The sequence below is a fragment of the Afipia carboxidovorans OM5 genome (genome assembly GCF_000218565.1).
Lineage (GTDB): Bacteria > Pseudomonadota > Alphaproteobacteria > Rhizobiales > Xanthobacteraceae > Afipia > Afipia carboxidovorans.
In genome coordinates this window covers 1,765,228-1,822,347 of record NC_015684.1, presented here as the reverse complement: position 1 = coordinate 1,822,347, position 57,120 = coordinate 1,765,228, and the positions used below count along the sequence as shown (strand labels likewise).

General features: G+C 62.0%; 55 protein-coding genes (2 of these 55 cut by a window edge). 21 read left to right on the top strand and 34 right to left on the bottom strand.

Annotated elements, in window-relative coordinates; genetic code table 11:
• On the top strand, positions 1–839 hold the 3' portion of the coding sequence (locus tag OCA5_RS08500; RefSeq protein ID WP_012563498.1) for an alcohol dehydrogenase. 226 nt of this gene lie to the left of the window's left edge; only the last 839 of its 1,065 coding nucleotides appear in the window; the start codon falls outside the window, past its left edge; its stop codon occupies positions 837–839.
• Positions 840–1,021: 182 nt separating this feature from the next.
• Positions 1,022–1,969 (top strand): hypothetical protein, encoded by a 948-nt coding sequence (locus OCA5_RS08495; RefSeq protein WP_012563499.1) that lies wholly within the window; start codon positions 1,022–1,024, stop codon positions 1,967–1,969.
• Between the two features lie 10 nt (positions 1,970–1,979).
• On the opposite strand, the gene OCA5_RS08490 is transcribed toward OCA5_RS08495, so the two are convergent.
• The 9 genes from OCA5_RS08490 to fabD form a co-directional block, all read right to left on the bottom strand.
• A complete protein-coding gene (locus OCA5_RS08490; RefSeq protein WP_012563500.1) occupies positions 1,980–2,594 on the bottom strand; it encodes a 2-hydroxychromene-2-carboxylate isomerase in 615 nt (204 codons plus the stop codon).
• A complete protein-coding gene (locus tag OCA5_RS08485) occupies positions 2,591–3,919 on the bottom strand; it encodes an MFS transporter (protein WP_013913052.1) in 1,329 nt (442 codons plus the stop codon). Before OCA5_RS08485 ends, OCA5_RS08490 begins: the two co-directional genes overlap by 4 nt.
• Positions 3,920–4,543: 624 nt before the next feature.
• Positions 4,544–5,194, bottom strand: a complete 651-nt coding sequence (gene gmk / locus OCA5_RS08480; RefSeq protein ID WP_012563502.1) for a guanylate kinase — start codon at positions 5,192–5,194, stop codon at positions 4,544–4,546.
• Positions 5,195–5,199: 5 nt separating this feature from the next.
• Positions 5,200–6,087, bottom strand: a complete 888-nt coding sequence (locus OCA5_RS08475) for a YicC/YloC family endoribonuclease (RefSeq protein WP_012563503.1) — start codon at positions 6,085–6,087, stop codon at positions 5,200–5,202.
• Positions 6,088–6,232: 145 nt separating this feature from the next.
• Positions 6,233–7,573, bottom strand: coding sequence for an endolytic transglycosylase MltG (mltG, locus tag OCA5_RS08470; RefSeq protein WP_012563504.1), 1,341 nt, complete (start codon positions 7,571–7,573; stop codon positions 6,233–6,235).
• 114 nt (positions 7,574–7,687) lie between these two features.
• Positions 7,688–8,953 carry a beta-ketoacyl-ACP synthase II gene (gene fabF, locus OCA5_RS08465; protein ID WP_013913051.1) on the bottom strand — a complete coding sequence of 422 codons (1,266 nt, stop codon included), beginning with the start codon at positions 8,951–8,953 and terminating at the stop codon, positions 7,688–7,690.
• Between the two features lie 84 nt (positions 8,954–9,037).
• Positions 9,038–9,277, bottom strand: coding sequence for an acyl carrier protein (locus tag OCA5_RS08460; RefSeq protein ID WP_012563506.1), 240 nt, complete (start codon positions 9,275–9,277; stop codon positions 9,038–9,040).
• Positions 9,278–9,668: 391 nt separating this feature from the next.
• The gene (fabG, locus tag OCA5_RS08455) at positions 9,669–10,406 is read right to left on the bottom strand and encodes a 3-oxoacyl-[acyl-carrier-protein] reductase (RefSeq protein WP_012563508.1); all 738 of its coding nucleotides are present in this window, start codon (positions 10,404–10,406) and stop codon (positions 9,669–9,671) included.
• 15 nt (positions 10,407–10,421) lie between these two features.
• Positions 10,422–11,378 carry an ACP S-malonyltransferase gene (gene fabD / locus OCA5_RS08450; RefSeq protein ID WP_012563509.1) on the bottom strand — a complete coding sequence of 319 codons (957 nt, stop codon included), beginning with the start codon at positions 11,376–11,378 and terminating at the stop codon, positions 10,422–10,424.
• A gap of 668 nt (positions 11,379–12,046) precedes the next feature.
• Between fabD and rpsF the strand changes: the two genes are divergently transcribed.
• From rpsF to rplI, 4 genes are all read left to right on the top strand, one after another.
• Positions 12,047–12,481: a 30S ribosomal protein S6 gene (rpsF, locus tag OCA5_RS08445; protein WP_012563510.1), complete on the top strand. Its 435-nt coding sequence runs from the start codon at positions 12,047–12,049 to the stop codon at positions 12,479–12,481.
• A gap of 6 nt (positions 12,482–12,487) precedes the next feature.
• Complete coding sequence (gene rpsR, locus OCA5_RS08440) at positions 12,488–12,727, top strand: 30S ribosomal protein S18 (protein WP_012563511.1); 240 nt, start codon at positions 12,488–12,490, stop codon at positions 12,725–12,727.
• A gap of 221 nt (positions 12,728–12,948) precedes the next feature.
• Positions 12,949–13,929, top strand: a complete 981-nt coding sequence (locus OCA5_RS08435) for a DUF2232 domain-containing protein (RefSeq protein ID WP_012563512.1) — start codon at positions 12,949–12,951, stop codon at positions 13,927–13,929.
• A gap of 56 nt (positions 13,930–13,985) precedes the next feature.
• Positions 13,986–14,585: a 50S ribosomal protein L9 gene (gene rplI, locus OCA5_RS08430; RefSeq protein ID WP_012563513.1), complete on the top strand. Its 600-nt coding sequence runs from the start codon at positions 13,986–13,988 to the stop codon at positions 14,583–14,585.
• Between the two features lie 127 nt (positions 14,586–14,712).
• Here the strand turns inward: rplI and OCA5_RS08425 are convergent, their stop codons facing one another.
• The gene (locus OCA5_RS08425) at positions 14,713–15,447 is read right to left on the bottom strand and encodes a prolipoprotein diacylglyceryl transferase (protein WP_012563514.1); all 735 of its coding nucleotides are present in this window, start codon (positions 15,445–15,447) and stop codon (positions 14,713–14,715) included.
• 234 nt (positions 15,448–15,681) lie between these two features.
• On the opposite strand from OCA5_RS08425, the gene OCA5_RS08420 reads away from it, so the two are divergent.
• The 6 genes from OCA5_RS08420 (at position 15,682) to purF (ending at position 23,822) form a co-directional block, all read left to right on the top strand.
• A complete protein-coding gene (locus OCA5_RS08420) occupies positions 15,682–16,932 on the top strand; it encodes a cyclopropane fatty acid synthase (RefSeq protein WP_012563515.1) in 1,251 nt (416 codons plus the stop codon).
• Between the two features lie 145 nt (positions 16,933–17,077).
• A complete protein-coding gene (locus OCA5_RS08415; RefSeq protein ID WP_013913049.1) occupies positions 17,078–18,574 on the top strand; it encodes a replicative DNA helicase in 1,497 nt (498 codons plus the stop codon).
• A 60-nt stretch (positions 18,575–18,634) separates the two neighbouring features.
• A complete protein-coding gene (alr, locus tag OCA5_RS08410) occupies positions 18,635–19,873 on the top strand; it encodes an alanine racemase (RefSeq protein WP_012563517.1) in 1,239 nt (412 codons plus the stop codon).
• A gap of 79 nt (positions 19,874–19,952) precedes the next feature.
• Positions 19,953–21,365, top strand: a complete 1,413-nt coding sequence (gene radA / locus OCA5_RS08405; protein WP_012563518.1) for a DNA repair protein RadA — start codon at positions 19,953–19,955, stop codon at positions 21,363–21,365.
• 227 nt (positions 21,366–21,592) lie between these two features.
• Positions 21,593–22,237 (top strand): CvpA family protein, encoded by a 645-nt coding sequence (locus OCA5_RS08400; protein ID WP_012563520.1) that lies wholly within the window; start codon positions 21,593–21,595, stop codon positions 22,235–22,237.
• Positions 22,238–22,316: 79 nt separating this feature from the next.
• A complete protein-coding gene (purF, locus tag OCA5_RS08395) occupies positions 22,317–23,822 on the top strand; it encodes an amidophosphoribosyltransferase (RefSeq protein WP_012563521.1) in 1,506 nt (501 codons plus the stop codon).
• 63 nt (positions 23,823–23,885) lie between these two features.
• Here the strand turns inward: purF and OCA5_RS08390 are convergent, their stop codons facing one another.
• Positions 23,886–24,389 carry a GNAT family N-acetyltransferase gene (locus tag OCA5_RS08390; protein WP_012563522.1) on the bottom strand — a complete coding sequence of 168 codons (504 nt, stop codon included), beginning with the start codon at positions 24,387–24,389 and terminating at the stop codon, positions 23,886–23,888.
• Between the two features lie 231 nt (positions 24,390–24,620).
• Here OCA5_RS08390 and OCA5_RS08385 point away from each other — a divergent pair, with 231 nt between their 5' ends.
• Complete coding sequence (locus OCA5_RS08385) at positions 24,621–25,364, top strand: SDR family NAD(P)-dependent oxidoreductase (RefSeq protein ID WP_012563523.1); 744 nt, start codon at positions 24,621–24,623, stop codon at positions 25,362–25,364.
• 162 nt (positions 25,365–25,526) lie between these two features.
• Here the strand turns inward: OCA5_RS08385 and der are convergent, their stop codons facing one another.
• The 6 genes from der to OCA5_RS08355 all read right to left on the bottom strand — a co-directional run bounded on the left by der (position 25,527) and on the right by OCA5_RS08355 (position 31,653).
• A complete protein-coding gene (gene der / locus OCA5_RS08380) occupies positions 25,527–26,906 on the bottom strand; it encodes a ribosome biogenesis GTPase Der (RefSeq protein ID WP_013913048.1) in 1,380 nt (459 codons plus the stop codon).
• Positions 26,907–26,963: 57 nt separating this feature from the next.
• Positions 26,964–27,482, bottom strand: coding sequence for a hypothetical protein (locus OCA5_RS08375; protein WP_012563525.1), 519 nt, complete (start codon positions 27,480–27,482; stop codon positions 26,964–26,966).
• A 4-nt stretch (positions 27,483–27,486) separates the two neighbouring features.
• Positions 27,487–28,131 carry a tetratricopeptide repeat protein gene (locus OCA5_RS08370; RefSeq protein WP_012563526.1) on the bottom strand — a complete coding sequence of 215 codons (645 nt, stop codon included), beginning with the start codon at positions 28,129–28,131 and terminating at the stop codon, positions 27,487–27,489.
• Between the two features lie 174 nt (positions 28,132–28,305).
• Entirely contained in the window at positions 28,306–29,136 is an 831-nt protein-coding gene (gene panB / locus OCA5_RS08365; RefSeq protein WP_012563527.1) for a 3-methyl-2-oxobutanoate hydroxymethyltransferase, read from the bottom strand.
• Positions 29,137–29,138: 2 nt separating this feature from the next.
• Entirely contained in the window at positions 29,139–29,723 is a 585-nt protein-coding gene (locus OCA5_RS08360) for an NnrU family protein (protein ID WP_148261448.1), read from the bottom strand.
• Between the two features lie 301 nt (positions 29,724–30,024).
• Entirely contained in the window at positions 30,025–31,653 is a 1,629-nt protein-coding gene (locus OCA5_RS08355; protein ID WP_013913047.1) for a peptide chain release factor 3, read from the bottom strand.
• A gap of 209 nt (positions 31,654–31,862) precedes the next feature.
• Between OCA5_RS08355 and sugE the strand changes: the two genes are divergently transcribed.
• A complete protein-coding gene (gene sugE / locus OCA5_RS08350) occupies positions 31,863–32,177 on the top strand; it encodes a quaternary ammonium compound efflux SMR transporter SugE (protein ID WP_012563530.1) in 315 nt (104 codons plus the stop codon).
• A 404-nt stretch (positions 32,178–32,581) separates the two neighbouring features.
• Here the strand turns inward: sugE and OCA5_RS08345 are convergent, their stop codons facing one another.
• The 4 genes from OCA5_RS08345 to OCA5_RS08330 are packed head-to-tail and all read right to left on the bottom strand — an operon-like array spanning position 32,582 to position 35,885.
• On the bottom strand, positions 32,582–33,550 hold the full coding sequence (locus OCA5_RS08345) for a branched-chain amino acid ABC transporter permease (protein WP_012563531.1): 969 nt from the start codon (positions 33,548–33,550) through the stop codon (positions 32,582–32,584).
• Between the two features lies 1 nt (position 33,551).
• A complete protein-coding gene (locus OCA5_RS08340; RefSeq protein WP_013913046.1) occupies positions 33,552–34,415 on the bottom strand; it encodes a branched-chain amino acid ABC transporter permease in 864 nt (287 codons plus the stop codon).
• Between the two features lie 2 nt (positions 34,416–34,417).
• Positions 34,418–35,134: an ABC transporter ATP-binding protein gene (locus OCA5_RS08335; RefSeq protein ID WP_012563533.1), complete on the bottom strand. Its 717-nt coding sequence runs from the start codon at positions 35,132–35,134 to the stop codon at positions 34,418–34,420.
• Positions 35,127–35,885 carry an ABC transporter ATP-binding protein gene (locus OCA5_RS08330; RefSeq protein WP_012563534.1) on the bottom strand — a complete coding sequence of 253 codons (759 nt, stop codon included), beginning with the start codon at positions 35,883–35,885 and terminating at the stop codon, positions 35,127–35,129. The genes OCA5_RS08335 and OCA5_RS08330 overlap by 8 nt, the downstream gene beginning before the upstream one ends.
• Positions 35,886–36,114: 229 nt before the next feature.
• Here OCA5_RS08330 and OCA5_RS08325 point away from each other — a divergent pair, with 229 nt between their 5' ends.
• Complete coding sequence (locus OCA5_RS08325; protein ID WP_012563536.1) at positions 36,115–36,747, top strand: PAS domain-containing protein; 633 nt, start codon at positions 36,115–36,117, stop codon at positions 36,745–36,747.
• 296 nt (positions 36,748–37,043) lie between these two features.
• Here OCA5_RS08325 and OCA5_RS08320 read toward each other — a convergent pair whose 3' ends face one another.
• Positions 37,044–37,418: an arsenate reductase gene (locus tag OCA5_RS08320; RefSeq protein WP_012563537.1), complete on the bottom strand. Its 375-nt coding sequence runs from the start codon at positions 37,416–37,418 to the stop codon at positions 37,044–37,046.
• A 158-nt stretch (positions 37,419–37,576) separates the two neighbouring features.
• Complete coding sequence (locus OCA5_RS08315; RefSeq protein ID WP_012563538.1) at positions 37,577–37,924, bottom strand: Lin0512 family protein; 348 nt, start codon at positions 37,922–37,924, stop codon at positions 37,577–37,579.
• A 213-nt stretch (positions 37,925–38,137) separates the two neighbouring features.
• On the opposite strand from OCA5_RS08315, the gene OCA5_RS08310 reads away from it, so the two are divergent.
• Together OCA5_RS08310 and OCA5_RS08305 are read left to right on the top strand one after the other, a co-directional pair.
• Positions 38,138–39,478, top strand: coding sequence for a chloride channel protein (locus OCA5_RS08310; RefSeq protein ID WP_012563539.1), 1,341 nt, complete (start codon positions 38,138–38,140; stop codon positions 39,476–39,478).
• Positions 39,479–39,617: 139 nt separating this feature from the next.
• Positions 39,618–39,965, top strand: a complete 348-nt coding sequence (locus tag OCA5_RS08305; RefSeq protein ID WP_013913044.1) for a hypothetical protein — start codon at positions 39,618–39,620, stop codon at positions 39,963–39,965.
• A gap of 625 nt (positions 39,966–40,590) precedes the next feature.
• Here OCA5_RS08305 and OCA5_RS08300 read toward each other — a convergent pair.
• The 9 genes from OCA5_RS08300 to OCA5_RS08260 all read right to left on the bottom strand — a co-directional run bounded on the left by OCA5_RS08300 (position 40,591) and on the right by OCA5_RS08260 (position 50,169).
• Positions 40,591–42,054 (bottom strand): hypothetical protein, encoded by a 1,464-nt coding sequence (locus OCA5_RS08300; RefSeq protein WP_012563541.1) that lies wholly within the window; start codon positions 42,052–42,054, stop codon positions 40,591–40,593.
• Positions 42,054–43,688: a VPA1262 family N-terminal domain-containing protein gene (locus OCA5_RS08295; protein ID WP_012563542.1), complete on the bottom strand. Its 1,635-nt coding sequence runs from the start codon at positions 43,686–43,688 to the stop codon at positions 42,054–42,056. Before OCA5_RS08295 ends, OCA5_RS08300 begins: the two co-directional genes overlap by 1 nt.
• A 29-nt stretch (positions 43,689–43,717) precedes the next feature.
• On the bottom strand, positions 43,718–44,668 hold the full coding sequence (locus OCA5_RS08290) for a hypothetical protein (protein ID WP_012563543.1): 951 nt from the start codon (positions 44,666–44,668) through the stop codon (positions 43,718–43,720).
• A gap of 213 nt (positions 44,669–44,881) precedes the next feature.
• On the bottom strand, positions 44,882–46,090 hold the full coding sequence (locus OCA5_RS08285) for a toll/interleukin-1 receptor domain-containing protein (RefSeq protein ID WP_012563545.1): 1,209 nt from the start codon (positions 46,088–46,090) through the stop codon (positions 44,882–44,884).
• Between the two features lie 24 nt (positions 46,091–46,114).
• Positions 46,115–46,669, bottom strand: coding sequence for a 3'-5' exonuclease (locus OCA5_RS08280; protein ID WP_012563546.1), 555 nt, complete (start codon positions 46,667–46,669; stop codon positions 46,115–46,117).
• The gene (locus OCA5_RS08275; protein WP_012563547.1) at positions 46,666–47,832 is read right to left on the bottom strand and encodes a hypothetical protein; all 1,167 of its coding nucleotides are present in this window, start codon (positions 47,830–47,832) and stop codon (positions 46,666–46,668) included. Before OCA5_RS08275 ends, OCA5_RS08280 begins: the two co-directional genes overlap by 4 nt.
• Entirely contained in the window at positions 47,832–48,728 is an 897-nt protein-coding gene (locus OCA5_RS08270; protein ID WP_012563548.1) for an AAA family ATPase, read from the bottom strand. The genes OCA5_RS08275 and OCA5_RS08270 overlap by 1 nt, the downstream gene beginning before the upstream one ends.
• The gene (locus tag OCA5_RS08265) at positions 48,725–49,219 is read right to left on the bottom strand and encodes an HORMA-1 domain-containing protein (RefSeq protein WP_244396062.1); all 495 of its coding nucleotides are present in this window, start codon (positions 49,217–49,219) and stop codon (positions 48,725–48,727) included. Before OCA5_RS08265 ends, OCA5_RS08270 begins: the two co-directional genes overlap by 4 nt.
• A gap of 8 nt (positions 49,220–49,227) precedes the next feature.
• The gene (locus OCA5_RS08260; RefSeq protein ID WP_012563550.1) at positions 49,228–50,169 is read right to left on the bottom strand and encodes a CBASS oligonucleotide cyclase; all 942 of its coding nucleotides are present in this window, start codon (positions 50,167–50,169) and stop codon (positions 49,228–49,230) included.
• A 218-nt stretch (positions 50,170–50,387) separates the two neighbouring features.
• On the opposite strand from OCA5_RS08260, the gene OCA5_RS08255 reads away from it, so the two are divergent.
• From OCA5_RS08255 to OCA5_RS08240, 4 genes are all read left to right on the top strand, one after another.
• A complete protein-coding gene (locus tag OCA5_RS08255; protein ID WP_012563552.1) occupies positions 50,388–51,452 on the top strand; it encodes a helix-turn-helix domain-containing protein in 1,065 nt (354 codons plus the stop codon).
• Between the two features lie 5 nt (positions 51,453–51,457).
• Complete coding sequence (locus OCA5_RS08250) at positions 51,458–51,949, top strand: PIN domain-containing protein (RefSeq protein WP_013913042.1); 492 nt, start codon at positions 51,458–51,460, stop codon at positions 51,947–51,949.
• Between the two features lie 113 nt (positions 51,950–52,062).
• A complete protein-coding gene (locus OCA5_RS08245; protein ID WP_013913041.1) occupies positions 52,063–53,070 on the top strand; it encodes a hypothetical protein in 1,008 nt (335 codons plus the stop codon).
• A gap of 92 nt (positions 53,071–53,162) precedes the next feature.
• The gene (locus OCA5_RS08240; protein WP_244396063.1) at positions 53,163–53,792 is read left to right on the top strand and encodes a hypothetical protein; all 630 of its coding nucleotides are present in this window, start codon (positions 53,163–53,165) and stop codon (positions 53,790–53,792) included.
• Between the two features lie 15 nt (positions 53,793–53,807).
• On the opposite strand, the gene OCA5_RS08235 is transcribed toward OCA5_RS08240, so the two are convergent.
• Together OCA5_RS08235 and OCA5_RS08230 are read right to left on the bottom strand one after the other, a co-directional pair.
• A complete protein-coding gene (locus OCA5_RS08235; RefSeq protein WP_012563556.1) occupies positions 53,808–54,683 on the bottom strand; it encodes a hypothetical protein in 876 nt (291 codons plus the stop codon).
• A gap of 186 nt (positions 54,684–54,869) precedes the next feature.
• A protein-coding gene (locus tag OCA5_RS08230; protein WP_012563557.1) for a S8 family peptidase crosses the window boundary here: on the bottom strand, positions 54,870–57,120 show its 3' portion. The gene runs 293 nt beyond the window's last position; the window shows 2,251 of its 2,544 coding nt (coding positions 294–2,544); its start codon lies beyond the right edge, outside the window; its stop codon occupies positions 54,870–54,872.

The window sequence follows — 57,120 nt, the reverse complement described above, 5'->3', positions numbered from 1 at the left end:
TTGCAGGCACCGTCGAAGCCGTAGGCCCGGATGCACCGCGCGACCTTGTCGGCGAGAAGCGCGTGGTCTTTCCGTGGATCGGCTGCGGCACCTGTCGCGACTGCGTGAACGGCGACGAGAACCTGTGCGCGCGCAACCGCTATCTCGGCGTCGCCCTCGACGGCGGATTTGCGAGCCACGTTGTGGTGCCGGATAGCCGTTATCTTCTTGCCTACGATCCATTGCCCGCAGGCTTCGCCGCCGCGCTGATGTGCTCGGGCCTCACCGCCTATGGCGCGTTGAAGCGTGCGCTCTCGCATCCGCGCCACCGCAACATTCTTCTGATCGGCATGGGGGGTGTCGGCCTGATGGGACTCGCAATCGCCCGCGCGATGGATATCGAGGCCATTGCCATTGCCGACCTGAGCGAGAGTGCACGCGCCGCCGCGCTCCAGGCAGGTGCCACCACGGCCTACGATCCGGCTCCGCGCGAGACGGCGCGGCGCATGCTGAAAGACAGCGGCGGCGGATTCGATGTGATTATCGATTTCGCCGGCAACGAGGCTTCGCTGAATTTTGCCGTCGGCGCGCTCGCACGCGGCGGCAAGATCGTCGTGTCAGGCTTAATCGGCGGCAGCTTCGCGATACCCGTAGTGAGTTTCGTTCACAAGCGGATGAGCATCGAAGGTTTCATGACCGGTACGCTCGATGAGGCGCGTGAACTCCTCGCGCTCGCGCAGAGCGGCCGTATCGCGCAGCCGCCGATGCATGAAGCGCCCCTGCGCGATGCTGCCGACTGGATGGCACGGCTGCGTCAAGGCGAAGTGACGGGACGCATCATCCTCACCAACGAAGACTAAAACGCCGCGCTGTGAAAGCGCGCGAACGCTTCGCGCGCAGTAAACCGGCAGCGTTCCATGCGACGCGCCATGCCGCATTTTCGTCCCATAGGCTTCGCATTTGCGGCCTATTGCGGCCCTGCTCGTTGTCAACGATCCGCCCACGTTCGTCACGCGACGTCATCTCCGACGTGGGGGAAGCCATGAGACAACACTACGCGACACTTGCTGCGGCCACGCTGTGTGCCCTGCTCGCCGGCGCGACATCGGGATTTGCGCAGCAACCAGCCAGCGACGCCACCAGCTGCCATGCCGCACCCAAAGGCGCGGCACCGCAAGGCAAGCACTGGTACTATCACCTCGACCGCAAGACAAAGGCGAAATGCTGGTATCTCGGCGAAGCCGGACTGAAGACATACAAGCCTGCCGCCAAGGCAGCCGCTGCATCGGAGCCTGCGCCAGATACCAAGCCCGCGCCCGATCCGAAGCCGGAGGCTGCACAGGCCGCGCCGCTACAACGCAACATCGCAGACGCCCGCAATGAAAGCCCGTCCGAAGCAGATGCCGAGCATGCGATGACGTCTTCCATACCGGAGCCGTCCACCTCCGCCGACAATAACGCGCCTCCCGCAGAACAGCCGTCACTGATGCTGGCGCAGCCTGATAACCTCACCTCGACTCCCGCCCCGCTATCATCACGCTTCTCGGCCGCCGAAACGCCATCAGACCAGACCACGGGTCTTGCACCACGCGTTACACCTCAGGCTGCGGCGCCTGCCGCGCAGGCCCCGCTCCCACCTTCAGCCGATGATGACAACAACTCAGCTCTCAACCTTGCACCGTGGCGCATCGCGCTCGGCGTTCTGTTCGTCGGCTTGGGGATTCTCGCTATCCTCGGCGCGGTCGCCTTCCGCTACTTGAAGCGCGCGCCGCGCATCACGTCCGCCCCGGCCAGAGAGCGACGCAACATCTGGGCGAAGAACGGCGAGGCGGAAGCAGAGCCCGCCTACGCGGAGATGATAATACCCTCACGCCGCGCGCCCGCTGTAAAGGCACCGCAGGATCTCGACGAGATCGAGCGGCTGTTGCGACAGGCGGCACGGCGCGAACCGGGCAAGGCGAAGCCTTCCGCGATTCCTGCCCGCAGTTGAACAGCGGACGTTATCGCGATGCGATTTGCTGCGATTCCGTAATCGCGGCATCGAGCATCGCCAAGCGATCCTGCCCCCAGAACAACTCGCCGTTGAAGACATAGGACGGCGAGCCAAACACGCCGGCCTTCACCGCATCGTCGGTGTAGCGCCGGTAGAGCGTCTCGATCTCCGGCGCCTGCGCAGCTGCCAGCAGATCGTCTGCGTCATGCCCGAGCGCGGACACGATAGCCCGCAACTCGGCGATGTCGGAGATGTCCCTGTCCTCGCACCACTCCGCATGCAGAATCGCCTTGTAGAGCGGCGTGACCGCAAGACCCTTGCGGTCCGCAGCGATCACGATGCGCGATGCGGCATCGGCATTCGGGCACATGTATTTCGGCGTCGGGTTGACGTGGATGCCGAGCGCCTTGCACCAGCGCTTCAGCTCCGTCACCCGATAGGCTTGCCGCTCGGGTGAGCGTTTGCCGAGCAGTTGACCTCCCGTCCGTGCATAGACGTCCGGGAGGTCCACTGGCATGTAGCGAATGCGAATACCGTGTTTCCGGGCGATTCCGTCGAGCCTGTCTGCACCGAGATAGGCCCAGTCGGAGTTCATCCAGAAATAGTAGTCGATCTGCGTCATGCTGTTGCCGCCGCCTCCCGCGCCGACGCCGAGTACTTCGAGGCCGCATGCATGCTCCACGCACTGAAGAAGGCAATCACGGCGAGCGCGCTCAGATACCAGACGACATATTGCGGATCGCCATTGTTACGCGCAAGCAGCCAGGTCGCGATGATCGGGGCCAAACCGCCACCCAGCGCGCCGGAGACCTGAACACCAATCGAGATGCCGGTGTAGCGAACCTCCGGCGGGAATTGATTGGAGAACAGCGAGCCCTCCGGGCCGTAGAGGCTGGCGTACACAAGGCTGATTGCCATGACCATGGCGACGTTGATCCAGAAGACATCCTTGGTCGCGAGCAGGCTGAAGAAGATCGGGGCGCAGATCACCACACCGACCGCGCCGATCATGAACACCCATTTGTGCTGGAGCTTGTCGCCGAGGATGCCGAAGATCGGCACGGTGAACAGAAGGAAACTCGCGCCCCAGATGGTGGCGTCGAGGATCACCGTCCGCGGGATGGAGAGCGTGCCGGCGGCATAGGCGAGCGAGAAGCTGGCCACGGTGTAGAACCATGTGACTTCGCCAAGCCGCGCACCGATCACCGCGAGCACTTCACGCGGATAGCGGCGGAAGACTTCGACGACCGGCATTCCGACCTTCTTGCCCTTGCTTTCCATCACCTCGAAGTCCGGCGACTCTGCGACCTTGATGCGGATGAACCAGCCGATGCCGAGCAGCACGACGCTCGCGAGGAACGGCAGACGCCAGCCCCACGTCAGCATGTCTTTTTCGGGCAGCGCCGCGACCATGCTGAGCGCGAGCGATGACAGCAGCAATCCGGGACCGACGCCTGCCTGCGGCAGACTGCCGAACAATCCCTTCTTGCCCTCCGGCGCGTGTTCAACCGCCATCAGCACGGCTCCGCCCCACTCGCCGCCGACAGCGACGCCCTGAAGGAAGCGCATGATGACGAGCAACACCGCGCCCCAATAGCCGATGGTTTCGTAGGATGGGATGAGGCCGATCAGCATCGTCGGAACGCCCATCAGCACCAGTGTGATGAGCAGCATCGATTTGCGGCCGACGCGATCGCCGAAATGACCGAACACAATGCCGCCGAGCGGACGTGCGAAGAAGCCGACCGAATAGGTCGCGAACGCGGCGAGCGTGCCGGAAATCGGATCGAAACTCGGGAAAAAGATCTTGTTGAAGATCAGCGCAGCGGCTGAGCCGTACAGGAAGAAATCATACCACTCGATGGTGGTGCCTATCATGCTCGCAAGGCCTGCGACCACATATTGGCGGCGCGGGGGCTCCCCGGCGCCCTCTTTGGTTGAACTCATAGTCATATCCTCCCCTGTTTTCATCAAAAGGTGTCTGGCGGCGGCTCGCCCCGGCAGGGTTCAAGCCACTGTTTTTGAGTGATGACCGGCTCGGAGCGCCGGCTCTTGTTGTATTTCCGACCTAATGCGCGAACGTCGTCAGTGCGGCGGCAGCAGTCTGCCGACACCAGGCATCGAATGCGGCGTTCATGATCGGCGGCTTGAGCGGATTCGGCGGGCGCAAACGAGCGTTTCCGTGTCGCTCCGTTTTGCGCCTTTGAGAGGCCGGCTCATCTAGTGCGCGATGCGGCCGCCGAAATTCTCCTTGAACCTCTATTCTGCATACATTTTGTTTCCCTACCCAGGATGCGGTCTGCATTGCAGCAGCCGCACTTCTTCAAATCAGGGGCAGTATGGGAGGCGCGGAATAGCTATGCCATGAAGCAAAGCTCATAGCTGAAATGAGGCACCCTGTTTTATCGCACTGCGATAAGAGTGCAGAACAATCTCTGATTATCTCGGAATCCGATTCTTCTATGCGGCAACAGTCAGCATCCCTCCCCCAAATGGAGGGGATCAGGACTCGGTGAGCTATCAGAGATAGATATGAGATTCCGGATATGGCCCCGGCACAACGCGTGCGCGTTACTTCTTCAACTGGGTCTGCAGATCGCGCACGAAAGTCGAAAGGCCGGTCTGGCGTTCGCGCTTCAGCCGCTCGGCGCGCAGGATCGTCTCGATCTCGCCAAACGCCCGGCCGAGATCGTTATTGATCACGACATAATCGTATTCGGCCCAGTGGCTCAGTTCATGGGTCGCACGATCCATCCGCCCGCGGATCACCGCGTCGGAATCCTGCGCGCGCGTGTGCAGCCTGCGTTCGAGGTCAGATGCCGACGGCGGCAGGATGAAGACACTGACGACATCGGCCCGTGCCTTCTCGCGCAATTGCTGCGTACCCTGCCAGTCGATGTCGAACAGCACGTCCTCGCCGGCTGCGAGCGCCCGCTCGACCGGCGCGCGCGGCGTACCGTAATGATTGTCGAACACCGGCGCATGTTCGAGGAATTCGCCCGCAAGCACCATCGCGTCGAAGCGCGGCTTGTCGATGAAGTAATAATGCTCGCCCTCGACTTCGCCCGGCCGCATCGGCCGCGTCGTCGCCGAGATCGACATCCGCAGACCGCGCGTATTCTCGACCAGCATCCGCGACAGCGTCGACTTGCCCGCGCCCGAGGGTGAGGACAGCACGAACATCAGGCCACGCCGCTCTCCCGTGCGTGCATTGCCACTCATTGCCGTCACTCCAGATTCTGAACCTGTTCACGAAACTGCTCGACGACGTTCTTCAGTTCGAGGCCAATATTGGTCAGCTCGATGTCGTTCGATTTCGAACAGGTAGTGTTTACTTCGCGGTTGAATTCCTGCGAGAGGAAATCGAGCCGCCGCCCGACCGGTCCGCCCTTGGACAGAAGCTCGCGCGCCTGCGCGACATGCGAGCCGATACGGTCGAGTTCTTCGCGAATGTCGGCCTTGGTCGCAATCAGCAGCGCTTCCTGCGCGAGACGATCGGCATCGAAACGCTCCGACGCATCGAGCAGCGTCGCGATCTGCTCGGTAAGCTTTGCCTTAATCGCGTCCGGCTTGCGGCCGGGGGCGGCTTCCGCCCTGCCCGCCAGGCGCTCGATATCGTTCACGCGCTGGGAGAGGATTTCACCAAGCGCGACGCCTTCGCGGCGGCGCATCTCGATGAGTCCCTGCAATGCTGTCTCAAATGCCGCAGCAGCAGCAGCCTTGGCGGCAGCGATCTCGGCTTCGCTGCTTTCGGGTTCGACGATCTCGATCACACCCTTGGCCGCAAGCAGGCCATCGACCGTGGGCGGCGCAGCCCCTACCTTGGCGGCAAGGTCGCGCGCGGCATCGAGAAGCGAGGCTAGAATATCCTGATTGATCCGCGCCACCGCCGCCGAACTTGCGCGCTTGACGTTGAGGTTGGCGTAGACCGTGCCGCGCGACATCGCCTCACCGGCCCGCTTGCGCACAGGCCCCTCGAGGTCGTCCCAGCCTTGCGGCAACCGCACCCGCAGATCGAGCCCCTTGGCGTTGACCGACTTCAATTCCCATTCGAACGTATAGGGACCGCTGGTGCCGTGGCTTCGCGAAAAGCCGGTCATGCTCGACAACGCCATTTGTCGAAAAGCTCCGTTGAGATCAGGTGGATTCGTTGGGCGTGAACCGCCGCGACCATACCCCGAATTGACGGGAGGTGCAGACCGTTTTGCGGGCCCGTCCCTTGGAAATTAAGCGCGGATTGAAGATTCGCGGCGAGGAAATTCAGCGGGCGGCGGGGGCCGCCTCGGCCGAGGCCGCGCTGGACGGCGCGGGCTTTACATGAGCGGCAGGCTTGCGCTGATGCGTTGCCGAGGTCACGCCGGCCCAGGCATCGCCGTTGCCCGGCGCAAGCGATTGCTTGCCGCGTGCCGCCTTCGAACCCCGCTTCGGCGCAGGCGTCGCAGCCGGAGGCGCGGTCGCAGGCTCCGCGGGTGCCGGCGCAGCACCGGCCGGAGGCGGTACATCGTCGGGCTCGGCGACGTCATTCTGCTGGCGCTCGAGTGCGCGCAGCTTCACCACAGCCTTCTGATGCTCGTTGTAGTTCTCGGTGAAGGTGTGGCCGCCCGTGCCGTCAGCCACGAAATACAGGTCACGCGTGCGCGCCGGGTTTGCAGTGGCCTCAAGCGAGGCGCGGCCCGGATTGGCGATCGGCCCCGGCGGCAAACCGTCGATCACGTAGGTGTTGTAAGGTGTCGGCTGCTGGATCTCGCTGCGCTTGATCGGGCGGCCGAGCGTGCCCTTGCCGCCGACAAGGCCGTAGATGATCGTCGGATCGGACTGCAGCTTGATCTTCTGGCGCAGGCGATTGACGAACACCGCGGCGACACGGCTGCGCTCATCGGCGCGGCCGGTTTCCTTCTCGACGATGGAGGCGAGCGTCACGAGTTGATCGACCGAGCGCAGCGGCAGATCGGGATTGCGGCGCTCCCACGTCTCGGTCACCACCCGCTTCTGCGCCTGCTGCATGCGGTGGATCACCTGCTCGCGCGGCGTGCCACGCGGGAATTTGTAGGTATCGGGCAGCAGCGTGCCCTCGCGCGGCACCTCGCGCAGCGATCCCGAGAAAATCTCGTTCTCCTGCAGACGCGCGACGATCTGCTCGGAGGTCAGCCCCTCGGGCACGGTGAAAGCATGCTGCACGACCTTGCCATCGACGATGGTGCCGATCACGTCGGACAGGCTCGCGTTCTTCTGGAACAGGAACTCGCCCGACTTCAGCGAGGTGCGCGCGTTGAGCGCCAGCACGCCGCCGATGAAGGTCCAGCGGTCGGCGGAGATGACGCCTTCCCGCAGCAGGATGTCGCCGATGTCGGTCATGCCGGCGCGCGGCGGAATGTTGACGACCTTGTCTTCAGTGAGCGGGCCTTTGGCGCTGAGTACCTGCTTGCCGTAGATGTACAGCCCGCCTGCACCCAGCATCAACACGAGCAGGACCGTCATCACGGCGTTACCCGCCACGACGAACGGATTGCGGACGCTATCGGAGCGCTTCGGCGGCGGAACCTGCTGGGGCTCAAGCGCCGCGCGCGGGCTCCGCGGAGCTATGGGTGGCCTCTCACTCATGTCCGAAACCCGAATCCGTTCTGGCTTGTTTCGAGTTGATCGCCGATCTCTGGCACAAACTTGGGATCGCAATATGACCTAAACTTCACGTTCGGTGAAGTCACGGCCTGACGATCAGTTCACCACCCGCTTCATGATCAGCGACGCATTGGTGCCGCCGAAGCCGAACGAGTTCGACAGCACGACATTGATTTCGCGCTCGCGCGCCTTGTGCGGCACGAGGTCGATCGCCGTTTCGATCGATGGATTGTCGAGGTTCAAGGTCGGCGGCGCGACGTTGTCACGCATCGCGAGCACACAGAAGATTGCCTCCACCGCACCCGCCGCACCCAACAGATGGCCGATCGAGGACTTGGTGGACGACATCGATACCTTCGAGGCGGTATTGCCAAGGAGGCGCTGCACCGCACCGAGCTCGATCTCGTCACCAAGTGGCGTCGAGGTGCCGTGCGAGTTGATGTAGTCGATATCGGAAGCGAGGATGCCCGCGCGCTTCATCGCCGCACTCATGCAGCGATAGGCGCCGTCACCATCCGAGGCCGGCGCGGTGATATGATACGCGTCGCCCGAAAGACCATAGCCGATGATTTCGGCATAAATCTTCGCGCCGCGCTTCTTGGCGTGCTCGTACTCTTCCAGCACGACGATGCCCGCGCCCTCACCCATCACGAATCCATCGCGATCGGTGTCGTAGGGCCGCGACGCCGCCGTCGGCTTGTCGTTGAATTTCGTGGACATCGCGCGCAGTGCGCAGAAGCCCGCCATCGCCAGACGATTGACCGGCGATTCCGCGCCGCCCGCCACCATCACGTCGGCATCGCCGAGCGCGATCAGACGCGACGCATCACCGATCGCATGCGCGCCGGTCGAACAGGCCGTAACGACCGAATGGTTCGGCCCCTTGAGGCCGTGCTCGATCGAGACGTAGCCGGAGGCCAGATTGATGAGGCGGCCGGGAATGAAGAATGGCGACACCTTGCGCGGGCCGCGCTCGTGCAACAGCACCGCGGTCTCGCCGATGCCTTCAATGCCGCCGATACCGGAACCGATCAGCACGCCGGTCGCGCAGCGTTCTTCCTCGTTCGCAGGCTTCCAGCCGGCATCGCGAAGCGCCTCGGTCGCCGCCGCCATCGCGTAGACGATGAAATCGTCGACCTTGCGGCTTTCCTTCGGCTCCATCCACTGATCGGGATTGAACGTGCCCTCGCTGCCATCGCCGCGCGGGACCATGCAGGCAATCCGGCTCGACAGATCGGAGACATCGAAATGCTCGATCTTCCGCGCGCCGCTGTCGCCATTGAGGATGCGTTTCCAGGTCGGCTCCACGCCGCCACCCAGCGGCGAAACCATGCCGAGGCCGGTCACCACCACTCGCCTCATATCAGATGCTCCGATGTGCCAAACAGAAAGACGGCGGGCCGTTGCATGCAACAACCCGCCGACATCAGCTCACGCAGAAGGAGCTCAGCTCTTCGCGTTCTTTTCGAGGAACTTGGTGGCGTCGCCGACCGTGAGAATCGTCTCGGCCGCGTCGTCGGGAATCTCGCACCCGAACTCTTCTTCGAAAGCCATCACCAGTTCGACCGTGTCGAGGCTGTCGGCGCCGAGGTCGTCGATGAAGCTCGCGGTTTCCACCACCTTCTCCGGTTCGACACCGAGGTGCTCCACAACGATCTTCTTCACGCGCTCGCCAATCTCACTCATCGTCTCAACCTCGTGTTTGCTACGTTTAACCCGATCGTAAAACGATACGAGCCAGTGTTGATCTTTCTAAAACCTAAGTCGCCCACTCCGATCCGCGTGCCCGCAGACCATCAGTTCCCCCGCGAACCTCAACAGGATGGCGCATCGGGAATATACAGGGTTTTGATTTCCTGCAACGACGTTCTTCCCTTGCGCGCTCCCCACAAAACGGCCAATCCGCCTGCGGCGAATCCGCCCCAATCCTGAAGTCCGGCCGGCCACTTCCCCGCTCCCATGCCAACCGGGTATCGCGCAATGAGACGGCGTCCGATAGCACAGGTCGGGGGCATTGGCCAAGCCGGGAGCACGCCGCGATCCACCGAAGATATATATGGCGGCTCCTCTAAGAGGCTCAAATCATTGCCATTCCACCGTTGACGTGGATGGTTTGGCCGGTGACATAACCTGCCTCGCTGGAGGCGAGATAAACCGCCGCCGCCGCAATATCGGCCGGCGCACCGAGCCGTCCCGCGGGAACCTTGGCGAGGATTCCTTCTTTCTGCTTGTCGTTCAGCACATCGGTCATCGCGGTCGCAATGAAACCGGGTGCGATGCAGTTCGCTGTCACATTGCGACGGGCGTATTCCTGGGCGATGGACTTCATCATCCCGATCAAGCCCGCCTTCGACGAAACGTAATTAACCTGCCCCGCATTGCCGGTGACGCCGACCACCGACGTGATGCCGATGATGCGGCCGAAGCGTTTGCGCATCATCAGCTTGGTCGCCGCGCGCGCGAGACGGAACGTCGCCGTCAGATTGACGTCGATCACCTGATCCCAATCCTCATCGCGCAACTGCACGAACAGATTGTCGCGCGTGATGCCGGCGTTGGCGACGAGGATGTCGAGCTGGCCCATCGCCTTCTCGGCAGAAGGCACCAGCGCCTCGACCTCATCCTTGTTGGCGAGATTGCAGGGCAGCACATGCACGCGGTCGTTCAACTCCGCCGCGAGCGCCTCGAGCACTTCCTTACGGGTGCCGGAAATCGCAACGGTCGCGCCTTGTGCGTGCATCGCCTTGGCGATCGCATGGCCGATGCCGCCGGTCGCGCCGGTGACGAGTGCGGTCTTGCCTGTCAGATCGAACATCAACGTCTCCTTCAATCACCCGCGCGCGGCGGCGATGGCATCCTTTGCAGCGGCAATGTCGGCCGGGCCGCCGACCGCGACGCCGACGGCACCGTCCGCAATACGCTTGACGAGACCGGTCAGCACCTTGCCCGAACCGATCTCCAAAAAATGCGTGACACCCTGCGAGGCCATGTAAGCAATGCTTTCACGCCAGCGCACCGTGCCGGTGACCTGCTCGACGAGACGCTTGCGGATCTCGTCGGGGTCGGTGACGGGGGATGCGAGCATGTTCGCCACCACCGGCACCACCGGCTTGTTGACGGTGACCTTGCCGAGCGCTTCCGCCATCGCGTCAGCCGCCGGCTGCATCAGGCTGCAATGGAACGGCGCGGAGACCTGCAGCAGCATCGCGCGCCGGGCGCCCTTTGCCTTAGCGATCTCGACAGCACGCTCGACCGCGGCCTTGTCGCCGGAGACCACCACCTGCCCGCCACCATTGTCGTTCGCAGCCTGGCAGACTTCGCCCTGCGCAGCCTCGTTCGCCACCGCGACAGCGGTGTCGTAGTCGAGCCCGAGCAGCGCCGCCATCGCGCCGACGCCAACGGGCGTTGCCTTCTGCATCGCGGTGCCGCGAATCCGCAATAGCCGCGCCGTGTCTACAATCGACAGGCTGCGCGCCGCCGCAAGCGCCGAATATTCTCCGAGCGAATGGCCCGCGACGAATGCCGCATCGCGAGCGAGGTCGATTCCCGCCTCGGTCTCCAGCACCCGCAGCGTCGCAAGCGACATCGCCATCAGCGCCGGCTGGGTGTTCTCGGTGAGCTGGAGCGCGTCTGCGGGGCCCTCCCAGATCACCGTGCTAAGCTTCTCGCCGAGTGCGTCGTCGACCTCGTCGAATACCGCGCGCGCGGCCGGAAACGTCTCGGCCAGCGCCTTGCCCATGCCAACGGCCTGCGAACCCTGTCCCGGAAATGTAAATGCTGCCGTCATCATGGCCTCCCCAAATCGGGGTGGTAAGACACCGCCCGGGTGGCGGGTGTCAAGTTTCGCCGCGGCCGGCCCTGAACAGCCTTGGGCAAATCGAGCTAAAAGCACCCCACCGATTCTCGAATCGGAGGGCTGGATGGAGGCAAGCTTTTGACCGGGAATCCCTCACCACCGGTCGAGGAGCCTTCGGAAGTCGATCAATCCTTAATTCCCGACGCAACGACCGTAACGGCAGCGAGCATTTAGCGAGTTGCTCTTAATAAGCACATGAGGATTAAGCTCTAACTTTATGGAAAAGCTTACATCTATCGCTTGAGCATCCGTTCTCGCATGAAACCCGGACAAACGGCTGCGGTCCAAGCCCCCGTTCCACACCCCCACGTTCAGCCCCACAAAACCACCCTCATTTCCGAGGCTTTTCGACCTAAAGCACCCGCGTTTCGCCTTGCAACGCGGGCCAAAACCCTTATAAAGCGCCGATCCGTGGGTCCCGGCCGGGAGCTGAACGGACGGTCTCAACAATCTTCATTTCTGAAACGAAATTGGGTTGATGCGACAGGGCCAGTCGGTCCGTCGTCCCGTGCTTCCGCCTTCTGAGCTTATCCCGAGTCCTTTCCGAAGGTCTCGAAGGGCTTGCCGCCAGGACCCGCGCCAACACAGGAAAGGACACCATGCCTTATTACGAGCATGTCTTCCTCGCGCGTCAGGACGCCAGCGCCCAGCAGGTCGAGGAACTCACCACCCAGATCACCGGTGTGATCGAAGGTCTTGGCGGCAAGGTCACCAAGACCGAGAGCTGGGGCGTTCGCTCCCTCACCTACCGCATCCAGAAGAACCGCAAGGCGCACTTCGTGCTGCTCAACATCGACGGTCCCGCCACCATCGTGGCCGAGGTCGAGCGTCAGGAGCGCATCAACGAGGACATCATCCGCTACCTCACGGTGCGCGTCGATGAGCTCGAGGAAGGCCCGTCCGCGATGATGCGCAAGGCCGACCGTGATCGCGAGCGCGACGAGCGCGGCGGTCCCCGTGAAGGCGGCTTCCGCTCCGAGCGCGGACCGCGCCGTCCGCGTGAAGAAGAAACCACCGCTTCGGTAGAGGAGTAAGAGATTATGGCTGACGCAGGTGCTCGCCGCCCGTTCTTCCGCCGTCGCAAGACTTGCCCGTTCACGGGCTCGAACGCGCCGAAGATCGACTTCAAGGATTCCAAGCTGCTGATGCGTTACGTGTCCGAGCGCGGCAAGATCGTGCCGAGCCGCATCACGGCCGTCTCCGCGCTGAAGCAGCGCGAGCTCGCCCGCGCCATCAAGCGCGCACGTTTCCTTGGTCTCCTGCCTTACGTGATCCGCTAAGGCTTCTCGTCATTCCGGACAGACCGCGCAGCGGACTGATCCGGAATCTCGAAAGACACGCTCAAGATTCCGGGTTCGCCGCCAAGGCGGCGCCCCGGAATGACTACCGAATAACCGGATGCGCACGATGCGCGTTCGTCTTCTCATAACAGGGCGGCGACAGCCGTCATGGATGGTTGGGGTCCTTGACCTCTAACCGCTCGAAAGGAGCGGGACAGCTGATGATGTTGGTCGAGATTCTGATCTCACTGGTCGCCGGGCTTGCCTCGGCCATGATGTTCGCCTCCCTCGCATCGGGGGCGATGATTTCGCTCGCCCTGTTCTACCTTGCCCCGCTGCCGCTGATGGTCGTGGCGCTCGGCTGGGGCTCGCGCACCGGGCTGATCGGCGGAATCGCGGCGGTGATCGGCCTCGGCGTATTCATCAGCCCGATCTACATGCTGGCCTATGCCGGCATGGTCGCCCTGCCCGCACTGTGGCTCGGCCATCTCGCGCTGCTCGCCCGCGCGTCCGACGATGCCGATGCCCCCAACGGCTACACGCCATCCACCACGCTCGACTGGTACCCGGTCGGCCGCCTTCTCGTCTGGACCGCTGGCTTTGCCGCACTCACGACGACGGGTGCGCTTCTCACGCTCGGCACCGACGAGGCGACGATCAAGGCGGTGATGCGCCAGAGCCTGACCCATGTCTCCGATCTCGCCAATCAGGGTGGCTTGCCGCCCAATCCCACCCGGGATGCCGTCATCGACGCGCTGGTATCGATCGCGCCCGCCGCGGCCGCGCTCGTTGCGATGCTGACGCTGACGGTCAACCTGTGGCTTGCGGCCAAGATCGCGCGGACCTCGCAGCTTCTGAAGCGCCCATGGCCCGACCTGCGCACGACCGAGCTACCGCAGCCGGTGCTGGCGGCGCTCGCGATCGCACTCATCCTCTGCTTCTTTGGCGGCCTGACCTCGCTGGTCGCGAAGATCGTCAGCGCAGCCCTCCTTCTGGCCTACGGCATGACCGGCTTCGCGGTACTCCACACCGTCAGCCAGTCGATGGCCGGGCGCTCGTTCATGCTGGGCGGGCTTTATGCCCTCACCCTCTTCATCGGCTGGCCGCTCCTCGGCGCCATTGTGCTCGGCCTTGCGGACGCCGCCTTCGGCATCCGCAGACGCTACTGGCGCAAGCAGGGAGGCCTGCCGGACGCCCAATAGGTTCACCTTTCACTTCAACACAGACCCCTATCCAACTTTTTCTCAAGGAGAACATCATGGAAGTCATTCTGCTCGAACGCGTCGCCAAACTCGGCCAGATGGGCGACATCGTCACCGTCAAGAACGGCTATGCCCGCAATTTCCTGCTGAAGCGCCACAAGGCACTGCGCGCCACCGCCGACAACCGCGCCAAGTATGAGGGCATGAAGGCCGACCTCGAGGCGAAGAACATTGCCGCGAAGGGCGAAGCCGCCAAGGTCGCCGAGAAGATCGAAGGCCGCAACGTCGTCATCATCCGTCAGGCTTCCGAAGGCGGCCAGCTCTACGGATCGGTCTCGGTGCGCGACATCATGGCGGCGCTCGCTGCCGACGGCGTTTCGCTCAGCCGCCATCAGGTTCTGCTCGAGCACCCGATCAAGGAGATTGGCCAGCACAAGATCACGATCGCTGTCCATCCCGAGGTCGAAATTCATGTGACCGCCACCGTGGCCCGCAGCGAGGCCGAGGCCGAGCGGATCAACCGCGGCGAAGACATCAACTCGCGTCAGGAAGATCAGGACGCTGCAGCGGAAGCGATCGCAGCGGCCGGCGAGTTCTTCGATCCGGAAGCTCAGGACGAGACGCCGGAAACCGAGGCCGCAAGCGAGCAGCAGTAAGCCCGCACGCGCATTGGCGTGACATCAATCCGGCCCGGAAACGGGCCGGATTTTTTATGGCGCTGATGAAGGAAGGCGCCGCACTCGGCAGGTCGCTCTGTAAGCAGCCGGCGGGCATAACCCAGTCTTAGTTCGAGGCCGGCGTGTCGCTCTTCGGCGCAGGCGCGGAGTCGGCCGGCTTCTCGGCCGCATCCGGCTTCGACGACGATTTGTCGAGCTCGAACACCGGCATGTTGGATGACGGTGCGGGCTTTGCCGCCTCGGGCTCCTTGGGCGCGGGCGCGCTCTCGGAAGCTGCCGGTGTTCCAGCCTCTGCAGGCTTCTCCGCGGCGGTCGGGACCTCGGCGGGAGGCTTGGTCTCGGCCGCTGGCGCATCATCCGGCTTCGGCGTTGCTGCAGGCTCCGCCGCAACCGACGGCTTGGCCGGCGGCTTCGCGGCCGGTCTGGCAGCAGGCTTCGGCTCGCCCGCCTCACCCTCGGCCGCAGCAGGCTTGCGCCTCTCGGCCTTCGGCTTCTGCCTCGTCTCCGCCTCGGGCGCAGGCTCACTCCTTGGCGGCGTGGCGGCACGGCTCGGCGCGGGCCTCTCGGCGGCCGGCCGTTCGGCGGCGCCGTTCGACAGAACATAGGAGCTCATCGCCCCCGCCATGCTCGTGCTCGTCGTGTAGTGTTGACGCAGGAAGCCCGGCAATGCGCCCGGCGAAACCGTCTTGAGGAGCCCGCGCGGGCTCTTGTGGCAGGCCGCGCATGTCGATGCGAAAATCTGGGTCGGGGTTTTACCTGCCTCAAGATTCTGCGCCGCCGCGGGAACGGCAGCGCATGCCCAAAGCGCTACCGCCGCCAGAGCAAGCGTTCGGCTCGACATCTATATATCTCCAGAAAAGCCTCGACCGGCGTCGTCGCCGGGAGGCGAAATGACCGTGGAGCCATCCTTAGCGGATTATCCGCCGAATGAAAACGGCGAGAATGGACACAGTCGCAACATCTTCGGCGCGACCAACTGACCTCTTCACACTTGAAGCGACCGCCAAGAAGGTCAAAAATCCACCGATCGCTCTCCTCTTATCAGGAATAGGATACTACCGCAGGATCGCTTCCGATGAGCTCTTTGCTGAAATCCGCTCTCCGCCGGTTTTTCCGTTTCGGCTCGATCACCTTCATCACCGCTGCCGGGGACTCCTTCACCTGCGGCGACGGAACCGGCACCCCTGTCACGGTACGCTTCACCACAGCCTCCGCTCAGCGCCGCCTGCTGCTCGACCCCGAAATGGCGTTCGGCGAAATCTACATGGACGGCGAACTCGTGATCGAACAGGGATCGATCACCGACGTGCTCGCTGTCGCCCTGGCCCAGCCCTACGACCTGCCGCGGCTGGCAAAGCTTCTGCACTGGCAGCGTTATCTGGTCCGCCGCTGGCACCAGTTCAATCCGATGGGTCTGGCGAAGCGGCGCATCCAGAGTCACTACGACCTCGACAGCCGCCTCTACTCGCTGTTCCTCGATTCCGACCGGCAATATAGCTGCGCCTATTTCGAGCGCCCCGACATGACGCTCGACGAGGCCCAGCTCGCAAAGCGCCGCCACGTCACCGCCAAGTTGTTGGTGAAGCCCGATCAGCGTGTGCTCGACATCGGCTCCGGCTGGGGCGGACTCGGACTCTATATCGCGGAGATTGCCGGCGGCATGGTCACCGGCGTCACCTTGTCCAACGAACAGTTTGAGATGTCGAACCAGCGCGCCAAGGCGAAGGGCCTCGCCCAGCGCGCCAGGTTCCTGCTCGAGGACTACCGCAAGATACCGGGCCCGTTCGACCGGATCGTCTCGGTCGGTATGTTCGAGCATGTCGGCATCGACCACTACCACACCTATTTCCGGCGCTGCGCAGAGCTTCTCACCGACGACGGCGTGATGGTGCTGCACGCGATCGGCCGCTCCGAGGGACCCGACATCACCAACCCGTGGATCGCGAAGTATATTTTCCCCGGCGGCTACATCCCGGCGCTGTCGGAGGTGCTGCCCGCGATCGAGCGCGCCGGCCTTCTTGTCGATGACATCGAAATCCTGCGCCTGCACTACGCCGAGACGCTGAAGGCCTGGCACGAACGGTTCCTCGCCCGTCAGGACGAAGCGGCACAGATCTATGACGAGCGATTCGTGCGGATGTGGCGATTCTACCTCGCCTCCTCGGAGATGAGTTTCCGCAAGCAGAATATGATGGTGTTCCAGATTCAGATCAGCAAGCGCCAGGGCGTGGTGCCGATCACGCGCGACTACATCGCGCAGGAGGAACAGCGGTTGCGGGTGATCGAGGCCTCCAAGGGAACGCCTCTGCAGCAGGCTGGCGAATAGACCGTCAAGCGGCCTATAAGGTTTCTCCCGATTATTCTCGTCATGTGAGAATCGGGCACAAGTAAAAGCTTCCCCTTACCCCCTCTGCAAAGCGGTGCTTGATGAATGCCCCGCATTTGCCGAATTGAAAGTGCATTCGACCGCTATGGCCGTTTCCGACTCGAACATTGTCAAGCTTGCGCCTGAAGCCGGCGCACCGGCCTACCGCAGCGCGCCGCATAACATCGAGGCAGAGCAGAGCCTGCTCGGCGCGATCCTCGTCAACAACGATGCGTTCTACCGCGTCTCGGATTTTCTCGAGCAGAAGCACTTCTACGAGCCGATCCATCAGTTGATCTTCGAGACGGCGTCGAGCCTGATCCGCGCCGGCAAGGTCGCGACCCCGGTGACGCTGAAAACCTTCCTGCCCGCCGACACCGATCTCGGCGGCATCACGGTCAGCCAGTACCTCGCCCGCCTCGCGGCGGAAGCCACCACCATCATCAATGCTCAGGATTACGGCCGGACCATTTATGACCTGTCGCAGCGCCGCGACCTGATCCGCATCGGCGAGGACATGGTCAACGTCGCCTATGACGCACCGGTCGACTTCGCCCCCCGCGCCCAGATCGAGGATGCCGAACGGCGGCTCTACGAGTTGGCGGAACAGGGGCAGTATGACGGCGGCTTCCAGAAATTCGGGCAGGCGCTGACGGTTGCGATCGACATGGCCGCCCGCGCCTATGAGCGCGTCGGCAATCTGTCCGGCCTCGCCTCCGGCCTGCGCGACATGGACACCAAGCTCGGCGGCCTGCAGGCGTCCGACCTCATCATCCTCGCCGGCCGCCCGGCAATGGGCAAGACCGCGCTCGCCACCAACATCGCTTACAACGTCGCGCGCGCCTGGGAAGGCGAACTGCAGCCCGACGGCACCACGAAGTCCGTCAACGGCGGCGTGGTCGGCTTCTTCTCGCTGGAAATGTCGGCCGAACAGCTCGCCACCCGTATCCTCTCTGAGCGCACCGGCATTTCATCGAGCATGATCCGCCGCGGCGGCATCACCGAGAACGATTTCGAGAAGATCCGCGATCACGCGATCGAGATGCAGCACCTGCCCTTCCACGTCGACGACACCGGCGGCCTGTCGATTGCCCAGGTGATGGCGCGCGCGCGGCGGCTGAAGCGGCAGAAGGGCCTCGACCTTCTGATCATCGACTACATCCAGCTCCTCTCCGGTTCCGGCAAGCGCTCCGACAACCGCGTGCAGGAAGTCACCGAGATCACCACGAGCCTGAAGGCGCTGGCGAAGGAACTGAACATCCCGATCATCGCACTGTCGCAGCTCTCGCGTCAGGTCGAAGCGCGCGACGACAAGCGCCCGCAACTCGCCGACCTTCGCGAATCCGGTTCGATCGAGCAGGACGCCGACGTGGTGCTGTTCGTGTTCCGCGAGGAATATTATCTGCAGAATAAGGAACCGAAGATCGGCACGCCGGAATACGAAAAGTGGCAACTGGAAATGTCGCTGGTCCACGGCAAGGCCGAGGTCATCATCGGCAAGCAACGCCACGGCCCGACGGGCACCATCAAGCTGCATTTCGATTCGAGCGTGACGCGGTTCGGCGATCTCGCCGACGAAGACCAGCTTCCCGCCCATATTTGATCTTTATCGCCCGAAGCATGATATGAGGGACTGACATTCGCTGCCGGGCCCTCTTTCTCGATGACATCTGCTTCGCATCCCACCGCCGCCGACATCGGCCTCGATTCCCACACGCTGCAGGTCACGCCCGGCGTTCTCACCATTGACCTCGACGCCATCGTGGCGAACTGGAAGGCGCTCGAAAGCCGCACCGTGCCTGCGGAGTGTTCGGCCGTCATCAAGGCCGACGCCTATGGCTGCGGTCTCACACCCGTCACGCGCAAGCTCGCGAGCGCCGGCTGCAAGACGTTTTTCGTCGCCACGCTTGCCGAGGCGAAGCAGGCCCGCGAAGCCGCGCCGAAGGCCGTGATCTACGTGCTCAACGGCCTGTTCGCGAATTGCGGTGACGACTTTGCGAAGATCGATGCCCGTCCGGTGATCGGCGATCTCAACGAGCTTGCCGAATGGGACGCCTTCCGCCGCACCCGCGGCTGGCGCGGACAGGCGGCGCTGCAGATCAACACCGGCATGAACCGTCTCGGCCTCAACCCCGACGAGGCGCGCGGACTGGCCCCGCGCATTCGCGAGCCCGATCACGGCATTGCGCTTGTGCTGAGCCATCTCGCCTGCGCCGAGGATGTCGCCAACCCGATGAACGGCCGCCAGCTTGCGGCCTTCCGCGATGTCGCCTCCGAATTCAGTGGCGTTCCCGCCTCGCTGGTGAATTCTTCCGGCATCTTCCTCGGACCGCACTTTCACATGGATCTGGCGCGCCCCGGTGCCGCGCTCTACGGCCTCAACCCGACGCCCGGCTCCGACAACCCGATGCAGCCGGTGATCGGCCTCAAGGTCCGCATCGCCCAGATCCGCAGCGTGCCGAAGGACGAAACAGTCGGCTATGGCGCGCTGTGGCACGCCAAGCGGCCGACGCGGCTTGCGATCGTCAGCGCCGGATATGCCGACGGCTATTTCCGTGCGGCGAGCGGCATCGAAGGCACCCGCAGCGCGCAGGTCGTTGTCGCGGGCCAGCGCTGCCCCATCGTCGGCCGCGTCTCCATGGACCTGATGGCGATCGACATCACCGACGTGCCGCATGGCGCGGTTCGCCGCGGCCACTTCGTCACGCTGATCGGCGACGGCATCACCGCGGACGAGCTCAGCCACCATTTCGGCACCATCGGCTACGAGGTGCTGACCAGCCTTGGTCACCGCTATGCGCGCGACTATCGCGGCGCAGTACCCGGGTCCAAGACGGCTGCGGAGAAGCCGGCGACAGAGCCCGAGAAGTCCCCGGCCGACCCGGAAGGCGCATCGGCCTGAGTGGCTCAAGGTCCAACCCACGGCTTGACTTCCTTACGCGAATAAGAACAAAATAAGAACACATTAGTGCAGGGCTCAGATGGCCAAACACGTCCCCTCTTTCGTCTGTCAAAACTGCGGTTCCGCCTACACCAAGTGGCAGGGCAAGTGCGAAGGCTGCGGCGAGTGGAACACGCTCTCCGAGGAGGATTCGATTGCGGCCACGGCGATGCCCGCAAGCATCCGTCCGAAGCGCAAGGGCCGCCTGTTCACACTGGAATCGCTGACCGGAGAATCGCAGCAGGCCCCGCGTCTGCCTTCCGGCATGGCGGAACTCGACCGCGTCACCGGCGGTGGCTTCGTGCGCGGCTCGGTGCTGCTCGTCGGCGGCGATCCCGGCATCGGCAAATCGACGCTGCTCACCCAGGCGGCGAGCCTTCTCGCCCGCGCGGGCCATCGCGCCGTCTACATCTCCGGCGAGGAAGCCGTGGCGCAGGTGCGGTTGCGCGCCGCGCGGCTTGGCCTTGCGGATGCCGCCGTGCAGCTTGCGGCCGAGACATCGGTTGAAGACATCATCGCAACCCTTTCAGAAGGCACGCCTCCCCGCCTCGTCGTGATCGACTCGATCCAGACCATGTGGACCGACACCGTCGAATCCGCGCCCGGTACGGTGACGCAGGTCCGCGCCTCGGCACAGGCGCTCATTCGCTTCGCCAAGAAGTCCGGCGCGGCACTCATTCTCGTCGGCCATGTCACCAAGGATGGCCAGATCGCGGGCCCCCGCGTGGTCGAGCACATGGTCGATGCCGTGCTTTCATTTGAAGGCGAAGGCTCGCAGCAGTTCCGCATCCTGCGCTCGGTGAAGAACCGTTTCGGCCCGACCGACGAGATCGGTGTGTTCGAGATGACCGGGCTTGGCCTGCGCGAGGTCACCAACCCGTCCGAACTCTTTCTTTCCGAGCGCGACCTCGGCAGCCCCGGCACCGCCGTATTCGCAGGCATCGAGGGCACCCGCCCCGTGCTGGTCGAGTTGCAGGCGCTCGTCGCGCCGACCTCGCTCGGCACACCCCGTCGCGCCGTGGTCGGCTGGGACCCCAGCCGGTTATCGATGGTGCTCGCCGTGCTGGAAGCTCATTGCGGCATCAAGCTCTCGGGCCACGACGTCTATCTCAACGTCGCGGGCGGCCTGCGCATTCAGGAGCCTGCCGCGGACTTGGCTGCTGCTGCCGCGCTCGTCTCCTCGCTCGCCAACGCGCCGCTGCCGGTCGATGCCGTCTATTTCGGCGAAATCTCACTATCGGGTGCCGTGCGGCCGGTAGCGCAGTCCTCCGCCCGACTGAAAGAGGCTGCGAAACTCGGCTTCGCCCGCGCCGTGCTGCCGGAGGCGCCGCGCGGCGAGACCGGCGCGTCCGATGGCGGGCTCAGCCTTAACAGCGTCGGTTCGCTCACCTCGCTGGTCGCCGAAATCGCGGCACGCAGCGAGAAACGGCTGCGCCCCGCCGCGCAAGCGTGAGCTTCACCGTCGCCCTCACGTAAAAGCGGTTTGAAAAGCCACAGGCGGCGAAAAATCAGCCGTAATCGGCCATTTTGCCGCCCGCGTGATGCTGCACCGCGTGACGCCCGGAAAATGGCTGGTTATACAACCGCCGCGTGGCTTGCAGCCCGCGTCCCGACACCGTCTTCTGGAACCCGGCAGGCCCATCGATTCGGACCCACGCCACAACCGGAACAGCCTCTCTGATGCCGATCACGCTTCTCGATATCATCGTCCTCGCCGTTCTGATGCTGTCCGGTCTGCTCGCGATGATCCGGGGCTTCGTGCGCGAAATCCTGTCGATCACGGCCTGGGGCGCGGCGGCGCTGACCACGCTCTACGCCTACCAGAAGCTGCTTCCGACCGCGAAGACCTACATCGCAAGCGACACGCTCGCGACCATCGCCGTCGTTGCCGGCATCTTCATCGTCACGCTGATCGTGGTGTCGATCATCACCGTGCGTATCTCGGACATGATCCTCGATTCGCGAATCGGCGCGCTCGATCGCACGCTGGGCTTCCTGTTCGGCCTTGCCCGCGGGCTTCTCATCATGGTCGTGGCCTTCCTGTTTTTCACATGGCTGGTGCCCGACAAGCAGCAGCCTGATTGGGTTCGTGGCGCAAAATCGCGTGTTGTGCTGCAAGGAACCGGCGACTGGCTGATGACGCTCTTGCCGGACGATCCTGAAAACACCATCTTGAAGAAGTTCAAGAAAACCAAGCCGGATGACGAACCGGCCGACGCCGCTCCGGACAACCGGACCGAGAACCCTTCGGATATGGGCGGCTACGGCAAGTCGGAGCGTGACGGCATGAAGTCATTGATCGACGGCAAGGCAGCAGGACGTTAACTCTAGAACCACAAGGGTGGATGTAAGGTGCTGCTTTCGGATAGAACTCGTCTCAACGTCGCGGAGGCTCGGTGAACCGATGAACAACTTCTCCAGTACCGCAACCGCCGCGCGTGAACGCAGCCTGCGTGACATCGAACTGCACGGCGAAGGCGATACACTCCGGGAAGAATGCGGCGTGTTCGGCATCTACGGCCACCCTGATGCCGCCGCCATTACCGCCCTCGGACTTCACGCTCTCCAGCATCGCGGCCAGGAAGCTGCCGGCATCGTCTCCTTCGACGGGCACCGCTTCCACTCCGAGCGCCGCCTCGGCCTTGTCGGCGACACTTTCTCCCGCGCGTCGGTGATTGAAGGCCTGCCCGGCGAAAACGCCGTCGGCCACGTCCGCTATTCCACCACCGGCGAAACCATCCTGCGCAACGTGCAGCCGCTGTTCGCCGAACTCAACGCCGGCGGCTTCGCCATCGCCCATAACGGCAACCTCACCAACGGCCTGACGCTGCGCCGCGAACTGGTCCGCCAGGGCGCGATGATGCAGTCGACCACCGACACCGAAGTGGTGCTCCACCTTGTCGCCCACTCCAAACGCAACCGTTTCATCGAGCGCTACATCGAGGCGCTGCGCGCGATCGAGGGCGCCTATGCGCTGGTCTCGCTCACCAACAAGAAGCTGATCGGCGCACGCGACCCGCTCGGCATCCGCCCGCTGGTGCTCGGCGAACTCGACGGCTGTCCGATCCTCGCCTCCGAGACCTGTGCGCTCGACATCATCGGCGCGAAATATGTCCGCGATATCGAGCCCGGCGAAGTCATCGTCTTCGATGAAAAGGGCACCGAGATTCATAAACCCTTCCCGCCGCAGCCGCCGCGCCCCTGCATCTTCGAGTACATCTATTTCGCCCGCCCGGATTCCATCGTCGGCGGGCGTTCCGTTTATGAGGTCCGCAAAGGTTTTGGCGCGCAGCTCGCACGCGAAAGCCATGTGGATGTCGACGTCGTGGTGCCGGTGCCGGATTCCGGCGTGCCCGCCGCGATCGGCTACAGTCAGGCCTCCGGCGTGCCGTTCGAGCTCGGCATCATCCGCAACCATTATGTCGGCCGTACCTTCATCCAGCCGACGCAGACCGTGCGCGAGCTTGGCGTGCGCATGAAGCACGCGCCGAACCGCGCCGCGATCGAGGGCAAGCGCATCATCCTGATCGACGACTCGCTCGTGCGCGGCACCACCTCGAAGAAGATCGTGCGCATGATGCGCGACGCCGGCGCGAAGGAAGTCCACTTCCGCCTCGCCTCGCCGCCGATCATTCACCCGGACTATTACGGCATCGACCTGCCGGACCGCGGCGGGCTTCTCGCCGCCACGCATTCGCTCGAGGAAATGCGCGATATCATTGGTGCTGACTCGCTCGCCTTCCTGTCGATCGACGGCATGTACCGCGCCGTCGGCGAGCCCGGCCGCGACCCGGCCAATCCGAAATTCTCGGATCACTGCTTCACCGGCGATTACCCGACGCACCTCACCGACCAGACCCAGGTCGAGCAACCGCAGCACCAGCTCTCGCTGCTGGCCGAGGCGAGCTAAAGCTTTCGGGCAGCCACGCCGGGAAGCTGTCTCCGCAAAGAATGGAAAAAGCGGCGCCGCTCCTCAGAGCGCGCGCACCATGAACTGTGCGTCCGCACCATAGCTCTGCAGCTTCGCTGCGAGCATCCGGTCCGTCACCGGCACAAATCCCTGCCGCTCCCAGAACCCGGCCGAACCATTGACCGCAATCAGCGACAGCGACGGCAGGCTTTCAGCGCGCGCCTGCAGGGCGAGCCTCGCCACAATCTCCACGGCCGCGCCGAGCCCCCGCACCTGCGGCAGCAGCGCGATATCGTGGATGTAATAGGTCGATGGCTTTGCGGGCAGGCCTCCCAGCAGCGCATTCAGCGCGGGCAGCGCGCCATCGTGCCATGGATGGCTCACCACATACGCCGCGATCTTCACGTGATGCTCGAACACGTAGCAGCCCTGTGGGTAGAGCCGCAGGCGCTCGGCAAACACCGCAGCCTCCTCCGGGTAGGCCGGGTGAATGGCAGCCGCCAGCGTATTGACGGCTGGCAGATCGGTTTCGGTCATCAAGCGCCATTGAGCAGGCTTTGCGGTCATAGCGAACTGTCGTTCTTCACCTCTCCCCGTCTACGGGGAGAGGTCGGATCGCCGTCAGCATGTTGACGCAGCGTTGGCGCCCCAATGGCGATCCGGGTGAGGGGCAAATCGGCATGGGTTTATTCGCAGGCATCGATATGTCATAGCAAGCCCCTCACCCGGCGCCGCGCTGACGCGGGCGCCACCCTCTCCCCGCAAGCGGGGCGAGGGGCAGACCCGGGCCGTTTCCACATGACCGCCAAACCTCTTGCCTCCCGCATCGCTCTCGTGACCGGCGCCTCGCGCGGCATCGGCCACGCGACCGCACGCGCGCTCGCCCGCGCCGGTGCCCATGTGATTGCGGTCGCCCGCACCCAGGGGGGGCTCGAAGAGCTCGATGACGAAATCCGCAGCGAAGGCGGCAGCACCACGCTGGTGCCGCTCGACCTCACCGATTACGACGGCCTCGCCCGGCTCGGCGCCGCGCTGAACGAGCGTCACGGCAAGCTCGATATCCTGATCGGCAATGCCGGCGTCGCGGGCCCGTCCTCGCCGCTCGGCCATATCGATCTGAAGCCTTGGATGGACGTCATCGACATCAACCTCACCGCGAACTTCCAGTTGATCCGCTGCATGGAGCCGCTGCTGATCCATTCGGATGCCGGCCGCGCGGTGTTCATCACCTCCGGCACGGCCTCCAAGGCGAGCGCCTATCGCGGCCCTTATGCCGTCTCCAAGGCGGGGCTAGAGGCGCTGGCGCGGGTATGGGCGCATGAGACAGCGACAAGCACGATCCGCGTCAACCTGTTCAATCCGGGGCCGATCCGCACCCGCATGCGCGCCACCGTGATGCCGGGCGAAGACCCGATGACGCTCGATACGCCCGAGCAGGCGGCCGAACACATCCTGCCGCTGTGCATGCCGGACTGGACCGAGACCGGGAAAGTCTACGACTACCGCACCCGCTCGCTGATGAATTTCCGCCCACCGGTGTAATCGAAAGCAACGACCATTCCTACCTCTGCCGTGGGGAGAGGGCGGAGACGGAGCACAGCGAACGTCTCCGGGTGAGGGCGTACGATGCTTATGAGAGGTCGGGAGCCCCCTCACCCGCTCACTACGTTCGCGACCTCTCCCCAAAGGGGAGAGGTGAAGAAATCACGACTTCCGCTTCGCCTTGTGTGCGAACGGGTTCGCCTTCTCGCGCAGCGTGATGCGGATCGGCGTGCCGGGCAGGCTGAAGGCCTCGCGCAGGCTGTTCGTCAGATAGCGCAGATAAGACTGCGGCACCGCATCGGCGCGCGAGCAGAACACCACGAAGCTCGGCGGCCGCGCTTTCGTCTGGGTCACATAATTCAACTTGAGCCTGCGCCCGGACACCGCCGGCGGCGGGTTGGCGCGCACCGCCTGCTCGAACCAGCGGTTCAGCGCGCTCGTCGAAACGCGCTTGTTCCAGGTGCCATGCGCCATCTCGATCGCTGCAATCAGACGATCGATCCCCTCGCCCATCAGCCCCGAGACGGCAACGAGCGGCGCACCGCGCAGTTGCGGCAGCAGCCGATCAGCACTCTCGCGCAAGGCGCCGATCGCGCCCGGCGTGCGCTCGATCAGATCCCATTTGTTGACAGCGAGCACGATCGCGCGCCCTTCACGCTCGACCAGATCGGCTAGGCGCAGATCCTGCTCCTCGAAGCGGTTCTGCGCATCCATCACCAGCACCACAACCTCGGCGAAGCGCACCGCGCGCAGCGCATCCGACACCGACAGCTTCTCGAGCTTGTCGTCGATGCGCGAACGGCGGCGCAGCCCCGCGGTGTCGAACACCCGCAGCTTGCGGCCCTTCCATTCGACATCCACCGCGATGGAATCGCGCGTGGTACCGGCTTCGGGACTTGTCAGCAGTCGCTCCTCGCCGAGCAGGTAGTTGATCAGCGTGGACTTGCCGGCATTGGGACGGCCGAGCACCGCGACGCGGATCGGCCGCGAAGGATCGATCTCCTCACCCTCCGCATCGTCCTCATCCAGTTCGTCATCATGGATGGGCTCCGGCATCAGGTCTTTCAGGGCGTCGTAGAGATCGCCAAGGCCCTCGCCATGCTCGGCGGAAATGCCGATCGGATCGCCAAGACCGAGCGCATAGGATTCCGCAATGCCCACTTCGCCATGCCGGCCCTCGCTCTTGTTGGCGAGCAGCAGCACCGGCTTGTTGGCGCGGCGGGCGAAATCGGCAAAGGCGCGGTCGTTGGGCGTAAGGCCTGCGCGTGCATCGATCACGAACATCAGCGCATCAGCGGCGGCAATCGCCGCCTCGGTCTGCTCCTGCATCCGCGCGGTCAGCGAGCCGCGCGGGCCGGAATCGAGGCCTGCCGTGTCGATGATGGTGAAGTCTAGATCGCCGAGCCGGCCCTGCCCTTCGCGGCGGTCGCGGGTCACGCCCGGCTGGTCATCGACAAGTGCGAGCTTCTGCCCGACGAGACGGTTGAACAGCGTCGACTTGCCGACGTTGGGACGGCCAATGATCGCAATCGTGAAAGACATATCGATCCCGTCCGCCCTTGCGCGGGTCACTCGCCACACATCAGGCGCGGCGCGGATTTAACGTTGGAAACTGCCGCTCGGCAACGGCGCCGGGAATGGCGACAATTGCTGCTGCTGAGGTGCAGGCTGCTGCGGCGGAGGTGGCGGAGGTGCTGCAGCCGGTTCGGGATCGGGCGGAGGCGCGGTAACGCTGCGGCGCTTTGCGGTACGCGCGGGCTTCTTCGGCGGCGGTGGCGCGGCCTGGCGCTCCTCGGCGGCCGGTGCAGCATTCGCGGCAGCGCCTGCACCTGCAGTCTCCGGCGCGACTGCCGCCGGATTGGCCGAGAACTCGTCCTGCGGTTGCGCGCCCTTGTAGAGCTCTTTCGGCACGCCCTGCTGCACACCGGGCACGCCTTCCGGAAACACCGGTTTACGCTCACCCTGCATCGGCTTCTTCTGGTCCAGGAAGCCCAGCATGTCGGTCGGGTCGAAACTGTTCACCGCGCCGCCGCAGCCGGCCAAAGCAAAGCCGATCCCCGCCAGCATCGCGCCGGCGAGTGTACGGGACAGCCATGGTCTGGACACGCGGGTCGTCATCGGTTCAGCTTTTCGCCGCCGTCGGCAGCAATGCGCCGAGCGCTTCCGCGCGTCGGCGCAGCGTTGCCGGGCTTTGCGGGTCGTTGCCGATCATGTCGATCCAGCGCCGCGCAGCTTCGACGTTGTTCGCGCGCCATGCCGACAGCGCCAGCACCTCGCGGGCGGAGTGGCGGAAAGTGTTGGTGCCGGTGGCATCACCCTGCAGGCGCTTTTCGATTTCATCGTAAGACGCGGTATCGAGCATCAGGTTCGCCGCGCGGATGCGGGCGATCTCGCGCACCGGCGCATCGAGGCTGCCGTCGTTTGCGATCACATCATAGGCGGCGATGGCTTTCTTCGGGTCCTGCTTGACGGCTTCGCCCGCAACCTGCAGCCGCGCCAGCATGCTGTAGCCGCGGGCCTTGCTGGCCGCGATCTTCTCGAAGGCGGCCTCGGCCTGCGCAGGATCGGTCAGCGCCAAGGCGGACTGGAAGGCTTTGCCGGCCTCCTCCGCCTTCTGGGTCTCGAAATGCTGGTAGAGTCGCCAACCACCGGCGGCGGCCACGATCAGGACGACAGCGATGATGATATGGATCGAATACCGGTCCCATATCTTCTTGAGCTGCTCACGGCGCAGTTCGTCGTCGATTTCGCTAAAAAGTTCAGTCACTTAAGGAAACCCCACCGGCTTTTGACGCGCGCCCTGCGGCGCACGCCCCGCATCCACCCCTGCAGCAGCGCAAGGCGATACAGTAACGCTGTGGCAGCCGCAAGGCAAAGCGAGGCGGATCAAAGCGTTAACTGCCGTCTGCGGCGAGAAACCAGCACCAGCCGGATAATGTGATTATTTTGCGGCTTTCGGCTTCAGGTTGTAGACGTGCTCCGGGCCCGGGAAGGCACGGGAACGCACCTCGTCCGCGTAATCCTGGATCGCCTTTTCGATGCCGGGGCCGAGATCGCCATAGCGCTTGACGAACTTCGGCGCCCACGGCGAGAGGCCCAGCATGTCCTCCAGCACTAGCACCTGACCATCGCAGGCGACACTCGCGCCGATGCCGATAGTTGGGGCGGCCACCGCCTCGGTGATCTTGCGCCCGAGCGGCTCGGCCACGGCTTCCACCACGATCGAGAACGCGCCCGCCTCCGACACCGCCTTGGCGTCCTCGAGGATCATCGCGGAATCCGCCTCGTCGCGCCCGCGCGCACGGAACGAACCCAGCGTGTTGATCGATTGCGGCGTCAGTCCCACGTGACCCATCACCGGCACACCGCGGTTGACCAGAAACGCGATGGTCTCCGCCATGCGCTGGCCGCCCTCGACCTTGATCGCGCCGCAGCCGGTTTCCTTCAGCACGCGCGCGGCGGAATGGAACGCCTGCTCTTTTGAGGCCTCATAGGAGCCGAACGGCATATCGACTACGACGAGCGCCTGCTTCGAGCCGCGCATCACCGCATGCCCCTGCAGGATCATCATCTCCAGCGTCACCGGCACCGTCGTCTCGAAACCGTGCATCACATTGCCGAGTGAATCGCCGACCAGAATGATGTCGCAATATTTGTCGACCAGCGCGGCGGTGTGCGCGTGATACGAGGTCAGCATCACGATCGGTTCGCCGCTCTTGCGTGCGAAGATTTCAGGCGCAGTCTTGCGCCTCGCTGCATTCTGAATGGACATGCTTAAACTCCGACGACAGGAACGCCGATCACCAGCGGATGGAAGGAGAATGCGAGAGCGAGATAGGCAACAACGCCAACCCCAATCGCGATGAGATCGTTGCCGACACCGCCGACCGGAATCGGCGGCGCACCGGCATCGGCGCGGTGCTTCAGCGAGATGCGATCATAGACCGCCCAGGCGAGCACCGAGCCAAACAGGATGATCGAGCCGAGGTCGCCGTTTGCGAGCAGATGCGCAACCGCCCACAGTTTCACGCCGGCCAGCATCGGATGCTTCAGCCTGGTGTAGATGCGGCCGCGGATGTAGGCCGCCACGACCAGAATGACCGCGGGCAGCATCAGCGCGAGCACGAGATGGCGCATCCCCTTCGGCGGATACCAGATGTCGATCCACTCGGTCGCGCGATAGACGCTGTAGCCCTTCACCACGAGGGCAAGGCCCACGAGCGCGATGACGCTGTAGAGGATCTTGTAGCCACCTTCGCCCAGCCTGGCGATCAGCGACGCACGCAGCGCACGGCGCGTCGTCACGACATGGACGCCGAGAAAAAGCGCAAGGCCCAGAATCAGAAGCGCAAAACCCATGAGGGCACCACCCATCAGATCGATGGCGTCGGGTAGCATTTTTATGGTGCAGCGCGCAATGCACCTGACGGCGGCGCCTTCGGCTTGAGCCTTACCTCTCCCGTGGGGAGGGGTCGGAGACGGAGCGAAGCGAACGTCTCCGGGTGAGGGTGTACGGTGCTTATGAGAGGTCGGGAGCCCCCTCACCCGCTCACCATAGCGCGTCGAAGACGCGCGTAAACGCGCTTATGGTTCGCGACCTCTCCCCAAAGGGGAGAGGTAAAGAAAGAACGACGTGATCGCGTCAAAACACGAAACGCCCTCACTCGCCCTTGCCCGCCTTCTTCACGTCCTTGACGTTCGTGAAGGTAATCCCGGGAGAGCGCTCGCGCGTGTAGCCGAGATAGAATTCATTCTTCGCGAGGTAGACGAGATCGCCGTCGACATCTTCCGCGATACCGGAGCCGTTGGCGTTGACGAACGTATCGAACGTCTTGCGATCATCCGCCGAGAACCAGCGCGCGAGTTGAAACTCGCTGATCTCGAAATCGACCGGCAGCGCGTACTCCGCCTCAAGCCGCGCCTTCAGCACGTCGAGCTGCAATTGGCCAACGACGCCGACCATCGCGGGCGAGCCGTCGCGCGGGCGGAACACCTGCACGACGCCCTCTTCCGACATCTGCTGCAGCGCCTCTTTCAGCTTCTTCGCCTTCATCGCGTCGCCAAGCCGCACGCGGCGCAGGATTTCCGGCGCGAAGCTTGGCACGCCGACGAACTGAATGTCTTCGCCTTCGGTCAGCGTATCACCGATCCGCAGCGTGCCATGGTTCGGAATGCCGACCACATCGCCTGCGAACGCTTCGTCGGCGATGGCGCGGTCCTGCGCGAAGAAGAACTGCGGCGCCGACAGCGTCATGTTCTTTCCTGTGCGCACCAGCTTCGCTTTCATGCCGCGCGTGAGCTTGCCCGAGCATAGCCGCGCAAACGCGATGCGGTCGCGATGGTTGGGGTCCATGTTCGCCTGAATCTTGAAGACGAAGGCACTCATCTTCGGCTCAGCGGCTTCGACCTTGCGCGCAGCACTATCCTGCGCGCGCGGCGCCGGTGCATAGCGCCCGAGCCCTTCGAGCAAATCGCCGACGCCGAAATTGCGCAGCGCCGAGCCGAAGAACACCGGCGTCAGATGACCCTCGCGGAACGATTCAAGGTCGAACGGCTTGCAGGCCTCCGACACAAGTTCGAGTTCTTCGCTGACGGCAGCAGCATCGAGATTGGGATTGCGGCTCGCGAGATCGGCAATCGCGATCTGCTCCGCCTCTCCGGTCTTGGCGCCGCCGCCTTCGAGCAGGCGCACGCCGCCGGTCGCGATATCGTAAGTGCCGAGGAAGTCGCGGCCGCGCCCCACCGGCCATGTCATCGGCGTGGTGTCGAGCGCGAGCGTCTTCTCGATCTCATCCATCAGGTCGAACGGATCGCGGCTCTCGCGATCCATCTTGTTGATGAAGGTGACGATCGGGATATCGCGCAGGCGGCACACCTCGAACAGTTTCCGGGTGCGATCCTCGATGCCCTTGGCGGCGTCGATCACCATCACGGCGGAATCGACCGCCGTCAGCGTGCGATAAGTGTCTTCCGAGAAGTCTTCGTGGCCGGGCGTGTCGAGCAGATTGAAGACGAGATCGTTGAACTCGAAGGTCATCACCGAGGTGACGACGGAGATGCCGCGGTCGCGCTCGATCTTCATCCAGTCCGAGCGGGTCGAACGCCGCTCGCCCTTGGCCTTCACCTGCCCGGCGAGGTTGATCGCGCCGCCGAACAGCAGGAGCTTTTCGGTCAGCGTGGTCTTGCCCGCGTCGGGGTGGGAAATGATGGCGAACGTGCGCCGGCGCTTCACCTCATGGGCGAGCGGCGACTGGGAGGCGGATTCGGCAGCAAGAGCAGTGTCAGACATGATCGCGAGCGTGTGGCAGGGAAACGGGTCGGTTTCAAGAAAAACCGCCCGCTTTGTTCTTCCACCGGCCCCGCCCTTGCGCAAACAGGCTGCATCTTCCTAAATATCCCCCGGCGGGGACGACCCCGCCTCACGGCTCCGGGAACTCTCCCGTCCGTCAAATCCCATCATTTTTGCGGGGACGACCCTGCCACTCGAAGGAGCGCTTCATGGCGTGGGTCATCCTGTTTTTCGCCGGGCTGATGGAAATCGGCTGGGCCATCGGCCTCAAATACACCGACGGGTTCACCCGGCTGGTCCCCTCGGTGCTGACGCTCGCGGCAATGACGATCAGCGTCGTGCTGCTCGCGATTGCGCTGAAAACCCTGCCGGTCGGAACCGGCTATGCCGTGTGGACCGGGATCGGCGCGGTCGGCACCGCCATTCTCGGCATCGTGCTGTTCGGCGATCCGGCGACAGTTGCGCGCCTCGCTTGCATCGGGCTCATCGTGGCGGGGATCGTCGGGCTGAAGCTCGCGACCTGATGGCACGTCATCTACGATGCGCTCCCTCTCCCCCGTAGCTCGTCGAAGACGAGCGTGAACGCTCTTATGGGGGGGGGTTGGGGTGAGGGGCACTAAATGCCTCGATTGAATATCTAGCTCCCCTCACCCGCTCGCTGACGCTCGCGACCTCTCCCCACCGGGGAGAGGTAAAGAAAGGCAGCGCTATATTTCCATCAAAGCGTGACGCTCTGAGTGGTCGTCATTGCGAGAAGCGTCAGCAGCGAAGCAACGGCCAAACTCTAAGAGGCGTGCCCCGGACGCGGCGCGACATGCCAATGCCGCTCCGCTGAGCCGGGGCCATTCCATATGCAGCGCTCGTGACGGTCCCGGTTCTGCGACGCAACGCTACACGCCGCATCGCGCCCGGGACACCGGCCTATTCTTTACAACGACCGCTTAAAGTAATGCGCGATCTCGCCGATGATGCCGCGGCGGAAGGTCAGCACGCAGATGATGAACACCGCGCCCTGCATCACCATCACCCACTGGCCGAACGATGCGAGATACTGCTGCATCGCCACGATCACGAATGCGCCGACGATGGGGCCGAACGATGTGCCGAGGCCGCCGACCAGCGTCATCAGCACGACTTCGCCCGACATGGTCCAGTGCACGTCGGTGAGCGAGGCATTCTGCGAAACGAAAATCTTCATCGAGCCGGCGAGGCCAGCAAGCGTGCCCGAGAGGATGAAGGCCATCAGCTTGTACTGGTCGGCCTTGTAGCCGAGCGAGATCGCGCGCGGCTCGTTTTCGCGGATCGATTTCAGCACCTCGCCGAACGGCGAGTTGACGATGCGATGGATCAGCAGGAATGCGAGCAGGAACACCGTCAGCACGACATAATAAAGTGTCGTCTCGTGCGTGAGGTCGAAGATGCCGAACAGCTTGCCGAGCGGAATGCCCTGAATGCCATCCTCGCCACCCGTGAATGGCGAGCGCAGGTAGATGAAATACATGAGCTGCGCCAGCGCGAGCGTGATCATCGCGAAGTAGATGCCTTGACGGCGGATCGCGATCGCACCCGTGATGACGCTGAGCACCGCGGCGGCGAACACGCCGATCAGGATTCCGAGCGCAGGTGGCACCCCCCATGCCTTCAGCGAGTAGGCCGTGAAGTAACCCGCGGTGCCGAGGAACATCGAATGGCCGAACGACAATAGCCCGCTATAGCCGATCAGCAGGTTGAAGGCGCAGGCGAACAGCGCGAAGCAAAGCGCCTGCATCACGAAGTAAGGATAGATGCCGGTCAGCGGCACGGCCGCGAACAGCACAGCCATGACGATGAAGCCGACGATCTCGTCCGCCATCGAGCGGTCTTTGGTCGGTGTCGCGTTCTCGGTGATCGTTGCCATATCAGCTTGCCCGTCCCGTCAGACCCGTCGGCTTTACGAGGAGAACCAGAACCATCAACACGAACACCACCGTGTTGGATGCTTCCGGATAGAAATATTTGGTCAGTCCCTCGATCACGCCGAGGGAAAATCCGGTGATGATCGAGCCCATGATCGACCCCATGCCGCCGATCACCACCACCGCGAACACCACGATGATGAGGTCCGCTCCCATCAGCGGGCCGACCTGATTGATCGGCGCCGAGAGCACGCCCGCGAGCGCGGCCAGACCGACGCCAAGGCCATAGGTCAGCGTGATCATCATCGGCACGTTGATGCCGAACGCGCGAACCAGCGTCGGGTTCTCCGTCGCCGCGCGCAGGTAAGCGCCAAGCCGTGTCCGCTCGATCAGGAACCATGTCGCCAGACAGATGACCATCGACACGATAACGACCCAGCCGCGATAGATCGGCAGATACATGAAGCCCAGATTGATGCCGCCGCGCAATTCGGCCGGCATCGCATAGGGCATGCCGGAGGAGCCGAAATAGTTCTGGAAGATGCCCTGGATCACCAGCGCGAGGCCGAAGGTGAGAAGCAGCCCGTAAAGCGGATCAAGCCCCTGCAGCCAGCGCAGCAGCGTGCGCTCCAGCAGCATGCCGAATGCGCCGACGATCAGCGGCGCGAGCAACAGCGCCCACCAGTAGTTCAGCCCGCCATATTGCAGCAGGAAATACGCCGCGAACGCGCCCATCATATAGAGCGCGCCGTGGGCGAAATTGATGATGTTGAGCATGCCGAAGATCACGGCAAGGCCGAGACTTAAGAGCGCGTAGAACGAGCCGTTGATCAGTCCGACAAGAAGCTGTCCGTAAAGCGCCTGCATCGTCACACACCGAGGTATTGGTGAAGTTTTTGCATGCTGGCCTCGAGCTCGGCGCTTGCAAACGTGTCGATCACCTTGCCGTGCTCGACAACGTAGAAGCGGTCGGCAAGGCCTGCCGCAAAGCGAAAGTTCTGCTCGACGAGAAGGATGGTGAACCCTTCCGCCTTCAGCCGCGAGATGGTGCGGCCGATCTGCTGGATGATGACGGGGGCCAGACCTTCCGTCGGCTCGTCAAGCATCAGGAAGCGCGCGCCGGTGCGCAGGATGCGCGCGATCGCGAGCATCTGCTGTTCGCCGCCGGAGAGTTTGGTGCCCTGGCTGGTGAGCCGTTCCCTGATGTTCGGAAACAGATCAAAGATTCGGTCGACCGGCATGCCGCCGGAACGGATCGTCGGCGGCAGCAACAGGTTTTCCTTCACGTCGAGGCTCGCGAAGATGCCGCGCTCCTCCGGACAGAAGGCGACGCCGAGCCGCGCGATCCGGTCCGACGACATCCGGATCGTCTCCTTGCCCTCGAACATCACCGAGCCGCGGCGCTTGCCGATGATGCCCATGATCGACTTCAGCGCGGTCGACTTGCCCGCGCCGTTGCGTCCGAGCAGCGTCACCACCTCGCCCTGGCGGACGTGGAAATCCATGCCATGCAGAATGTGCGACTCGCCGTACCAGGCCTGCAGCCCCTTGACGTCGAGTACCGGTGCGCCTGCCGCCTCAACCATGCCCTGCCCCCAGATAAGCTTCGCGGACTCGCTCGTCCTGGGTCAGGGTCGCGTAGTCGCCTTCGGCGAGAATGTGGCCGCGCGTCAGCACGGTGATGGTGTCGGAGAGGTTCGACACCACGTTGAGGTTATGCTCCACCATCAGGATGGTGTGGTTGGCGGCGATGCGCTTGATGAGCGCGGCGATCTTCTCGATGTCCTCCTGCCCCATGCCGGCCATCGGCTCATCGAGCAGCATCATCTCGGGTTCGAGCGCGAGCGTGGTCGCGATCTCAAGCGCGCGCTTGCGCCCATAGGGCATCTCGGCGGCGCGGATATCGGCGAAGGCCGACAGCCCGACGTCATCGAGCAGCGCATGCGCCCGGTCGTTGAAGCGGTTGAGAACCGACTTCGACCGCCAAAAGTCGAATGACTCGCCATGCTCACGCTGCAGCGCGACACGGACATTCTCCAGCGCCGTGAGGTTCGGGAAGACGGCCGAGATCTGAAACGAACGCACCAGGCCAAGCCGCGCGATATCGGCCGGCTTGGTCGCCGTGATGTCGTTGCCGTTATAGATGATCGCGCCCTTGGTGGGCTGCAGGAACTTCGTCAGCAAATTGAAGACCGTGGTTTTGCCGGCGCCGTTCGGCCCGATCAAAGCATGGATGGAATTGCGCCTGACCCGCAAGTTCACATCGTTGACCGCCGTGAAGCCCGCGAACTCTTTCGTCAGGCCGACGGTCTCAAGAATATACTCGGACTCTGCCAATCAACTTCCCCGTCTTCGCAAATGCAGCAAACAATCGTCCGACTCGACTGCCAGACACCCCGGCACGGTTAAAATTATGAGACGAAATCCAAAGACCTCGCAACGCGACCTTTGGGGGTCGGAAATGCACCGCACAACGCCCGCGCTTGCAACTCAATTTCGGCCTTGCGTTTGAAAATATGTGGAACAAGATAGCGGAACATCCGAGTAAAATTTCGGAGGCTGAGGCATGTCGGCCAAACGAGATGTTCCACTCGATGAGTCTGCCCCCTTCCTCGGGACAACGATCGAGGTTATCCGCGCGATCCAGCAGCGCGATCTATTGAACAAATGGCTGAGCCTCTACACGCTGCATGGGCGTGCACCGCCGTTCGACGATTTCAAGATGGAATGCTGTGACGGCGAATGCGACAGCGCCGTCTATTACACCGTGGAAATAGAGAACGGCCACCCGTCCTTCATCATCGACAGCGTCGGCACACGGCTTGCCAAGGCCTATGGCGCTACCGGCGGCGGCCGCGAGCTCGGCAACTATCTCGGAGCCAAGCTCGCGCGGGTTATCCTGCCACTCTATGAGGAATGCTTCCGGCGCAAGCTTCCCGTTTACACCGTCTCGCGCGTGCAGGACCGCAAGGGCCGCGAGGTCGATTTCGAACGGCTGCTGCTTCCGTTCAGCAACGGCGAGCGCATCACCCGCGTCGTCGGCTCGTTCGAGACCATCAGCCTCGAAGGCCATTTCGATCTCGAGAAGATGATGCACGAGCGCATGCCGATCGACGTCGTGCGCGCGGTGATCGACAAGAATCTCTACTTCAAGCCACCTTCGCGGATCGCAGCGCAGGACAAGATCGAGTTCGAGTGAGTGCGGGCAGACGGCTGTTAGCGGCTCGACTTAGAGCGACACCGGAACCGCCACCACGTTCGGCGCCCAGTTTCCTCCGCGGTATCCCGGGCGCGATGCAGCGTGCAACGCTGCTTCGCAGACCCGGGATCGTCGCAGATACCGGGCTTGAAACGGCCCCGGCTCTGCGAAGCGGCATTTCATGCCGCGCCGCGTCCGGGGCAAACGGCGATTTTTAAGTTTTAAGACGGTTCAATTTACGCGGAATTGTCATTCGCGGAGATAGCCATGCCATGCGCGGGCTAACCTGAAACGCGCTAGCCTTTAGCCTTGCCGCTCGCGGCCTTCGCAAGCTCTGCCGCGTAGATCTCCGGCTTGAAGCCGACCAGAATCTTTTTGCCATTATCGAGCACCGGGCGCTTGATCATCGAAGGCTGCGCGAGCATCAGCGTGATCGCCTTGCGCTCGGTCAGGCCTTCCTTGTCGGCCTCCGGCAATTTCTTGAACGTGGTGCCGGCACGGTTGAGAACGGTTTCCCAACCCGCCGCCTTGCACCACTTTTCGAGATCGCCCTTGGCGACACCGGCCTTCTTGTAGTCGTGGAAGTCGTAGGCGATGCCGGCCTTGTCGAGCCAGACGAACGCCTTCTTCATGGTGTCACAGTTCTTGATGCCGTAGATCGTGATCGCCATCGTCCCCTCGCATTCGCATGCCGGTTCGCACTCTTGCCTCGCGCAGGCCGCGCCTTAGAAAGCGTTTTCAAGCGAAGTGGAAACCGGTTCGCGTGAAGAAAACGCGTCAAGATAATAGACGAGAGTCCCGCTTTGATTCCATCAAAGCGAAAAGGACTCTAGGCGTCCTTTTCCATGCTGACGATCACTGCCGCATTGGCGATAAATGTCGAGTCCGTGCCATTCATCACCGGCACCGCCAGCCCGCCCTTCACCGCGGTCACCGTCACCGTGCCGTAGGGCAACTCCTTGGCGACGGCGGCGATATCGACCTTCTCGGGATCGGCAGGCACCGCGACGACCACGTCCACGAACATATCATGGCGCGTCTTGCCGACGAGCTCGAAGAAGTTGAGGCTGGCGTGGCGCAGCGCATCGACCACCGCGCGCTGTGCGGCCTTGGTCGGGTCCTTGCCGTGAATATCAACGCCCATTCCCATTTCGGTCATGCAATGCACGCGCGCCATCTCGTCTCACTCCTGATCTCGGCCTCTTGCCTGAGGCCATAACCGGTCTCGGACAAGGCGACAAGACCGCCGGCGCAAGGCTGATCCTCCGGGCCCGAGGCCACGTCGGCGGCCGATGCCTCTAACCCCAACCCCGCAGTTGCGTGACCGCAGGGGTTCGATTATGCCGCCCCGATCCGCCCCTGTTCAGGGCATCCAGCCGAAGTCTTTCCCGTGCAGCGCTTCGATTTCATTGAACCTGTCGTCATGCTGGTCACGGTGCTGCAATGGCTCGTCCTTGCCACCCTCACCGGCGCCATTGTCGGCAGCGGCACCAGCCTGTTCCTGCACGGGCTGTTTTTCATGACCGGGCAAACGGAAGGCATTCCGCTCTGGTTGCAGATGTGCCTGCTCCCGGCCGGCGGACTGTTGAACGGATTGCTGCTGCACTACGGCTATCGGCTCAACACCACGGGCTTCAAGGATACGCTGTTCGCGGCCGTCCACGTTCAGGCCGGGCGGATGCCGTTCCTCACCCTGCCGATCAAGCCGATCGCCGCCATCATCACACTCGCCAGCGGCGGCTCCGCCGGCAAGGAAGGACCCTGCTCGCACATCGGCGCCTCGCTCGGCGCGGCGATCGGCCAGGTCTTTCACCTCAATAGCGAGCTTCGCCAGCGCATCGTTGCATGCGGCGTGAGCGCGGGCTTTGCCAGCGTCTTCGGCACGCCGATCGCAGGCGCAATCTATGGCGTCGAGGTGCTGGCGATCGGCCGCATCCGCCATGACTTTCTGTTTCCGGCTGTCATTGCAGGCATCGCCTCCTATCAGGTGAGCCTGTTCTGGGGCGTGCCCTATACCTACTACCCCTTCGCAGCGCCGCCTGCGTTTTCCGAAATCCTGTTTCTGAAGATCGCGCTGCTCGGCGTGGTCTGCGGGGTGATCTCGCTCATCTTTGTCGAGCTCGTGCACCGCGCCCGCGCATTGCGGGCCCACCTGCAGATGCGCTTCGACATCTGGCCGCCGCTGATGCCGCTGTTCGGCGGCATTCTGCTCGCGCTTCTGATTCTCGTGATCCCGACCGACTATCTCGGCCTCAGCCTGCCGCTGATGGATCGGGCACTCGCAGGAGAGTCGATGCCGCTTCTCGGCTTTCTCTGGAAGAGCCTTCTCGTCGCCATCACCATCGGCTCCGGATTCTACGGCGGCATCGTGACTCCGCAATTCGTGATCGGCGCCGTTGCCGGCAATGCGCTGGCATACTGGCTTGGCCTGTCGCCTTTGCTGGGTGCTGCCGCAGGGCTCGTGAGCGTCGTCGCGGCGAGTTCGAACACGCCGGTGGCGGCAATCCTGATGGGTGTCGAACTGTTCGGCGGCGCGGTCGGCACGCTCTACACGGCAGGCGCCGCGATGGCCGCCTATCTGATGATCGGGCACCGCAGCATCTATCCCGAGCAACGTCTCGCTTATTCGAAATCGTCGTGGATGCGCATCCGGCCGGACACACCTGTCCAAGGCGAAAAGGCGCGGCTCTCCTACGGCCTGCTGCGATGGTGGCGCGAGCGCCAGCAATGAGGCACGAGAGGCATCATCGGCCGCGACCCTGTGTCAGGTCAGCGGGGATGCCCTCGGCAATCCGCGCTCGACCGCCCTCGACGCTCCGGTCATAGTCGTCTATCGGCACCGCCGGGCGCCGGCATGCGGGGGGCAAGCGTTGACGTTGAAGGACATGCTGATTGCGATCGGCCGAACGGCGCTCCTGTGCGGCGGCCTCGGCCTCGCGCTCTACGCCGCGATCTCTTACGCCGCGCAGTATCCGGTCTTCGTGCCGGCAGCGGCGCTCGTGGCCGCCATCTTCGTCACCCTGCTGATATTCAGCGACATCCGCTACGCCCTGCTGAACGGCCTCATCCCGGCCAAGACCAGCAGCATCCGCAAAGACGAGCAGCCGAAGCTCTACTGGAGCTTCATCGCCTTCGACGTCGCATGCATCTGCGCCGCCCTCGCCGTGACGGTCGTGGTCTTGCTGCGGCTGGCCGATGGTGGGGGCGGTGATAATTGAGTGAGGGGTGTAGGAGCTCCCCTATTCCCACTCGATCGTCTTTTGTCAGGATATAGTGTTGAATCTTCGATACAATTTTTCTCGCCGCGCTTACTGAATCCGACGGGCGATCCGTCAAAACTTTTTGCTACTGATTTTCCAGCAGAAAATCACGTTCTTGCGTTGAACGTCGTTTCCGAATCTATCGGCAACGATCGAGCGATTATCGACGCGTCGAACACAAGAACCGACGCGCGATAGCGTGAACGCCATTCCGTAGACCGGGCAAAAAAGACCGTCAACATCAACGGCACGTGGAGCGTGACGGCCGATATGTGCAGTCGCTCCGCGCACTATCTGATCGATTTGCGAGCCACCGCTTCCAGGTCGGCGGCCGCGCTGGCAACTAGCGCCGACCACAAAAAGCAGATTTCCCTGATAAGTTGGATTATTGGGCGGATTGTTTGAGTCTCCCTTCACTTCGCGTACCGCCTCGAGGATCCGGCTTTTGGTGACACGGCCGAGATAGATGTCGGTCTCCAGCTCGCTTCGGCCATGTCCAATCTGACGGCGCGCGCGACGCGGTCCATGCGCGACTGAGAGTCGTTATTAGGCGGGAAAGTTGCACGATATGCCAGGTTGATGGCTAACCGGACGGATAGCGCAGCTTAAGGTATGGATTGTTAGCGACCTCAGACGGACAATAAACGCGTGTCTCTATAAGCCAGTCTTCTGTCGTGGCTCCTACTTGCACGGCGTGCGCGTAGGGTTGAAAGATTGACAGCTCACGAAACCAAGCGCTCTTGATATCCGCTTCCGACTTGTACCATGCGTATTCCATAGCACGCAGCCATGAACCAATTTCTGTCAACGCCTCCGTTTGCGCGGTGCTGTCGAGGCATTCCATGGCAAACCCAACAATTGCGTAATCAAGTTCAGACCGGCTTACTGCTAGCAAATGCGTATTGTTGTCGGCCGCGTCAAACCTCCATGCCAACCACCGCTTATGGGCGCGTTGCCACAACAGCCTTCTCTGGTCGGCCGAAGCGCGAGTTCGAAATGCCCGCAAACAAACCGCGACATTTCGCCGGCCCTCGTCTGCCTGGCTGACCGGGTGAGGGAACAGATGAATCGTATTGACATAGGCATCGATGGCCGTCTCTGGCGCGCTGGCCAAGGCTTCGCCGAGACATGGATGGAGCGCCGGATAGCGGACCGGATAAGTATTGAAAACCGTCATCCAGCCTCGCCAACGCATGGCATCCGGAGCGATCTTTGCGAGAAGCCGGGTGAATAAACTGGCCTCGCCAGAAAGTGACGTCGGCCGGAGACGTCGACCATTGAGCGTCACATAGGCACAAGAAAACTCGATGAAATGATTGCCGCTTGCCAAGGCGAGCAGCAGCCGATGATGAGTGTCTAGAATTTGCGCCACCATCATCGCGACGGCGACCTGCTTCACATTGACGACGGCTTTGGCGAGGCGTGCCAGGTCAGCGCGGGACAGAAAACGGACTGCCTGGGTCTGAAGTGCGGAAGGATGAATGAGGTCTTGGAAGGGGCGCCATGCATCCCCCATGTTTGCCCAGTCACACTTGCCTTCAACGGCAAGCAGCCTGTCGACGGCCTCGCGCTCCCAAATGGGTTCAGGACCAATGCCGCGCGCACCAAAGGTCATGGTGAAGTTGCTCACGAACGCCTCGAAGCGCGCAGCTAGTGCTGCATTCTGAAACACGTCTGCCGGCACGGCGCGCCACAGCGCTCCGTCTCCATCATGAGCCTGCGCCATGACCAGGATCGCAACCAGTTTTTCCTGTCGCGGATCGGCATTGGAATCCCATTGTCGCAGTTGCGCCAAAAGCCATCGCAGCAGGGACACCCAGCGGCTGCGCTCGTCCTCTTGCAAAGGGGCGCCCGCCCCTACCCGCATTGTAAACGGAAGATCGCGATGGAGTGCTGCAAAGAAAGCATTTCCGCGGTCCGACTCCTGCAGCGAAGCGAGCGGGTTGGCATCCATGGCAATCGCCGCCAGAAGCTCCGAAGGCACGGCTTCCTCGCCAAGGGCGGAGGCCTCGTTGACAAGTTCACAAATCAGATCGTTCGGCGTCACTATGGCTTCTTGAGAATAAGGTGTTGCGGTTGATTCAGTTGATCCCAGAGTTCGGCAAAGGCGTCCATCACCAGTTGTCCATCGTCCACCTTCTGAAGGATATGATGGATTGTTCCGAAGCTGTTCGCGGACGTTCCAAGCGACCAGGCCTGTGCGCCGCCGTCCTTGACCGGAAAAATCAGGAACCGGTCATGGAATGGCCAGCCTGAGGCGCCACAGCGCATTCGATATTCAAGTCGAATGCCGTGCCAGTTCGACTGAGCGTTGTTGAAAATAGCGCGTTGCGCGGCGGCAAACGCCTGATGACGCGTCAGGGTTTCCGGGGCTTCAATATCGGCATCGGGAATCTCCGCTGCGGCCGTGAGAGCGCGCAGCTCAACCCCACTATGCGGGCAATAAAAGAGCGTTTCGAGAACATCCGTTGCCGTAAGATAAGGATCCCAAAGCCAGGCACCATCTTCGCCATAGCGGGACAACAGGAAATGCAAGTCCTTCAATGCCGCTTCGTGGGCAACAGCCTTGGGTCCCGTCGGGCGATATTGCACGAAGCGGCGTTCGCGCGACAACCGCGCGGCTTCGTCGCGATAGATGCGTTGCTTTGCCCACTGGTCGGTCCTGCTTTTCTTGGGTGCCTCCACCACGATCTTGTTCGACTGGAAAAGACCAACTCTCGCGGATTGTGACGCGCCGGTCCGCCCTGGAATCTGAAACACCCGCGGTTCCGGATCGATTGCGCGCATGTTGGTGACCACCGTTTCGATAAAGGCGGTACTTCCCATGGCAGCCAGCACAACGCGGCTCTCTTCGTCCCAGAGTGCAGCGCGCAACATTCCCTGCCCGGAGGCTGTCGGAACTGTCGCGCTGTCGCCGTTGACCTCGACGGAGGCATATCCGGTGAGCGTATCGTCAAACTGCATATCGCAAGCGGCGCGGAGTTTGCGTGGCTTTGCTTTCGGATGCCAGCCAAGAGAGACGACGACATCACCGGACAATCGCTGATGCGCGAAGGTCGCCGTAAGCGCGGTAATGGGTATTTGAAAAGCAAGATTCCCAAGACGATCGGACAAGCTCGCAAGCCGGATCGGCGCGACCGTTTGAACCTGTTCAGAAAGTTCTTGTAGTGCGGGCGGGCTGTCGAAGAATAACTTTAGCTCCGCCTTGTCTGGATCTGCGAGTTCAACCACATAGGACCCGTTCCAGAAATTGTTCTTTATAACATTGTTCCACGGGACAATGACTGTCGTGTCAGCCGGCACGAACCGCGGCGGCATCGCAACCAATGGCCCGATCCTGAGCGCTTCTCCAGACGGCCGCCACACCTTGGTCCTCTGAAACGATGCCAAATCATTCAAGATTTCGGAGATCGGTCGGAGATAACGACAAACGCCAAAGGTCCAATCCCTGACCTGCTTGAGCCTGATCCGAGGCCCCAGGAATTCGGCATCGGTGCTGGCGACATTTCCTCGGTCTTCGGCCACAAAAACCGAAAACACGTTCAGCGGCGGCGCTACACGATCGCGGAAGGCAACGACTTCAGTGACCTCGAAGTGAGTGTAGAAGCCGAGCACGCCATCTTTGGTCAGCCGCTCGATTTCATCTTTGACGAATGTGAGATCATCATCGCGAGTACTCATAATCTTCTCGACTAAGCCCGGGGTATCACTTAATCATCTTTGGACATTAGGTTGGCGCAATATCCGCAGAGAGAGCTGGATTCGTCTGAGACGTTGTTGGGGGTGAGTGCTTCGTTGCACCTCGCGCAGTCGCCGAGCTCCAGGTGGCAGTTGGTACACTGATTTTCCTCTTCCCAGCAGATATAGGTTCTGGTGGCACATTCCGGGCAGACGCCTAACGGACTTTCCAGACCGTCCTTGGCGGCCCAATGGCTCTCTGCTTCGAAGTATGCGTCAAGAGCCGATTCCATCAACGCAATAGCGTCAATCTTCTCACCGCATTGACGACATTGGGCATCGGCAAAGCCAGATTCCGATCTCGACTGGTCTATCCGATAGACCAGGTGCGAACCGCATTTCGGGCAAGGTCGGCTTGCTTTGGCAAGGCTCTCGGACTGCCAATCGACACCCTCAAAGGTCTCGATACATTGACGCAGCTCTCGATCATAGACAGCTTTAACTGCAAGCATCGTATCCCAGCTTTGGCCGAGATGATCGTGCGGCTCCTCGTGGATCTGGCGAAACAGGTCGATGACAACCGGAAACGCTTTTGCAATCGCTTCCCTCGCCTTTTCGTGACTTACCTGTGTGTACAGGTGCTCCACGTCATTTCGAATCCGATTCAACTCGGCGAGTGCAGAGCGGTCTATCTTCAGGCTGAATGCGGAAAATCGCCCGGCAATCTCGTTGAAATCAATCGTCCTGGTGCTGGCTACGAACCGTACTCCGCCTTTCCCATCGGGTACTGCTTTATGGCGCTCGGCAAGCACATCTTCCAGACTTGCCTTCGGCACCGCCCGGGCCAAGACTTCTTTCGCGAGCAAGAGAGTCCCCGCATAGAAATTGCGCACTGCCGACAACGCACGTTTCGGATCGTTAGCCTCGAAATCTTCGATGCCAATTTGGATTGATTGAATGGCGTTATCAAAAAGGCTATTCATCCGAAAAACCGTCAAAAGAATGCGCTATCGATTTCGGCAGAAAATCGCGACCATCGTTTGATGCCCATTTCCACTTCCTTCGCGAGCGATTGAGTGAACCATCGAAGAATGGACCGCGTAAAACTCGACATGTGCGGACTTGCAGGATTCCTCCGCGAATCGAGAAGACCGTCACCACCGATATCAACTCAACTCCCCCAGCCGCTTGTAGTTTTACGATCGGCTTTTCACAAATCTGCGCGTCGCATCGGTCTTTTTCTGTACCCACGCCGTGATCCAAGGGTGCGTCCCCAGCGCCTTGCTGTCCATGACGAGGTTGCGATTGATGAGATAGGCAACCGCCGGATTCAGACGACGCGGCGTCCACCCGTAGCGCTCGCCTATCTCGGCCGTATTGCCGGGGAACGACTCGTCGTTGACGATATCCCTTGCCAGCGTCAATGCGTCGGCGGCGGGATCCGAGGTCGTGAAGTGCTTGTCGAAGGCGACGAAGAGTTCGTCCTTTGGCAACGCACGATCGAAGCTGACTGTGAAATAGGCCTGCAGTTCGTGCAACGCGTCGCGTACATCATCCTCCGACAATGCGGTTTGCGTTGCCAGCTCCTGGACGGTCAGTTGAGGATCGCCAAACATGGCTGTCTCTGAGGCTTCCACGAAGACCTTGGCCACGGCCGTCGCAGCGGGCGAATATCCCGTCTCAATTGCAGGAACGGAGAGCGGCGGCGCTCCGAGCGGAGGTTTGCGCAAGATGCCATGAATATCGTTGACGAGTTGGCGGACGTCCGCGTCGAAATCATCGATCGAGGGCGAGAGCATTCCGGCCAGCAAGGGCGGCAGCGCGCTTGCCGCGAGGCCGGACCGAACGGCGATAAAGCGGGTGTTTTCGTTGAGCTTCCGTACCAGTCCGGCATCCATTTCCTGATTGACCCAGGGTTTTGTGATTGATGCAGGCGTCAGCAAGACGAGGAAATGTGTGCAGTCTGCCAGGCCTTCATCGATCTTCTGCCGCAGACTGTCGCCTGCCCCGATGCACCAGCCTGCCCACCATGTGTCGATGCCATTGGCCTGAAGCGCGGCTGCAACCTGCTCTGCGAGCTGCCGGTCTTCCCGTGCATAACTAAGAAACGCCCGAGGCGAAGTTGAACCGACAGTCGAAGCAAACGTCATGTTTTCGAGCTCTTCGGCGGCGAACCGCTGTTTCACCAATGCCAGGAGTTCGGGCGAGCCTTCCACGGAAAACGACAGGTTATCGAGCCGATCGCCGTGAACGACCACGGTGGGAAACTCGCCGGTTGCCGGGAGGCGAACGGCCTCGAGGCGTTCCCGCATGGCGTTGGCCACTTCTTCGACCACCGACTGCATCAAGGCGCCAGCGATGTTCTCAGGTCGGACTGACCTTCCACCTACCTTGAATTTGATCATGCCACCTTAAATCTCCCGCTATCTCTACGGCTTTGCCACGAGCTTGGTCCGGATCAGACTGAACAATTCCGCCTGATATTGCGCGTCGTGCAGGGCCTGGTGATCGCCCTTCCGACGGGGCGCCAGCCGTTCCGCCATCTTGCTCGATTTCGTCTCGGCCCAGTCGCAGCCGACCGCGCCCATATAGAGGGCCTTGATGTCTAAGGCCGTGAAGCCGAACGGATTGCTGCCCAGAAAGCGGTGAAAATAGTAATTCACGAAAGACCAGTCGAATGGCGCATTGAGTCCGACGAACACGATGGACCTATCGTTTTCGGCAAGGCCTGCGAGCCAATCAGCAAAGGCCTGCATGGCCGCTCGTGGGTCAAGCCCGTCGCGGGAGAGCTTATCGAGCGACAGGCCGGACACTTCCAAGGCTTTCGGGTCGGCATTCCTGTTGATCGGCTTCAATTCACAAGAGAAGACCTTGGTCAGGTCGCCGACGTCGCAGGCGCCGATCGACAGCAGGCTGTATTCGCCGGGGATTGGGCCTGCGGTTTCAACATCGACGGAGACGAAGACTTCCTTCTTGCGCGTCATGAGATCAATGGCTCCGCCGGGACGAGGGATGGTCGGGTACGGATCGCCTGCCAATGCTCACGAAACGCGCGCCTGCGATCCTCGGTGGCGCCGCTGTTCTTCCAGTGCAGACCCGAGAATGTGGTGATGTCAAATGGCAGATTTGAGCCCTCACGAGCCGTGACCATGGTCGGCAGGCCGCGCCCGAGCGCGTAGCCCAGTTCGAGGAAACAGTTCGGCCGCCCTCCCGTAATGTCGGCGATCACGACACTGCTTCGATGCAACTTCGCGAAGATTTCCTGGTCGATGCGGGAATGGTCGTAGGCTTGCCGGCCATCAATCACGACAAGCCGATAGCCGAGTTCGTTCTCGATCACGGGCTGGACGACGTTATCGAAGAAGCCCTGAACATCGGCATAGTCCGGCAAGTCCGGATTGAGCAGCCGCACCGCGAAAGCCTTTGGCCTTTCCAACGCTTCCAGAAGATCGACAAGGACTGCAACGCGATCGGCGACGGACTGGCGCGCAGGAAACCGGATCCGGTTGAGCCAATCGTGGGCGTCTCCGTCATCCGCAATCTGGAACAGGCGGCGGGTTTGGCTGGAGGTCAGCCCGAAACTGTAGAGCCGGCGCGCGCCCGTCGTTTCCGGCGACACGGGAAGATGGAGGGGAATGATCGGCTTTCCGGAATCGTGGTAGAGATTTGCGAGATAGAGGACCCCTTCCGTCCCACCGAGCGCGACAAGAATATCGCCGAAGCGGGCCTGGGCCTCCATGCGCTTGCTGGCCATGTTCCAGTGCGCGGCATTCTCGATCTTGACCATTGGCGAGCTACGCAGCTCGTCCCACAGGTCGACATATTCAGCCGGGACCTGATCTTCGCTTTTGTGATGCTGGACGGCGACCGCGAGCGGGCCCGAAACATTCGCCGGACGTGACGCGAGGCTCTCCTTAAGCGTCTTCCAGATCAGCCAATCGAAGCAGATCGGAAGGCCGTCGGATTTGCGCAGAGGTTCGGCGTCGACAGGGACGACGAAATTCGCGCCGCGACGGACCAATTCCTTGACCAGCGCGGCAACGAGCTCGCGGGCCTGGTTGACGTCGGCGGTCGAGGCGACGGCAAGGTCTTCGACGATGCTGCCGGCAATGTGGATGCGCCGACCGAATAGCGGGGAGCGCGCCATCAGCGATCCTCCATCACCGGCGACGCGGCGATCCCCGCCGCGGCAAGCTTGAGGTGGTCGAAGCGCAGCGGCCCGCTCGGGAAAGCTTTTGCCAGTGCGGCCGGATAGAGCCTCGTCCTGATATCCGAATAGGTCCACGGCGGCTTGCCTGCCCGCGCTCCGGTGGCCTCGACGAGCTGCGATAGCTGAATGGGCGTGAGGGACAGACCGGCCAGATCCATCGTCAGCAATTGGCGACGCTCGTCATCGGTCGGACGGCGGAACTCCTCGATGATGGCAGCGCGGCGGCGCAAGGCGGGATCGAGGACCGACAGCCGGTTGGTGCATAGGATCACCACGATCCGGCCGCCATACTGGCGCAGGTCATCGACGCCCTGAATAAGCGTGTTCACCGCCACCTTGTCTTCGTGGTGGCTGTGCTCCTGGGCACGCGAGGCGCCGAGGCTATCGCCTTCGTCGATGATCAGGACCGCGCGGCGGTGCTTGCCGGCGGATTGAATGACCTTCTTGAAGGCTTCCGCGATCAATGTCCCCATCTCGCCGACCATGCCGCTGCCGCGGACGCGGTTGCTCAATTTGAACAGGATAGAGTCTTCGCTTCTGGCCTCAATGACCAGCTTGTTGGCGATGCACTCCGCTGTTGCGGTCTTGCCGGTGCCGACATCGCCGTGAAAGATCACCAGCGGGTACTGCTCGGCGACGAGATCGCAGATCGGAAGGCTCTTGCCGTGGTTTTTCTGGCTCCAGCCCGCCAGTTCGCGAACATTCAGCAACAGACGAAGCTGGTCGTGGACCCGCGCATATCGGGTATCGAAGCCCAGAAGGGTCTTTTCGCGTTTGGCCAGCGTATCGCTGGGTAACGGCGTCTCGCTGTCGAAGATGCTGGGTTGACTCACGAGGCCCAATCCTTGCGCTGCATGCCGTAGGCGTTGCTGACATAGTTGCGGCCGCCGGACGACGAGAGAGCGGCATGGCTGGTATCGTCGTAGCAGGTCACCCAACCGATTTTGAGCTTGCCTTTCGTGGCTTCACGTGCGGCGCTGGTGTAATCGTCGGTGTAGCTCAGCACGATACGAAGCTTGGCTCCTGCGACCTTCGGCCAGAGGACGCCGCCGGGCCGGCTCGTGGACAGCGAGCCGGCGTCGGTATCGACCTCGAACCTGACGGCCTTGATCTCGACGCCGTTGCTGATCAGCGTGACGTCGACCCATTTGAGGTAGCCGGCCTTGGCCAGGACCTCGACGTCATGGGCGTAGTTGCGGGCCTCCTCCGGCGTCCAGCAGCCGGTGCTGTCTGCGATCATCACGAGATCGGCGTTGACGCGCCGAACGACGTTCTCGATGTCGACATAGGTGTAGGTCGCGCTCGCGCTTCTGACCTGGGTCATGCTCATCTTCAGTCCTCCGTCTTGAAGCGAGGGCCGAAGATCTCCTTCCAGACCTCATTGTCGTTCTCGGCCGATGCGAAATTGGCGGTCTCCCAAGCCTCCTGGGCGGCGGCGGCAATTTCTTTCCGCTCCTCCTCGGAAATCCGGCTGGTCACGTTGTTGAGGCTGTAGACCGGATCGAGAATGACCACCGGATCGGAGAACGTCGTGAACGGCGCGACATTCTCGGGAAACTTGATTTCTTCCTTCAACTGCGACTGCGCGACGTAGAGGAGGAAATTGCGGAAGCGCTGTTCGATGCTTCCGCCATTGCCCTGCTTGGCGAGGACATGCGCCATGATCAGCTCGATGGCGAAGGACTTCAGCGGCTTCAGTTCCGCCTGGTTGCGCCACTTCTTGGCCATGCGCACCAAGGTGCGGAAATCCGCGTCCTGGTCCTTGCGGTCGCGGACGAACTTGATCTGGCAGGGCGCGCATGTCTGCGTCTTCGTGCCGTCGTGAATGTCGAACTGCCAGCCATAGCCGGCACGGTTCTCGTCTTCGATGACCGGCACGATATCGACGCTGAGGCCTGTTCCCACGAAGGTGACGGTCGCCGCCTTGCGCTGGATTTCGAAATCCTCGACCGACTTGTTCGGGTACTGCTTGATCAGCAGAGCGTAGATCGTGTCGTTCAAGCTATCCAGCGTCTCCTTGCTGGCGTCTCGGCCGGAGATATAAAAAACGACATCGACATCGACCGGATCGACAGCGGTCTTCCGGAGAATCGTGTATTTGGCGAAGGAGCCGGCCTTCACGACCTTGGTGATCTTGATCTCGGTTTTGTCGCGAACGGTCTTGCGGAGTTCATCGATCAGGCGATCGACCTGCTCGTGATATTCCTTGCGCTTGTCGGCAGGCAAGCGCAGCACGTTGCTGTCGTAGTACCGCAGTTGCGTATTGTTCAACATCGCTGCTCGATTCCTTCTGGTCGGTTTCGCCCTCGCCGGTGGCTGAACAAAATCGCGCCACCGTGGAACTTGTCCGACCCAGACCGGTTTACAAAACCGGGACGATGGAGCGGAATACCGGGCCATGTAGGCTCAATTTTCCGCGTTTCAAGGGTTTTCGGTTTACAAATTTATGCTCATATCATAGTCCTGTAAACCGACGAGGCAAGGAGGCCCACATGATCGGACACAAGCTTAAGGTCGCACGGTCGGCCTCGGGCCTGTCGCTGCGTGGCCTCGCCGACGCCATGGACGGCATTGTATCGGCGCAAGCCATTGGAAAATATGAGAGAAACGAGGATATGCCGAGCTCGCGGGTGCTGATCGCCTTGGCGGCGGCGCTTCACGTGACGGAGGATTACCTGCTCAGCGAGGACGAACTTGCCCTTGAGGGCGTCGAGTTCCGCAAGAAGGCGGGCACGTCATCCCGGGAAGAAGCCGCCCTCGAAGCCCGCGCGATTCACATGCTGGAGCGCTATCTCGCGATCGAGGACTTGCTCCAGATGCGCAGCATCGATTGGGAGCAGCCACGAAGCGCACCACATCCGGTGGCCGATGTCCGCGACGCCGAGGATGCGGCTCGCTCTGTCCGCGAGGACTGGGGCTTGGGAAACGATCCCATCCCGCAGCTCGCCGAGCTCCTGGAGGAGCGCGGAATCAAGATCCTGTCGCTCGATCTCGACGATATCGACGGACTTGCCGCCAAGGTGCGACGCAAGGACCGCAACGCTGCGCGAGTCATTGTCATCAAGCAAAGCACGTGGTCGGAGCGGAAGCGCTTTAATCTCGCCCATGAGCTCGGCCATATGGTGCTGGCCCCGTCCCCCGGCGTCGATGAGGAAAAGGCAGCGCACCGTTTCGCCGGCGCCTTCCTGATGCCGGCCGACGTCCTTCGGGCCGAAGTCGGGGTCAACCGCTCGTCGATCAGTCTTGGGGAGCTGGTCGCGCTCAAGAAGCGGTTTGGCGTCAGCATCCAGGCCATCGCCTATCGCTGCAAGGATATTGGCATTATCAACCAGTCCGCATTTGGCCGGCTGTTCAAGATTTTCTCCGAACGCGGATGGCGAACGGCGCCCTATGAAGAGCCAGGCCGGATGAAGCCTGAACTTGAGGAGCCGAAGCGATTTGAGAGACTTTGCTATCGTGCATTGGCTGAAGGGGTCATTGGTGAAGCGCGGGCTGCCGAACTGCTTGGAATAACGGTTCGCGAATTGGATGCCCGTCTGGATCAAATTGCGGCGTAAATACCTTGGCGGTCCTCGTCTCCGACACCTCGGTTTTGATCGATCTGGAGCGAGGCGACTTGCTCGAGGACCTGTTTCGTCTCCCTTTTGAGTTTGCGGTCCCCGACCTGCTCTTTGTTCGAGAGTTGGCCGGGGACCTTGGCGATCGCCTCACTGCGCTTGGCCTGCGGGTCGAAGAGCTGTCTCCGGCAGAATTGACACGCGCGACGACGGTCCGGCGGCAACGTGCTCATCTCTCTACGCCGGACACGTTCGCGTTTGCCATCGCAGAGGCACGCCAATGGACTCTTCTGACAGGCGACGGAGGGCTGCGCGAGTTGGCCACTTCCGTCGGGCTTGAAATGCACGGCGTCTTATGGATCTTCGATCAGCTCGCCGACGGCAATCTCTGCGAACTCGACCGGATGCACGCGGGGCTGACAACGATCTCGGCGCATCCCAGATGCCGGCTTCCCGCAGCGGAGGTCCGGCGTCGGCTCAATCGGTTCAGTACGTGAGCGGGGCGACAACCGCTTGCTGCCGACCGCGATGCACTTCTCTTCAATCACGGCCGTGCTGTACTATGCCCTTATAGGGTGGAAATGAAGGTGTGCGGAATAGCGGGAAAGTCATGAACGAGGCAACGAATAAGGCTGCCGCAGAAAAAAATGCAGCCAAAATGGAAGAAATCAAGAAGCGGCAGCAACTGCTTTTCGATGCGTTTCGATACAAGGATGTGCTCGGTGGCCGCTACTTTGCGCCCGCGGTGGATCTCGAACGCGAAATTGGCGCGAAGCTATCTGACACGTACTACGGCCATCGAGTTCTAACGGACAGCTTTCTGGACTTCTTCGGCGGCACGCTGCTCCAACAGATCGAGCTCAACAACCAAGTCGGCTGGCCGAAAGAAGAGCAGAATTACGCCACCTGCTTGATGATGTACTTGATGATCTTTCGGAGCATTCGGGCTTCGGACATTGCGTCAGTCCATGCCTATCCCCTTCAAGGCTACATTATCCAACGGAGTATCAAGGACCAGGCATTCGTCCTTTGTGCGGCAGCGAGCGGAATCGCGGGGTTTGGCCGCTTGTTCGGTTGGGAAGGGTTACCCGAAGGGCAGCCTCCGGAGGCGCGCCAAGACCTCGTGATTAAGAACCGCCGGAAGGTTGAGGGGATGATCAAGGATCGCTTGATCGGCTCGAAGTCAGACCTAAACCCTGAGACTATCAAGCTTTTGTTGAAACTCGACCAAATGTTCAATATCGAGGCACATAGGGGACTATTCTCGCTGTTCCGCGAGTCTCACAAGCTGCTGGTCGAGCACAAATTGGACGTGAGCCTCGTGCCCCCGCCGGATCCTCTCAGGGATGCGATGTTCGTCAATCGGGCCACCGAAACGAATTGGATGGTTCATCGGCTCGTCCCGTACATGCGGCGCCAGGATACGCCAGCCGACGAACAGTGGGTGAAGAACTGGAAAATTCTCGACGACCACTTCCGTTGGATGGTCGAAGGGCTCGGAGCGATTGGGAAGGAGATTGCCACGGCATTCATCGAATTCATCGATTCCAAGTTTAAATTCGATGCGTCAACGCACTATTCGGAGCCCAAGATTGTCGAGCCAAGAGAGCGATTCTAGAACACACCGCTACGTATGGAGAGGCCGCGCCGCATCGACGAAGCCATCTTCACGACTGAATAAACTCTCGCAAGGAATCCGGACAGGTGTGCATGGCCAACGAGAATAACGTTGTAACTGTCGGCTTGGCAGCAGAGAGGTTTTTTCGACTTTACCATGCACATTGCACCGCACCCAGCCAAGACACGCTTTTCTCTTTGCTCGAAGCGGGACACAGCCTCAATGATCGAATGAAAAGAGGGACCAATCTCAACTTCTTTGATTTTCCCGAGTTTACAGCCCTCAAGTGCCTGAGAAATTATTTCCATCATCAGCAAGAATTGCGGCACGTTGTCCGGCTAATTCCAATCGCGAATTATCCAATCGTGACCGATCTAGCCGTTCTATGTCTTGTGCCCGCAAAGATGGTAGAGGCCGCGATCGACGAGACGCCCGCACGGCACCTGGAAGCCGCGCAGAAGGCCGCTCGTAAAGTTTTCCATTGGTATGGCTCCGTCGTCAACATAAACCCCTCTCTGTTTAATTTCGTTGTCTTGGCCTATGAGCATTTACGCTCCGCCGAGGTGACATTAAGTGGCTCCGCGTTCGAGGAATTCGAAGTGAGCTACCGTTATGAAGTAGAGAATGGCTTTTCACACTTCGTAGACGGCACCCTCTCGACCTTAGCAGGTAGCGTCAGCCAGCTCTTGGACGACATCATGAGCACAAAGTTCAGCCGTTGACCGGCGTATGATGTGCTAAGATCTGGGCGACGACCGTGCCCGAACGGCCTTCTCAATGCTCTCCACGAACGCCTTGATCCGATCGGCCGTATCCTGAACGAACGTCTTGGTGAAGACTTTGAGCTCGTTCCCGTCCTTGTCGAAGCCATTCCGATGAACGCAGTCGTGGCGCAAGATCACTGCCTTGAAGAGGGTCGACTTTTCCTGGGCCAAGTTCAGGATACGAATGCCAAGCGCGATATTGTAAAGAACATCGACCTTGGCGAGATTGTGATACTGGATCGAACGAAGGTGCCCACGCACTTTTCTTTCGACCAGAGCCGGGTCCTTAGTAATTTCGGAGAGCGTGAACTTCTTCTTCGCAAGATCGTCATCCTTGTCGATTAGGCGCTTAAAGGCGTCTGCATCAGCCTCGATCTCGTTTATTAGCGTGTCAGCCAGATAGGCTTCCATTGCTGTGATCTGATGCGAAAAGATCATCCGATTGACCAGGCCACCTCCATTGTCACTTCCATGGTCTGCAAGCAAATCGCCGGTCTGGTGATAGGAGTTCATGAAGATTGTGAAGGGGTCATCGGGGACAGAGTAATCGACCCAATCATCAGGATCGGGCTCGCCATGATCAAGGCCGTAGTCGAAATCCTCGATCACCTCATGAGCCCCGGCGTTTGTCTCATGAAAATTCTCGATACCGGACGGATATTCCCAAAGACCCCACGTCAACCTCCCCAGTTTGGGGTGATCGAGCATTGCCTCGTAGTGAGTTTCCGGCCCCATCTGACGTTCGTCGCTACCGACCACATCCCAGTCGAGTTCATCGCACTCGATGCCGTAGATGTTGCCAGTCGCGCTGTGTCTGATCCGAGCTATCCCCCGGCAGTAGACTTCCATTAATTTCCCTCAAAACTGGAACCAACGTTATCGCTGAAGGTGTGTGTGTGGCAGAGATTCACAATCCAGAAGATCCCGCAGTTTCCTTTCCGTCGCATGGACGATCACATCTCTGCATCGGGAGCGACGAGTCGTTGATCAAGGCAAACGGGAGCATGGCATGCCATCCCAGCAACTGGGTGACGCTCAACTGACGGGAACTTCCAGTTCCTTCACCTCGACGAGCGTTGCAATTTCCGAATAAAGGTCCACGGCTTGACCGGGTGCTGAAATGGAGATGAGCAAAGAATAGCGCGCCTTGTCCGTCACCCGCCTTTGACCGACATGCGATTTCCACCAGCCTCCTACGGGATAGACGGCGATCGCGTCGTGGCTGGCAAGTTCGATCGCGGGTCCGCGCCAGAGGTCGCAGTGGAGCGAACCGGCTTGGATCGCCTTGGGGCCGAGCAGCCAGTAGCTTTTCTCGCCTTCCGGTTCGGTCCCGTCCTTTGCCTGGCTGGCGGAGATGCGGCTTCTGAACCGCGCGTCGGTTTCCGTTCGATTTTTCATCGCGAAGCGAAGCCCGAACGAGCGATAGGTATCGGGCCGTGTGGCCGCCTTGCCGGTCAGGTTCGGCTCGATGAAGTAGGATAGCGTCACTTTCATCATGACGCTCTCATTCTCAATCCGTTCCAGCACCGTGCGAGGCCAGGGTAGATCGTAAAAGTGCATCTCGTTGAACACGCCGGTTCGTCCATCTGCACCGAGCGCGAAGGGTTGGATCTCGGCTTCAGCAATGAGCGTGACGTCATTGTTTGCCGAGAGAATCGCACGCTCGATTTCCGGGACACCGAACCCGACCTCGCGCAAAATTTGCTGTTTGGTAGCCTTTGATCCGCTTTTCCAACTTGCACCACGCCCGATGAGTTTCTTGCGGATCGGTTGCGGCCATTGCGCCGAGTCGACGGCGAGTGCGCGATGCGTCTCGGCCCATCGAGTGGGCAATGCAGCTTGCAACCGTCCCATGAAATTTCCGGCCATTCCTACAGCCGCGCTCGTTGCCCAGAAAGGCACCAATGGCTCCGCCACGACATCCGAGCCTGGTGCGAGCAGTGACACCGACGGCCCCCAGCCGCAAAAGCCTGAAGCATCCGAGAGCATGTTGCCAGCCTCGAACAACACTTCCGGCTTGATCGGCGTCAGATCGTCGGGAAGCAACTGCGATCCGCGGCTGAAGGGGCTGCGGTGGTTGGCAGGCACAACAGGTTCGAAGGCCGGTGGCGGTGCTGGTGGTTGCTCCTTGCGCGTGAAACCACCGATGGTCAGCGCGTTCCAGCTCTGCGCCGGATCTTCGAGCGGCTGCGACTGCACCACGTCGACCATCATCCCGCCGGAGATATTGCCAGTGGCCGTCAACACCAAGCGCTTCGGACGCTGCGATGCAGGCACGCCATTGGCGGGATCGCCAGGCATTGAGCCGGCAGCGACCTGATCGAGCGCTCCACTCCAAGTCGACGGACGATCGGGCGGAAAATCGGTCGCCGTCGCGGCGATGCAGAAGCTGCGACGTACATCAGGACGCGCGATCTCGACCAAGGCGACGGCGCCTTGTGTCACGACGCCATAACTCGGTGGCTTTGTCGGCGGAAACCCGTTTGGCGGAAGCAACTTCATGGACTCAGCAGCGTGTGTCAGCGTGACAGGCTGCGCGTCGTTCATTAGCGGCTCCAGGTCGCCGTAAAGCACGAGCCCCGCCAGCGGCGTCCCGTGTCCACCGTCCGGATGATGATCGTCCGTAAGCCATGCTGTATCGTAGGCCCATGCACCGGCCAGGCCAGGTGCAATTAAGGGATGAGCTGCGCTGACGCCGGTATCGAGCGCGCACACCGCCGGCGCATTTCCGGCCGGCGGCGTCACGCGGCCAGCCAGCTCCGCGACCCAGTCATGTTGTCCCAATCCGGTCGCGCCGCGCCGGAGAAACGGCTCGATCGTGCCCGTCGCCCGTCGGATCTCTGTGAGCGCACCAGGCACGCGAGCCGCGAAGGCAGCGAGCGCGCCGGCGGAGGCATGGACGAACAGCACCGTGGTATCAGGAAAGACCAGACGATCAGTGTGAACATCGAGATTGGCGGCACGCGCCAATTCAGCAAGACGGTCAGCAATCACGATCGGCTGACGAACCCAAAGCTCCCACCACACGATGTCGGGCGCGGCAAGATCGACGGCGCCCGTGAACAGCGAACGGGCCTCTGTTGCGCGAACGGTCTCAACGGCCTCGAAGCGGTCAACATCGGGCCGTCGCTGGTTGCCGGGATCGCGGCCGTAGTCTGTGATCCGTCCTTGCAGGAAGTTGCGGGCATCATCCGGGACGAAGAGAAGCGCGCTTTCCGTCCTGTCCGTGTTCCGCTCGGAGCGGAGTACAACGACGTCCTGGGTCGGGAATTCCAGTGTCGATGGC

Coding starts and splice junctions, on each gene's coding strand:
- OCA5_RS08495 (WP_012563499.1), top strand. CDS start 1,022: ATGAGACAACACTACGCGACACTTGCTGCGGCCACGCTGTGTGCCCTG.
- OCA5_RS08490 (WP_012563500.1), bottom strand. CDS start 2,594: ATGACGCAGATCGACTACTATTTCTGGATGAACTCCGACTGGGCCTAT.
- OCA5_RS08485 (WP_013913052.1), bottom strand. CDS start 3,919: ATGAGTTCAACCAAAGAGGGCGCCGGGGAGCCCCCGCGCCGCCAATAT.
- gmk (WP_012563502.1), bottom strand. CDS start 5,194: ATGAGTGGCAATGCACGCACGGGAGAGCGGCGTGGCCTGATGTTCGTG.
- OCA5_RS08475 (WP_012563503.1), bottom strand. CDS start 6,087: ATGGCGTTGTCGAGCATGACCGGCTTTTCGCGAAGCCACGGCACCAGC.
- mltG (WP_012563504.1), bottom strand. CDS start 7,573: ATGAGTGAGAGGCCACCCATAGCTCCGCGGAGCCCGCGCGCGGCGCTT.
- fabF (WP_013913051.1), bottom strand. CDS start 8,953: ATGAGGCGAGTGGTGGTGACCGGCCTCGGCATGGTTTCGCCGCTGGGT.
- OCA5_RS08460 (WP_012563506.1), bottom strand. CDS start 9,277: ATGAGTGAGATTGGCGAGCGCGTGAAGAAGATCGTTGTGGAGCACCTC.
- fabG (WP_012563508.1), bottom strand. CDS start 10,406: ATGTTCGATCTGACAGGCAAGACCGCACTCGTCACCGGCGCGACCGGC.
- fabD (WP_012563509.1), bottom strand. CDS start 11,378: ATGACGGCAGCATTTACATTTCCGGGACAGGGTTCGCAGGCCGTTGGC.
- rpsF (WP_012563510.1), top strand. CDS start 12,047: ATGCCTTATTACGAGCATGTCTTCCTCGCGCGTCAGGACGCCAGCGCC.
- rpsR (WP_012563511.1), top strand. CDS start 12,488: ATGGCTGACGCAGGTGCTCGCCGCCCGTTCTTCCGCCGTCGCAAGACT.
- OCA5_RS08435 (WP_012563512.1), top strand. CDS start 12,949: ATGATGTTGGTCGAGATTCTGATCTCACTGGTCGCCGGGCTTGCCTCG.
- rplI (WP_012563513.1), top strand. CDS start 13,986: ATGGAAGTCATTCTGCTCGAACGCGTCGCCAAACTCGGCCAGATGGGC.
- OCA5_RS08425 (WP_012563514.1), bottom strand. CDS start 15,447: ATGTCGAGCCGAACGCTTGCTCTGGCGGCGGTAGCGCTTTGGGCATGC.
- OCA5_RS08420 (WP_012563515.1), top strand. CDS start 15,682: ATGAGCTCTTTGCTGAAATCCGCTCTCCGCCGGTTTTTCCGTTTCGGC.
- OCA5_RS08415 (WP_013913049.1), top strand. CDS start 17,078: ATGGCCGTTTCCGACTCGAACATTGTCAAGCTTGCGCCTGAAGCCGGC.
- alr (WP_012563517.1), top strand. CDS start 18,635: ATGACATCTGCTTCGCATCCCACCGCCGCCGACATCGGCCTCGATTCC.
- radA (WP_012563518.1), top strand. CDS start 19,953: ATGGCCAAACACGTCCCCTCTTTCGTCTGTCAAAACTGCGGTTCCGCC.
- OCA5_RS08400 (WP_012563520.1), top strand. CDS start 21,593: ATGCCGATCACGCTTCTCGATATCATCGTCCTCGCCGTTCTGATGCTG.
- purF (WP_012563521.1), top strand. CDS start 22,317: ATGAACAACTTCTCCAGTACCGCAACCGCCGCGCGTGAACGCAGCCTG.
- OCA5_RS08390 (WP_012563522.1), bottom strand. CDS start 24,389: ATGACCGCAAAGCCTGCTCAATGGCGCTTGATGACCGAAACCGATCTG.
- OCA5_RS08385 (WP_012563523.1), top strand. CDS start 24,621: ATGACCGCCAAACCTCTTGCCTCCCGCATCGCTCTCGTGACCGGCGCC.
- der (WP_013913048.1), bottom strand. CDS start 26,906: ATGTCTTTCACGATTGCGATCATTGGCCGTCCCAACGTCGGCAAGTCG.
- OCA5_RS08375 (WP_012563525.1), bottom strand. CDS start 27,482: ATGACGACCCGCGTGTCCAGACCATGGCTGTCCCGTACACTCGCCGGC.
- panB (WP_012563527.1), bottom strand. CDS start 29,136: ATGTCCATTCAGAATGCAGCGAGGCGCAAGACTGCGCCTGAAATCTTC.
- OCA5_RS08360 (WP_148261448.1), bottom strand. CDS start 29,723: ATGGGTTTTGCGCTTCTGATTCTGGGCCTTGCGCTTTTTCTCGGCGTC.
- OCA5_RS08355 (WP_013913047.1), bottom strand. CDS start 31,653: ATGTCTGACACTGCTCTTGCTGCCGAATCCGCCTCCCAGTCGCCGCTC.
- sugE (WP_012563530.1), top strand. CDS start 31,863: ATGGCGTGGGTCATCCTGTTTTTCGCCGGGCTGATGGAAATCGGCTGG.
- OCA5_RS08345 (WP_012563531.1), bottom strand. CDS start 33,550: ATGGCAACGATCACCGAGAACGCGACACCGACCAAAGACCGCTCGATG.
- OCA5_RS08340 (WP_013913046.1), bottom strand. CDS start 34,415: ATGCAGGCGCTTTACGGACAGCTTCTTGTCGGACTGATCAACGGCTCG.
- OCA5_RS08335 (WP_012563533.1), bottom strand. CDS start 35,134: ATGGTTGAGGCGGCAGGCGCACCGGTACTCGACGTCAAGGGGCTGCAG.
- OCA5_RS08325 (WP_012563536.1), top strand. CDS start 36,115: ATGTCGGCCAAACGAGATGTTCCACTCGATGAGTCTGCCCCCTTCCTC.
- OCA5_RS08320 (WP_012563537.1), bottom strand. CDS start 37,418: ATGGCGATCACGATCTACGGCATCAAGAACTGTGACACCATGAAGAAG.
- OCA5_RS08315 (WP_012563538.1), bottom strand. CDS start 37,924: ATGGCGCGCGTGCATTGCATGACCGAAATGGGAATGGGCGTTGATATT.
- OCA5_RS08295 (WP_012563542.1), bottom strand. CDS start 43,688: ATGAGTACTCGCGATGATGATCTCACATTCGTCAAAGATGAAATCGAG.
- OCA5_RS08290 (WP_012563543.1), bottom strand. CDS start 44,668: ATGAATAGCCTTTTTGATAACGCCATTCAATCAATCCAAATTGGCATC.
- OCA5_RS08285 (WP_012563545.1), bottom strand. CDS start 46,090: ATGATCAAATTCAAGGTAGGTGGAAGGTCAGTCCGACCTGAGAACATC.
- OCA5_RS08280 (WP_012563546.1), bottom strand. CDS start 46,669: ATGACGCGCAAGAAGGAAGTCTTCGTCTCCGTCGATGTTGAAACCGCA.
- OCA5_RS08275 (WP_012563547.1), bottom strand. CDS start 47,832: ATGGCGCGCTCCCCGCTATTCGGTCGGCGCATCCACATTGCCGGCAGC.
- OCA5_RS08265 (WP_244396062.1), bottom strand. CDS start 49,219: ATGACCCAGGTCAGAAGCGCGAGCGCGACCTACACCTATGTCGACATC.
- OCA5_RS08260 (WP_012563550.1), bottom strand. CDS start 50,169: ATGTTGAACAATACGCAACTGCGGTACTACGACAGCAACGTGCTGCGC.
- OCA5_RS08255 (WP_012563552.1), top strand. CDS start 50,388: ATGATCGGACACAAGCTTAAGGTCGCACGGTCGGCCTCGGGCCTGTCG.
- OCA5_RS08245 (WP_013913041.1), top strand. CDS start 52,063: ATGAACGAGGCAACGAATAAGGCTGCCGCAGAAAAAAATGCAGCCAAA.
- OCA5_RS08240 (WP_244396063.1), top strand. CDS start 53,163: ATGGCCAACGAGAATAACGTTGTAACTGTCGGCTTGGCAGCAGAGAGG.
- OCA5_RS08235 (WP_012563556.1), bottom strand. CDS start 54,683: ATGGAAGTCTACTGCCGGGGGATAGCTCGGATCAGACACAGCGCGACT.